General features: G+C 52.8%; 56 protein-coding genes and 6 pseudogenes (2 of these 62 running past the window's edge). 24 read left to right on the forward strand and 38 right to left on the reverse strand.

All coding sequences use genetic code 11. The annotated features are described in order from the left end of the window. Positions 1-82, reverse strand: the beginning of a protein-coding gene (locus tag SJY13_RS11510) for a hypothetical protein (protein ID WP_377191070.1). 674 nt of this gene lie to the left of the window's left edge; only the first 82 of its 756 coding nucleotides appear in the window; it begins with the start codon at positions 80-82; its stop codon lies beyond the left edge, outside the window. Between the two features lie 888 nt (positions 83-970). On the opposite strand from SJY13_RS11510, the gene SJY13_RS11515 reads away from it, so the two are divergent. Beyond that, positions 971-1,096 (forward strand): HGGxSTG domain-containing protein, encoded by a 126-nt coding sequence (locus SJY13_RS11515; protein ID WP_377193615.1) that lies wholly within the window; start codon positions 971-973, stop codon positions 1,094-1,096. A gap of 17 nt (positions 1,097-1,113) precedes the next feature. Here SJY13_RS11515 and SJY13_RS11520 read toward each other — a convergent pair whose 3' ends face one another. From SJY13_RS11520 to SJY13_RS11530, 3 genes are all read right to left on the reverse strand, one after another. After that, the gene (locus SJY13_RS11520) at positions 1,114-1,737 is read right to left on the reverse strand and encodes a hypothetical protein (RefSeq protein ID WP_377191072.1); all 624 of its coding nucleotides are present in this window, start codon (positions 1,735-1,737) and stop codon (positions 1,114-1,116) included. Between the two features lie 48 nt (positions 1,738-1,785). After that, the gene (locus SJY13_RS11525; RefSeq protein WP_377191074.1) at positions 1,786-2,025 is read right to left on the reverse strand and encodes a thermonuclease family protein; all 240 of its coding nucleotides are present in this window, start codon (positions 2,023-2,025) and stop codon (positions 1,786-1,788) included. Between the two features lie 208 nt (positions 2,026-2,233). Beyond that, on the reverse strand, positions 2,234-3,310 hold the full coding sequence (locus SJY13_RS11530) for a PLP-dependent cysteine synthase family protein (protein ID WP_377191076.1): 1,077 nt from the start codon (positions 3,308-3,310) through the stop codon (positions 2,234-2,236). A 287-nt stretch (positions 3,311-3,597) separates the two neighbouring features. On the opposite strand from SJY13_RS11530, the gene SJY13_RS11535 reads away from it, so the two are divergent. From SJY13_RS11535 to maiA, 10 genes and pseudogenes are all read left to right on the forward strand, one after another. Beyond that, complete coding sequence (locus tag SJY13_RS11535) at positions 3,598-3,876, forward strand: DUF1330 domain-containing protein (RefSeq protein WP_377193617.1); 279 nt, start codon at positions 3,598-3,600, stop codon at positions 3,874-3,876. A 231-nt stretch (positions 3,877-4,107) separates the two neighbouring features. Beyond that, positions 4,108-4,335 (forward strand): annotated as a pseudogene (locus SJY13_RS11540) (DDE-type integrase/transposase/recombinase); the annotation flags it as partial. 646 nt (positions 4,336-4,981) lie between these two features. Further along, positions 4,982-5,932 (forward strand): MBL fold metallo-hydrolase, encoded by a 951-nt coding sequence (locus tag SJY13_RS11545; RefSeq protein ID WP_377191078.1) that lies wholly within the window; start codon positions 4,982-4,984, stop codon positions 5,930-5,932. Positions 5,933-5,957: 25 nt separating this feature from the next. Continuing rightward, positions 5,958-7,592 (forward strand): FAD-dependent oxidoreductase, encoded by a 1,635-nt coding sequence (locus SJY13_RS11550; protein WP_377191080.1) that lies wholly within the window; start codon positions 5,958-5,960, stop codon positions 7,590-7,592. Continuing rightward, positions 7,589-7,780, forward strand: a complete 192-nt coding sequence (locus tag SJY13_RS11555) for a DUF2783 domain-containing protein (RefSeq protein WP_377191081.1) — start codon at positions 7,589-7,591, stop codon at positions 7,778-7,780. The genes SJY13_RS11550 and SJY13_RS11555 overlap by 4 nt, the downstream gene beginning before the upstream one ends. A 16-nt stretch (positions 7,781-7,796) precedes the next feature. Beyond that, positions 7,797-8,831 carry a TRAP transporter substrate-binding protein gene (locus SJY13_RS11560; RefSeq protein WP_377191083.1) on the forward strand — a complete coding sequence of 345 codons (1,035 nt, stop codon included), beginning with the start codon at positions 7,797-7,799 and terminating at the stop codon, positions 8,829-8,831. Between the two features lie 3 nt (positions 8,832-8,834). After that, positions 8,835-9,383 (forward strand): TRAP transporter small permease, encoded by a 549-nt coding sequence (locus SJY13_RS11565; protein WP_377191085.1) that lies wholly within the window; start codon positions 8,835-8,837, stop codon positions 9,381-9,383. Further along, a complete protein-coding gene (locus SJY13_RS11570) occupies positions 9,380-10,696 on the forward strand; it encodes a TRAP transporter large permease (RefSeq protein WP_377191087.1) in 1,317 nt (438 codons plus the stop codon). Before SJY13_RS11565 ends, SJY13_RS11570 begins: the two co-directional genes overlap by 4 nt. A gap of 63 nt (positions 10,697-10,759) precedes the next feature. After that, on the forward strand, positions 10,760-11,305 hold the full coding sequence (locus SJY13_RS11575) for a VOC family protein (RefSeq protein WP_377191089.1): 546 nt from the start codon (positions 10,760-10,762) through the stop codon (positions 11,303-11,305). A gap of 78 nt (positions 11,306-11,383) precedes the next feature. Continuing rightward, positions 11,384-12,016 carry a maleylacetoacetate isomerase gene (maiA, locus tag SJY13_RS11580; protein ID WP_377191091.1) on the forward strand — a complete coding sequence of 211 codons (633 nt, stop codon included), beginning with the start codon at positions 11,384-11,386 and terminating at the stop codon, positions 12,014-12,016. A gap of 260 nt (positions 12,017-12,276) precedes the next feature. Here maiA and SJY13_RS11585 read toward each other — a convergent pair whose 3' ends face one another. From SJY13_RS11585 to SJY13_RS11615, 7 genes are all read right to left on the reverse strand, one after another. Further along, positions 12,277-12,705, reverse strand: coding sequence for a MarR family winged helix-turn-helix transcriptional regulator (locus SJY13_RS11585; protein WP_377191093.1), 429 nt, complete (start codon positions 12,703-12,705; stop codon positions 12,277-12,279). A 707-nt stretch (positions 12,706-13,412) separates the two neighbouring features. Continuing rightward, positions 13,413-14,777, reverse strand: coding sequence for a sensor histidine kinase (locus tag SJY13_RS11590; RefSeq protein ID WP_377191095.1), 1,365 nt, complete (start codon positions 14,775-14,777; stop codon positions 13,413-13,415). Positions 14,778-15,315: 538 nt separating this feature from the next. Beyond that, entirely contained in the window at positions 15,316-15,639 is a 324-nt protein-coding gene (locus SJY13_RS11595) for a hypothetical protein (RefSeq protein ID WP_377191097.1), read from the reverse strand. Positions 15,640-15,731: 92 nt separating this feature from the next. Further along, positions 15,732-16,688 carry a sensor histidine kinase gene (locus SJY13_RS11600; protein WP_377191099.1) on the reverse strand — a complete coding sequence of 319 codons (957 nt, stop codon included), beginning with the start codon at positions 16,686-16,688 and terminating at the stop codon, positions 15,732-15,734. Further along, complete coding sequence (locus SJY13_RS11605; RefSeq protein WP_377191101.1) at positions 16,670-17,116, reverse strand: hypothetical protein; 447 nt, start codon at positions 17,114-17,116, stop codon at positions 16,670-16,672. The genes SJY13_RS11600 and SJY13_RS11605 overlap by 19 nt, the downstream gene beginning before the upstream one ends. Then, positions 17,088-17,765: a response regulator gene (locus SJY13_RS11610; protein ID WP_377193619.1), complete on the reverse strand. Its 678-nt coding sequence runs from the start codon at positions 17,763-17,765 to the stop codon at positions 17,088-17,090. The genes SJY13_RS11605 and SJY13_RS11610 overlap by 29 nt, the downstream gene beginning before the upstream one ends. A gap of 110 nt (positions 17,766-17,875) precedes the next feature. After that, a complete protein-coding gene (locus tag SJY13_RS11615) occupies positions 17,876-18,229 on the reverse strand; it encodes a roadblock/LC7 domain-containing protein (RefSeq protein WP_377191103.1) in 354 nt (117 codons plus the stop codon). Positions 18,230-19,064: 835 nt separating this feature from the next. On the opposite strand from SJY13_RS11615, the pseudogene SJY13_RS11620 reads away from it, so the two are divergent. Further along, a pseudogene (locus tag SJY13_RS11620) lies at positions 19,065-19,745 on the forward strand (IS6 family transposase). Between the two features lie 70 nt (positions 19,746-19,815). Continuing rightward, on the forward strand, positions 19,816-20,157 hold the full coding sequence (locus tag SJY13_RS11625; protein ID WP_377191105.1) for a recombinase family protein: 342 nt from the start codon (positions 19,816-19,818) through the stop codon (positions 20,155-20,157). 257 nt (positions 20,158-20,414) lie between these two features. On the opposite strand, the gene SJY13_RS11630 is transcribed toward SJY13_RS11625, so the two are convergent. Next, positions 20,415-20,717 (reverse strand): SH3 domain-containing protein, encoded by a 303-nt coding sequence (locus SJY13_RS11630; RefSeq protein ID WP_377191107.1) that lies wholly within the window; start codon positions 20,715-20,717, stop codon positions 20,415-20,417. A 308-nt stretch (positions 20,718-21,025) separates the two neighbouring features. On the opposite strand from SJY13_RS11630, the gene SJY13_RS11635 reads away from it, so the two are divergent. Beyond that, positions 21,026-21,355 (forward strand): arsenate reductase family protein, encoded by a 330-nt coding sequence (locus SJY13_RS11635; protein WP_377191109.1) that lies wholly within the window; start codon positions 21,026-21,028, stop codon positions 21,353-21,355. 374 nt (positions 21,356-21,729) lie between these two features. Here the strand turns inward: SJY13_RS11635 and SJY13_RS11640 are convergent, their stop codons facing one another. Next, the gene (locus tag SJY13_RS11640; RefSeq protein ID WP_377191111.1) at positions 21,730-22,407 is read right to left on the reverse strand and encodes an IS6 family transposase; all 678 of its coding nucleotides are present in this window, start codon (positions 22,405-22,407) and stop codon (positions 21,730-21,732) included. A gap of 69 nt (positions 22,408-22,476) precedes the next feature. On the opposite strand from SJY13_RS11640, the pseudogene SJY13_RS11645 reads away from it, so the two are divergent. After that, positions 22,477-23,160 (forward strand): annotated as a pseudogene (locus SJY13_RS11645) (IS6 family transposase). Between the two features lie 56 nt (positions 23,161-23,216). Here the strand turns inward: SJY13_RS11645 and SJY13_RS11650 are convergent. The 8 genes from SJY13_RS11650 to SJY13_RS11685 form a co-directional block, all read right to left on the reverse strand. Then, complete coding sequence (locus tag SJY13_RS11650; RefSeq protein WP_377191113.1) at positions 23,217-23,888, reverse strand: response regulator transcription factor; 672 nt, start codon at positions 23,886-23,888, stop codon at positions 23,217-23,219. Positions 23,889-23,988: 100 nt separating this feature from the next. Beyond that, a complete protein-coding gene (locus SJY13_RS11655; RefSeq protein WP_377191115.1) occupies positions 23,989-25,572 on the reverse strand; it encodes a sensor histidine kinase in 1,584 nt (527 codons plus the stop codon). Between the two features lies 1 nt (position 25,573). Then, positions 25,574-27,103 carry an ABC transporter transmembrane domain-containing protein gene (locus SJY13_RS11660; RefSeq protein ID WP_377191117.1) on the reverse strand — a complete coding sequence of 510 codons (1,530 nt, stop codon included), beginning with the start codon at positions 27,101-27,103 and terminating at the stop codon, positions 25,574-25,576. Further along, positions 27,100-28,164 (reverse strand): hypothetical protein, encoded by a 1,065-nt coding sequence (locus tag SJY13_RS11665; protein WP_377191119.1) that lies wholly within the window; start codon positions 28,162-28,164, stop codon positions 27,100-27,102. Before SJY13_RS11665 ends, SJY13_RS11660 begins: the two co-directional genes overlap by 4 nt. A gap of 213 nt (positions 28,165-28,377) precedes the next feature. Further along, positions 28,378-28,530 carry a hypothetical protein gene (locus tag SJY13_RS11670; protein WP_377191121.1) on the reverse strand — a complete coding sequence of 51 codons (153 nt, stop codon included), beginning with the start codon at positions 28,528-28,530 and terminating at the stop codon, positions 28,378-28,380. A gap of 577 nt (positions 28,531-29,107) precedes the next feature. Beyond that, on the reverse strand, positions 29,108-30,067 hold the full coding sequence (locus SJY13_RS11675; RefSeq protein ID WP_377191123.1) for an IS5 family transposase: 960 nt from the start codon (positions 30,065-30,067) through the stop codon (positions 29,108-29,110). Between the two features lie 280 nt (positions 30,068-30,347). Beyond that, positions 30,348-31,865: an ABC-F family ATP-binding cassette domain-containing protein gene (locus tag SJY13_RS11680; RefSeq protein WP_377191125.1), complete on the reverse strand. Its 1,518-nt coding sequence runs from the start codon at positions 31,863-31,865 to the stop codon at positions 30,348-30,350. A gap of 474 nt (positions 31,866-32,339) precedes the next feature. After that, positions 32,340-33,233, reverse strand: a complete 894-nt coding sequence (locus tag SJY13_RS11685) for a LysR family transcriptional regulator (RefSeq protein WP_377191127.1) — start codon at positions 33,231-33,233, stop codon at positions 32,340-32,342. 75 nt (positions 33,234-33,308) lie between these two features. Here SJY13_RS11685 and SJY13_RS11690 point away from each other — a divergent pair, with 75 nt between their 5' ends. From SJY13_RS11690 to SJY13_RS11700, 3 genes and pseudogenes are all read left to right on the forward strand, one after another. Next, positions 33,309-34,223, forward strand: a complete 915-nt coding sequence (locus SJY13_RS11690) for an NAD(P)-dependent oxidoreductase (protein WP_377191129.1) — start codon at positions 33,309-33,311, stop codon at positions 34,221-34,223. A 329-nt stretch (positions 34,224-34,552) separates the two neighbouring features. Further along, positions 34,553-34,672, forward strand: a pseudogene (locus SJY13_RS11695) (IS481 family transposase); the annotation flags it as partial. Positions 34,673-34,741: 69 nt separating this feature from the next. Beyond that, positions 34,742-35,920, forward strand: coding sequence for a tetratricopeptide repeat protein (locus SJY13_RS11700; RefSeq protein ID WP_377191131.1), 1,179 nt, complete (start codon positions 34,742-34,744; stop codon positions 35,918-35,920). 129 nt (positions 35,921-36,049) lie between these two features. Here SJY13_RS11700 and SJY13_RS11705 read toward each other — a convergent pair. Then, positions 36,050-36,541 (reverse strand): annotated as a pseudogene (locus tag SJY13_RS11705) (transposase); the annotation flags it as partial. A 272-nt stretch (positions 36,542-36,813) separates the two neighbouring features. Between SJY13_RS11705 and SJY13_RS11710 the strand changes: the two are divergent. Beyond that, the gene (locus SJY13_RS11710; protein WP_377191133.1) at positions 36,814-39,312 is read left to right on the forward strand and encodes a hypothetical protein; all 2,499 of its coding nucleotides are present in this window, start codon (positions 36,814-36,816) and stop codon (positions 39,310-39,312) included. Here the strand turns inward: SJY13_RS11710 and SJY13_RS11715 are convergent. After that, the gene (locus SJY13_RS11715; protein ID WP_377193732.1) at positions 39,278-39,568 is read right to left on the reverse strand and encodes a hypothetical protein; all 291 of its coding nucleotides are present in this window, start codon (positions 39,566-39,568) and stop codon (positions 39,278-39,280) included. The two genes, SJY13_RS11710 and SJY13_RS11715, sit on opposite strands and share 35 nt — an antisense overlap. Positions 39,569-39,900: 332 nt before the next feature. On the opposite strand from SJY13_RS11715, the gene SJY13_RS11720 reads away from it, so the two are divergent. After that, complete coding sequence (locus SJY13_RS11720; RefSeq protein WP_377191135.1) at positions 39,901-40,692, forward strand: hypothetical protein; 792 nt, start codon at positions 39,901-39,903, stop codon at positions 40,690-40,692. Between the two features lie 75 nt (positions 40,693-40,767). On the opposite strand, the gene SJY13_RS11725 is transcribed toward SJY13_RS11720, so the two are convergent. The 3 genes from SJY13_RS11725 to SJY13_RS11735 form a co-directional block, all read right to left on the reverse strand. Continuing rightward, the gene (locus tag SJY13_RS11725) at positions 40,768-41,415 is read right to left on the reverse strand and encodes a response regulator (RefSeq protein WP_377191137.1); all 648 of its coding nucleotides are present in this window, start codon (positions 41,413-41,415) and stop codon (positions 40,768-40,770) included. Next, positions 41,412-42,644: a sensor histidine kinase gene (locus SJY13_RS11730; RefSeq protein ID WP_377191139.1), complete on the reverse strand. Its 1,233-nt coding sequence runs from the start codon at positions 42,642-42,644 to the stop codon at positions 41,412-41,414. The genes SJY13_RS11725 and SJY13_RS11730 overlap by 4 nt, the downstream gene beginning before the upstream one ends. 274 nt (positions 42,645-42,918) lie before the next feature. Next, positions 42,919-43,317: a MerR family transcriptional regulator gene (locus SJY13_RS11735; protein WP_377191141.1), complete on the reverse strand. Its 399-nt coding sequence runs from the start codon at positions 43,315-43,317 to the stop codon at positions 42,919-42,921. Between the two features lie 99 nt (positions 43,318-43,416). Between SJY13_RS11735 and SJY13_RS11740 the strand changes: the two genes are divergently transcribed. The 3 genes and pseudogenes from SJY13_RS11740 to SJY13_RS11750 all read left to right on the forward strand — a co-directional run bounded on the left by SJY13_RS11740 (position 43,417) and on the right by SJY13_RS11750 (position 45,204). Further along, positions 43,417-43,740: a hypothetical protein gene (locus tag SJY13_RS11740; protein WP_377191143.1), complete on the forward strand. Its 324-nt coding sequence runs from the start codon at positions 43,417-43,419 to the stop codon at positions 43,738-43,740. 4 nt (positions 43,741-43,744) lie between these two features. After that, positions 43,745-43,963: a GDCCVxC domain-containing (seleno)protein gene (locus tag SJY13_RS11745; protein WP_377191145.1), complete on the forward strand. Its 219-nt coding sequence runs from the start codon at positions 43,745-43,747 to the stop codon at positions 43,961-43,963. Between the two features lie 79 nt (positions 43,964-44,042). Beyond that, positions 44,043-45,204, forward strand: a pseudogene (locus SJY13_RS11750) (IS30 family transposase). A 613-nt stretch (positions 45,205-45,817) separates the two neighbouring features. Here the strand turns inward: SJY13_RS11750 and SJY13_RS11755 are convergent. The 7 genes from SJY13_RS11755 to SJY13_RS11785 all read right to left on the reverse strand — a co-directional run bounded on the left by SJY13_RS11755 (position 45,818) and on the right by SJY13_RS11785 (position 52,661). Next, positions 45,818-46,216 (reverse strand): RidA family protein, encoded by a 399-nt coding sequence (locus tag SJY13_RS11755; protein WP_377191147.1) that lies wholly within the window; start codon positions 46,214-46,216, stop codon positions 45,818-45,820. 18 nt (positions 46,217-46,234) lie between these two features. Further along, the gene (locus SJY13_RS11760; RefSeq protein ID WP_377191149.1) at positions 46,235-47,122 is read right to left on the reverse strand and encodes a sugar kinase; all 888 of its coding nucleotides are present in this window, start codon (positions 47,120-47,122) and stop codon (positions 46,235-46,237) included. 56 nt (positions 47,123-47,178) lie between these two features. Further along, complete coding sequence (locus tag SJY13_RS11765; protein ID WP_377191151.1) at positions 47,179-48,234, reverse strand: D-TA family PLP-dependent enzyme; 1,056 nt, start codon at positions 48,232-48,234, stop codon at positions 47,179-47,181. After that, positions 48,231-49,697: a M81 family metallopeptidase gene (locus SJY13_RS11770; RefSeq protein WP_377191153.1), complete on the reverse strand. Its 1,467-nt coding sequence runs from the start codon at positions 49,695-49,697 to the stop codon at positions 48,231-48,233. Before SJY13_RS11770 ends, SJY13_RS11765 begins: the two co-directional genes overlap by 4 nt. An 88-nt stretch (positions 49,698-49,785) precedes the next feature. Then, a complete protein-coding gene (locus SJY13_RS11775; protein WP_377191155.1) occupies positions 49,786-50,826 on the reverse strand; it encodes a TRAP transporter substrate-binding protein in 1,041 nt (346 codons plus the stop codon). A 36-nt stretch (positions 50,827-50,862) separates the two neighbouring features. Further along, positions 50,863-52,146 (reverse strand): TRAP transporter large permease, encoded by a 1,284-nt coding sequence (locus SJY13_RS11780; RefSeq protein WP_377191157.1) that lies wholly within the window; start codon positions 52,144-52,146, stop codon positions 50,863-50,865. Further along, positions 52,143-52,661: a TRAP transporter small permease gene (locus SJY13_RS11785; RefSeq protein WP_377191159.1), complete on the reverse strand. Its 519-nt coding sequence runs from the start codon at positions 52,659-52,661 to the stop codon at positions 52,143-52,145. The genes SJY13_RS11780 and SJY13_RS11785 overlap by 4 nt, the downstream gene beginning before the upstream one ends. A gap of 164 nt (positions 52,662-52,825) precedes the next feature. On the opposite strand from SJY13_RS11785, the gene SJY13_RS11790 reads away from it, so the two are divergent. Then, positions 52,826-53,788, forward strand: a complete 963-nt coding sequence (locus SJY13_RS11790; RefSeq protein ID WP_377191161.1) for a MurR/RpiR family transcriptional regulator — start codon at positions 52,826-52,828, stop codon at positions 53,786-53,788. Between the two features lie 369 nt (positions 53,789-54,157). Here the strand turns inward: SJY13_RS11790 and SJY13_RS11795 are convergent, their stop codons facing one another. The 5 genes from SJY13_RS11795 to ampC all read right to left on the reverse strand — a co-directional run. Further along, positions 54,158-54,676, reverse strand: coding sequence for a GFA family protein (locus tag SJY13_RS11795; protein WP_377191163.1), 519 nt, complete (start codon positions 54,674-54,676; stop codon positions 54,158-54,160). A gap of 261 nt (positions 54,677-54,937) precedes the next feature. After that, on the reverse strand, positions 54,938-56,158 hold the full coding sequence (locus SJY13_RS11800; protein ID WP_377191165.1) for an NADH:flavin oxidoreductase/NADH oxidase family protein: 1,221 nt from the start codon (positions 56,156-56,158) through the stop codon (positions 54,938-54,940). A 2-nt stretch (positions 56,159-56,160) separates the two neighbouring features. Continuing rightward, positions 56,161-56,460, reverse strand: coding sequence for an ArsR/SmtB family transcription factor (locus tag SJY13_RS11805; protein ID WP_102869353.1), 300 nt, complete (start codon positions 56,458-56,460; stop codon positions 56,161-56,163). Between the two features lie 232 nt (positions 56,461-56,692). Further along, positions 56,693-56,866: a hypothetical protein gene (locus SJY13_RS11810; RefSeq protein ID WP_377191167.1), complete on the reverse strand. Its 174-nt coding sequence runs from the start codon at positions 56,864-56,866 to the stop codon at positions 56,693-56,695. Between the two features lie 108 nt (positions 56,867-56,974). Further along, a protein-coding gene (gene ampC, locus SJY13_RS11815; protein WP_377191169.1) for a class C beta-lactamase crosses the window boundary here: on the reverse strand, positions 56,975-57,458 show its 3' end. 698 nt of this gene lie beyond the right edge of the window; the window shows 484 of its 1,182 coding nt (coding positions 699-1,182); its start codon lies off the right edge, out of view — the gene reads right to left on this strand; its stop codon occupies positions 56,975-56,977.

The following is a 57,458-nucleotide window of genomic DNA, read 5'->3' on the forward strand; positions in this document are numbered from 1 at the left end:
TTAACGGCGTATCTCCACCTCCAATTACGAGGAAAGAGCCTGGGTTTTTCTCTTGAAAACTATCCTTCAAATAGCTCAGCAATCCCGTTATTGCATTTGGGTGGCAATAAACATGCCTCGGAAAAAACCCAGATTGTACCCAACCATGTTCCCAACCAACCAGCCAATCAAAGCGTCGCAACCAATGTGGAACCCCTGGAGCGGGTAGACCGTTTACATCCTTTCTCTTTTCCTCGTGCCAATACCGCGTGCAAGGTAACTCGGCCAATACATGACTGTCTGGAAGAAGAATGTGCTCAGGGGGACATGGCGGCAAGTTTGGGGGTAAAGTTCGAAGTGGCCGCTCTTTTGGTTTCGTGCCTGAATCCAACTCTCGTTTCGCACCCAAAAGTGTGCTGTGTAGCGCCTTAATGGCTTCCATGTAGATAAACCTCGCACCCTAGAATGGCAGACACTCCCACCCAGGCAGTTGAAAATTTTGAGACAAATTGCGGGTAATATCCTGAGAAGCCGGGGCACGGCGGGCCGAACTCATACCCCCTCTTTGAAATCGCAAACTCCCTCAAGGCGCGCCGCGCCCGATGTGTATTAGGGGGAAACGTTAAAAATGTGGCTGTTTCATTAACAGAACAACAAACCTCAATCGCCATTTCGGGTGTGTCCCACAGCCTTTTGACAGCACGTGCTGCACTAAGGGGTTTCCCCAATATCGGTCAGATGAGTTTACAGGTACGTTTTGGTTATCGGATAATGACTTCCACTCCGTATACCCCCTTGAGTGAGGGGCTGGCGCTTACCCCCTCGTCCAGCCCCTCAACCACCCTTCCTTCAACCAATATGCTCCTGATGGTGCACGTGTTGGTTTTTGGCTCGGGCGGGATCTTCAGTTCGACGCATCCTTTCTCTTTAGGCTACTCGCTATTTCTGGGGATGTTGCCAGCACTCATGTCTCATGCCCACGCACTGAACCCTGTTCGGGCCAAAACGGCGGTGCAAGTTCCACGGGGGTAGGTCCACGGGGCCGAAAACGGATGCAGGCCGCAAGGCTATTTCAAAGGCGCAGAAACGGCGTTGGGCTGCGTATCGGAAACAGTAGAACTAGGAATGACTGCTCTAAGGTTTCTGGTCCTTCCCCACGACGAAGAAGCGAAAAACATTAAACTTTCCGGTCTCCCAAGGAGATTTCCCGATACCATGAAAAACAACAATATTGTTGCCCAATTCAAAGAAATAAGCGACCGGGCGTGCCGGTTCATAAGTGAAGCCACTAGGGTCTTTCCACACCCAAACACCATTGGAAGGGTCGATACTCGTCAGCAGTGATACTCTTTCGTCTTCAAAGACCGCACCGCATCCGCTATTTTCCTGACAGCGCGTTAGTTCGTCTATCAACCCCACCAATGGTGCGGGAACAGTTTCGACGAATTGCGGTTCTTCGAACACCGGCGATTGCCTTAGTCTTTCACTTGAGACAAGACCAACCCGGACACCCCGATCTACGCTCTCCGACACAATGCCGTCACTGTCGAGACACTGAACGTAATCTGGCTCCTGCTGTGCCACCCTCCATACAATCGCGCAATCCGGAAACACCTGCCGTGGATACTCCAGAAACACTCCTTCAGCATGGCCACTAGTCACCAACCAAAAACTCAACCCCAAAAAAGTGCAAAATCGAATAAAGGACTGGGTTGTGGCGCGGGTGGCGGACAATCTGGGCTTAATCATTGTCGTCACGCTTTGTCTTCCACTCAACTACAATAACCAGCCCGTCTGAGCCGTGATTTAGCCGCTGGGGTCTCTAAATGCCTGTACCGGCCCTGAGTACCTTTTGCAGTCTAGCGCGTGTCCAGCAGCGATTACAGCCGCCCCTATGTCCTGTCCATCAGCATAGCACACCCCTACCCATCGGTCATGGGTGCGTTCGCCGTTCAGGTCGCAGGAAATGGACTTGCCACGAAGGTAATTTACCATCCAACGCTTTGCGTTTTGTCCGGATCTGGTCCCGAGTTCAGGCGCATCCACGCCGTTCAGTCGGACGGGCGTTCAATCGACCACAATGGTGTCGGTATCACGGACGTGAACTCCTGCGGTGGCCAAAGTGGCAATAGCAATGGATGAACGGCAGCGCTGAGGAAGCGTTTGAACTACTACAGCCTTTCGACGCCGACAAAATGCAAATCGTGCTATCCGGTGAGGGCGAGAAGTCCGACGCTGTTGGGTAGCCGGTAGTCTATTCGCTACTCATCTGAGCACTCGGCGTCGACAGCGAAATTGTTGCCTCCTCGTCCGTCATATCTTCCGCGATACCTTCGAACAGGGGAGTGGAAAGATACCGTTCTCCGGTATCCGGCAACATAACAAGAATTGCCGATCCCTCTGGCGCGGTTTCAGCAATTTGCATTGCTATCGCAAAAGTTGATCCTCCTGAAATGCCAGTGAAGATACCTTCCTCTGCTGCCAATCGCCTAGACCATGAGATACCATCGGGTCCGGCGACCGGTAAGAGCTCGTCATAGTAGGAGCCGTCCAGAGCCTCTTGAAGCACGTATGGGATAAAATCCGGTGTCCAGCCTTGGATCGGGTGAGGTTCGAACGATGGATGGCTTTCTGTTGGTTGGTTTTCCTCGTTTCTCGTATTGACGTAACCTGACGCTACAATGGCCGAATTGGCGGGTTCCGTGAGGATGATTTTAGTTTCCGGCCTGCTTGTTCTTAAAACGCGACCGATCCCGGAAACGGTGCCGCCAGTACCATAGCCAGTCACCAAGTAATCCAGCCGTTCTCCCTCAAAGTCTGCAAGTATCTCGTTCGCAGTGGTGTTCTGATGGATGTCCGCGTTGTCTGGCGTTTCAAACTGACTTGCAAGGAACCAACCGTTTGTCGCGGCTAGCTCCTTGGCTTTAACATACATCCCAAAGCCTTTTAGGGCACGAGGTGTAAGAACGACCTTTGCACCCAAGAAACGCATCAACCGACGCCGCTCAACGGAAAAACTGTCCGCCATGGTCACAACCAGTGGATATCCCTTGGCCGCACAAACCATTGCGAGACCAATTCCGGTGTTTCCGGATGTGGCCTCTACGACCGTTTGCCCAGGTTTTAGCCTTCCATCGCGTTCAGCAGCTTCAATAATGTTGACAGCCAAGCGGTCTTTTACCGACCCGCCTGGGTTGAAAGCTTCGAATTTCACATAAACATCGACATGGTCTGGCGCGATGTTGTTAACACGCACAGTTGGCGTATTCCCAATGGTATCAAGGATCGATGAGTATAATTTCCCTTGACCTTCTGTTGTTCGAATTCCCATTTTTTCGCCCCTTGATGACTTTCCTTTACCGTCACCCATTCCGTGCGTTAGCACAACATTGCATTGCGTAAAGCAGCGCTGTCGCACTCAAAAGGCTATGACCGTTTCGTCCCGCTACCCCGAGTTGTCTGCCATCTGAACCGACCCGATGACCTATTGAAACCGTCTGATGACCGCTTCGAGCCCATAGGCGACCTGCCAAACGCTGCATTTGTGCCATTTTTCGTAGCTGTTAATGTGGTCGAGGTAACTGCTACGAGAGGGGTAAAATCATACCAGCCTACGTAATTGGCCAACTCGATATACATGAACCCGAGGCCTACCAAGCCTATCTCGCTGGCTTTATGCCCAGCTTCGAAAAGCACGGCGGAGAGCTACTAGCAACGTCGCGCGCCGAAACGGAAATTCTGGAAGGGTCGTGGGGCATGCCACGGACAGTAATCATGCGTTTCCCTTCCGTAGAAAAAGCCAAGGCTTGGCACAATGATCCTGAGTATTTGGAACTGGCTAAAATTCGACATCAAACGGCATCCACAAACCTAGTAGTTATTGATGGGATTGCTTGACTAAGTTTTCACGGAGGTTCGCTTTGCCCCGCTCAACCGACATTCGACAAGTATCGTTGACTCAAATGTCCGCTCCGAGCCCTGACCGGACCTTGATCACACCTCGGTCTTTCGCTCATGCAGCAGGTCGCGAACCACGTAAACCGGACATTCTCTGAGTGGCACGCAGATGGCAGTGACGCGGACTTTGCCGACATTAGTTTTCACGACTTCGCTGACGCGGTAAAGGCGATAGACAAGATGCTCAAAGGCTTTGGTTGTCCGATCCCGATCGAGATGGTGAGGCGGAAATATTTGAACAACATTGTGGAACAGGACCACCGCTTCATCAAGAGACGCACTCGGCCCATGTTGGGGTTCAAGTCTTTTGTATCAGGTTCAGCAACTCTAGCAGGCATCGAGGTTGCGCACATGATCCGTAAAGGCCAATTGACGCCCGGACTCTGTCCGTTTCGGTAATTCGCTGAGCTCACCGACTAACTCCCAAGCGATTACTGGAACAGCTCGGAGAGCTCAAAACTTCGCAACAAAACCAGTGCTGGGTACTGGATGCTGGTGGGCGTAGACTTGTGAATCACTGAGACAGCCTCTGGCTCACATGGCGCAAAAATGTAGCATCACCGGTGTTGTTTCTTTTTCAGAAGCTTCCCAACCAGGATCGCCGTCAGCAGATTCTGTCGCAGGAAATTGGCCGCGACGATTGGGAATCCAGAAATAGTCAAATTGCCCCGTCTACACGGCGCAAAGTGGAAACTGAGAGAGACCGGACGTGAATCGCTGCTTGCGGCTCATGTTGACCATTTCGATCCTATCCAACGTAGAAGCCACTAGCGCTAAGCCTTGAACCTCCACTTGGGTCTATCATGCGCTTGATGGAACAGTAGTTCTTTTCGCCGGTCGGCAGGATTGGCTTCAAAAATAGCTGGAATAGACAACATTTTCCTAGGCCGACATCTTCGTAAAAAACTCTTCGAATGCACACTGCGACAATAGTTCAAACACGTTACTCCAAACGAAACAGCATTGACATTGGTTTCATTTGTAACGATATTCGTTGCAAATGAAACAAAACGAGTCACGCGAGCGACATACTCGGGAGAACACAATGGCTAAGGCATTCGCATCTCAGGGAGATTTGGGTGAAAAGACGATTAGCTTCACCGAAGTGGGTGAAGGGCTTTGGGCCTTTACTGCCGAAGGTGATCCTAATTCCGGCGTGATCATCGGCGATGATAGAGTCATGATTGTCGAGGCGCAGGCCACGCCACGTCTGGCTGGCAAGGTGATTGAGAAGGTCAGAGAAGTTACCGACAAACCGATCACACATCTGGCGCTAACTCACTATCACGCGGTTCGCGTTCTAGGCGCTTCAGCATATGGCGCAGATCAGGTTCTCATGTCCGAAACGACCCGGGCGCAGGTTGTCGAACGCGGTCAGGAAGATTGGGACAGTGAGTTTCAGCGTTTTCCACGTCTGTTCGAAGGCCATGAAAGCATTCCCGGACTGACCTGGCCCACCACGACCTTCAAGGATCGCATGAGCGTCTACCTTGGAAATCGACGCGTCGATCTTATGAATCTTGGTCGCGCTCATACTGCCGGTGACATCGTCATTCACGTCCCCGACCAGAACGTCATGTTTACCGGTGACATCGTCGAGTACCACTCGGCCTGCTATTGCGGCGACGGCCATTTCAACGATTGGGGTGGCACTCTGGACAATATCGCCGCATTTGACGTCGATGCTATCGCGCCCGGCCGCGGTGATGCTCTGCTCGGTAAAGACATGGTTGAAGCAGCAATCGAGTCCACCCGGGATTTTGTCGAAAGCACCTATCGCCCGGCCGCTCGTGTCGCCGCTAGCGGCGGCAGCCTGAAAGATGCCTGGGACGCTGTTCGTGACGCGTGCGACCCGAAATTCGCCGACTATGCGATCTACGAACACTGCCTGCCGTTCAATGTTGCGCGTGCCTATGACGAAGCCCGCGGCATCGACACGCCACGTGTCTGGACGGCTGAACGGGATCTGGAAATGTGGGAGCAACTGCAAGGTTGAACGCCTGAAGGGAGGGGATTTTCCAATGTTTGATGATCGTTACACGCTCGCCTACAAGAGCTATCCATACGAGAAATCGCCCGATCAGGATATTGACGCACCGGTGCGTCACCCGGTTGTGGTCATGGGCGGCGGGCCGATCGGAGTAGCCACAGCGCTGGACCTCGGCCGCCAAGGTGTTCCGGTGGTTGTGCTTGATGATCATGAGGGGATCGGCATGGGCAGTCGGGCGATTTGTTTCGCAAAGCGCTGCCTGGAAGTGGCCGACCGCTATGGCTGCGGCGAACCGATGCTCGAAAAAGGCGTTGTCTGGAATCTCGGTAAGGTATTCCATCGCGATGACAAGGTATTCGAATTTAACCTGTTGCCGGAAGACGGGCATAAATACCCCGCCTTCATCAATCTACAACAGCCATATTTCGAGCAATACATGATCGATCGCCTGCGCGAGCTGCAGGACAAGGGCGCCCCGATCCAGTTGCGTGGCAAGAACCGTGTGGACAGCGTCGAAGTACACGACGATCACGTCACCCTGACGGTAATGACACCGGATGGGCCTTACACGCTTGAAGCGGACTGGCTTATTGGTTGCGACGGCGCCAATTCACCACTGCGCGGGATGCTTGGTCTCGATTTCAGCGGTCGAGTCTTTCAGGACAGCTTCCTGATTGCTGATATCAAACTGAAAGGCGATCTGAACTTCCCCACCGAGCGCTGGTTCTGGTTTGAACCGACCCACGGCTCCGGTGCCTCAGCTTTGTTGCACAAGCAACCTGATGATGTCTGGCGGATCGACTTCCAGATCGGCTGGGATGTTGACCGTAAAGAAGAACTTAAAGAAGAGAATATCCGTCGCCGATTGGATGCGATGCTGGGGGATGTGGACTATGAAATGGTCTGGTCCTCTATCTACACCTTCCAGTGCAAGCGGATGGACAGTTTCCGCTCGGGGCGGGTGTTTTTTGCTGGTGATGCGGCGCACCAAGTCTCGCCCTTTGGTGCGCGTGGTGCCAATTCCGGCATGCAGGACGTGGACAATCTTGGCTGGAAACTAGGTCTGGTTATTCAAGGCAAAGCGCCTCAGAGCCTGCTTGATACCTACGACACCGAACGGGTTCATGGCGCGGACGAAAACATCCTGAATTCTACACGGTCCACCGATTTCATCACACCGAAATCAGAAACAAGCCGGATCTTCCGCGATGCCGTGCTCAGCCTGAGCGGAACGTATGAATTCGCACGACCGATGGTCAACTCGGGTCGGCTCTCGGTTCCATGCGTGTACAGTGGATCGGGACTCAATTCCGCTGACGCACTGGCAGGCGGTCCCGATCGGACGCAGCCCGGCGCCCCCTGCCCTGATGCCCCGTTGGGCGATGAATACCTGTTGTCGAAGCTGGGTGATGAGTTCATCCTTTTGACAATCGATGCAGAAGCACCTGAAATTCTGGAAGAGGACGGGATTACGGCACGCCGCCTGGCTCTTTCAACCCGCGACGACCCGACCGGTCAGCTCAGGAAACGCTATCTCGGCGAAGCCAGTTCGGCGGTCTACCTAATCCGACCGGATCAGCATGTCGCTGCCCGCCGAGCGCAATTCAACGAAACCCTGATGCGCACCGCCTTGCGCCGTGCGGCTGGTAAGGAAGTAAGCCAATGAGCGATCTGACCCTGACACCGAATATCGACGGAACCGACGATTTCTACGCCGACCTGCTGGCAACGCATGAAGGCAAGACCAAAGCCGAGAGCGATACAATCAACGCTAGGTTAATACTGATCCTGGCCAACCACATCGGCGACCGGGACGTCCTGAGCCAGGCGCTCAATGCCGCCGACATCACATAATCCAAGGGAGGATACCATGAATATCAAACTGAAGGGCAACACCCTGCTGCTCGCCGGCATTGCAACCGCTGCAATGTCTTTCGCAACGACTACCTTGGCAGAGACCAAGCTTGCGCTTTCGAGCTGGCTGCCGCCGCGCCATCCAATCGTTGTTGAGGCAATCAAACCCTGGGCCAAGCAAGTGGAGGAAGTCACCGATGGCCGCGTGACTGTACGTGTGCTTGCAAAGCCCATGGGCCCGCCCCCGGCACATTACGACATGGCTGCCGAAGGTATCGCTGACATCACCTATGGCTTGCATTCCTTTACCACAGATGACCGTTTCACCCGCTCTCGGATCGGTCAGTTCTCGTTCATTGGTGACGATGCCGTTGCTGGTTCCAAAGCATTCTGGAATGTCTATTCCGGCCCGCTGGAGGCGCAGAAAGAACATGAGGGCACCAAGCTTCTGGGGCTCTTTGTGCACGGCCCCGGCATGTTGCACAACAATGTCCGCAAGATTGAAACGACAGACGATTTCTCGGGTCTCAAGATCCGCGTTCCTGGTGGTTACATCTCAGACCTGATGTCTGGTCTCGGCTCCACAACGCTCTTCATGTCTTCGGGTGAGGTGTATGAAAAGCTCTCGCGCGGAGTAATCGATGGCGTGACGTTCCCCTACGATGCTCTGGCTGCGTTCAAGCTGACCGAAGACGTCAAGTACACGATGCAAGTCCCCGGCGGCATCTACAACACCACTTGGTTCATGGTCATGAACGAAGACAAATGGAACGAGATCTCTGAAGAGGATCAGGCGGCGATCGAGGCGATTTCCGGTGAAGCCTTTGCCGCACTGGTTGGCGAAGCTTGGGTCGGTGCAGACGAGAAAGGCAGCGCCGCGGCCGAAAAGGCCGGGATCGAAATCTACGAAGCGCCAGCCGAAGTCGTTGATGCGATCAAATCCCAAGCAGCAGATGCCGAAACAGCGTGGTCCGAAGCCATCTCGGCGGACGGCTACGACGGCGCGGCGGCACTGGAAGAAATGCGCAAGCAAGCTGGCGTGGACTTCTGATCCATGGAGCGGCTTCGCCATCGTTTCCCCGACCAGCCCCCTGATGAGGGGCTGGACATCGGGCTGCTGCTCGACAGATCTCTGGGTGTCGGGGCCGCACTGATCCTGTTCAGCCTCGTCCTCATCACCTGTGTGGATGTAGTTGGGCGTTACCTGTTCAACGCACCGCTTTCCGGCGCCTTCGAACTCACTGAAATACTGCTGGCAGCGCTCGTTTTCCTGGCCTTACCACTGACGACAGAGCGCCGTGAACACGTCGAGGTCGACCTGCTGAATCTGGCGCTGGGACGCAAGACGCAACGTCTTTTGTCTGCGTTTGCAGGCCTGTTCTCTGCAGCCCTGTTAGCCACCTTTTCTTGGCGGCTTTTCACCCATGCGGCCAAGGCCGCCCATGACGGCGCGGTGACCAACGCACTTGAGATTCCACTGGCACCATTCGGCTATCTGGCTGGGGTCTCCTGCATGGTTTCGGCGTTCATCGCATTCCTGCGCGGATTACAACCGCCCATCGAACACGACACCGATCAAGATCACCTAGAGGGCACCCCATGATTGAATCTCTGATCGGCTTTGCGATCCTTCTGGGACTTATACTACTGCGCGTGCCCATCGCGTTCGCAATGGCGGCTGTAGGCGGCTTTGGGTTTGCGTATATGCGTGGTTGGGAACCTGCCTGGGCTATGACAGGTCAAGTGGCCTTTGACACTTCTTTGTCTTACTCCCTTTCGGTCATCCCTCTGTTCATCTTCATGGGCAACGTGTTGGCCGGCTCAGGCGTGGCACACGGGCTGTTCGCCGGTGCCGATCGGCTTTTTGGCAGGCTGCGCGGCGGACTTGCCATGGCTTCGGTCTTTTCTTGCGGCGGTTTCTCCGCGGTGTGCGGCTCGTCCCTGGCCACTGCTGCCACGATGTCAAAAGTTGCCATGCCTTCAATGCGTCGTTTTGGTTATGATGACCGGCTGGCGACAGGCTCTATCGCCGCGGGTGGGACACTAGGCATTTTGATCCCGCCGTCGGTGATCCTGATCATCTACGGCCTGTTGACCGAAACCAATATTGCCAAGCTTTTTATCGCGGGAATTGTGCCAGGTATCATTGGTGTGCTGTTTTATCTTGGCGCAGTCATGGTAGCGGTACGATTGAACCCTACTCTGGCTCCGGAGGAGGAAAACACCGAACCGATGAGCCGGGCTGATGTCATAGGCGTCATCTGTGTGCTGGGCCTATTCCTCTTCATCATGGTTGGCATTTATGGTGGGTTCTTCACACCGACTGAGGCGGCCGGAATGGGCGCAGGTGCCGCGATCCTGATCGCCATTGCCCTCAGGACGATGACCTGGCGCAGCTTTTTCGCAGCTACGCTGGATTCGATCCGGGCTACGGCGATGATCTTTGCAGTGATCATAGGTGCCGAGTTGTTCACCAACTTCATAAACTACGCCGGACTGCCGGATGCCCTATCAGGCTTTGTTGTCGACAATGAATTGCCGGTCTGGGCAGTCATTGTGTTCATCATGCTGACCTACATGGTGCTTGGTTGTGTGCTTGAAAGCCTGTCGATGATCTTGCTAACAGTGCCGGTCTTTTACCCACTGATGTTTGAGCTTGAGTTTGCCAATGAACTTCTGCTCGATCCCGAAAACGCCCTGATCTGGTTCGCCATTGTGGTTGTTGTGGCCACTGAAATCAGCCTGATCACACCCCCCGTCGGTATGAATGTCTTCGTGCTGAAGGGCGTGTTGCAAGATGTCTCACTTGGAACGATCTTTCGCGGCGTGCTGCCATTCTGGATCGCAGACATCCTTCGATTGACCCTACTCATCCTTATACCCTCCCTGTCACTCTGGCTGGTGGGGTTGATGTGAAAAGCTGGGGCGACTGTGCGTCGCTTTGGCCATGAAAACTGAACCCTCGGAAAGGAGAAACCGATGAAAATCGAGAAGATCCATCACGTCGCTTACCGCTGCAAAGACGCAAAAGAGACGGTCGAATGGTATGGAAAGATGCTGAACATGGACTTCATCCTGGCCATCGCCGAGGATCATGTCCCATCGACGCATGAGCCAGACCCCTACATGCATCTGTTTTTGGACGCCGGGAATGGGAATGTTCTGGCCTTCTTCGAGCTGCCCACGAAGCCGGAAATGGGTCGGGATCCCAATACTCCGATCTGGGTGCAGCACATCGCCTTTAAGGTGAAGGATCGTGAAACACTGATTCAGTTCAAGGACCATCTGGAAGCTAATGGCGTCGAAGTGCTCGGCGTGACCGACCATTCGATTTTCCACTCCATCTACTTCTTTGATCCTTCCGGCCATCGTATCGAACTGGCCTGTCCGGATCCGGAAGAAGAAGCGATGCTAGAGCGCATGGACGAAGTGAAATGGCTCATGTTGGACGAGTGGTCGAAGACCAAGAAAGCTCCTAAACATGCCGATTGGCTACATGCCAAGGAACTCAACAAATCCGCCTGACAGGCTTCTTGCGCCGGATGGATTTCCAGCGCAAGAACCGGCCTTTGGCTGAATCTGAGACGGTTTAACAAAAGAGTCATGAAACTTTACAGCTATTGGCGCTCGACGACCTCTTTTCGGGTCCGGATCGCACTGAACCTCAAGGGTGTTTCCTATGAAACAGTTTCGGTCAACCTTGTTGCCGGAGAGCAACGCGCGCCGGACTACGTCGCGCTGAACCCCGGAAAGGGCGTCCCTGCGCTGATCCTTGAGGATGGTCGTGTACTCACCCAATCGCTTGCGATCATCGACTATCTCGACGCCACTATACCTGAACCTCCGTTCCTACCCGAAGATCCGTTCGAGCGTGCGAGGGTACAGGCTGCGGCCCATACCATCGCGATGGATATTCATCCGATTAACAACCTTAAGGTCACCGCGCATCTGAAGTCCCGCTACGGGCTTACGGCCGAGGATGGGATCGCGTGGTTCCGGCATTGGATGACCGAAGGCTTCCATGCCTACCAAGCGCTTTTGCCAGCTAACGCCACCTTCAGTTTTGGTGACAAGCCGGGCCTTGCCGATATCTGCCTTGTCGCACAGCTTTACAACGCACATCGTTGGGGTGTCGACATGGCTCCATTCGGCCGGCTACTTGAGATCGAAAGACGCGCATTGACCCTGCCCGCCTTCGACGCCGCCCGACCTGAAAATCAGCCCGACGCCTCCTGAAAGAAACACCATAACAAATCTAATTCTCTCCTAGGTCGACAGCGTCAAACCGCGGCAGCCTTCTTGAGTTGAGTTGGGGCTATAAAGATCCGTAAACTCTCGACACCGAGAATACCCGCAGCTTCCTTGAAGATGGCGATCGGCTTAAGTTGCGTGGCCATGCCCGTGGGAGTGGATATCGCGTAGTGTTCGGTGTTTGCACAGAAGGGTTGCAGCCTGTGCTCGAGATGGCTTGAGTTTCGGAGGCTGGCTTTATGTATCTATGTCACCGTCGCGGCCTTGAGAAGAGCAGTGACACCTCGATCCAGCGCTGCACGTTCCTCGGCCGACATGGAATTCAGCATCCCTTGCGCGCAAGCATCGACTTGTGGCAGCAACTGTTCGAAACGCCGATGGCCTTCCGGCGTACAATGATAAATCCTGATCCGACGATCTTCTTCGGAAATTGATCTGGTTATCAAACCTTTATCGTCAAGCCTCTGCGCGGCCCTGCTGACTTGAACCTTGTCCAGAGTTGTGCGTTGCGAGAGTTCAAGAGAGGTCAGGCTTTTGGCATTGGCGAGTAGAAAAAGCAGCCGCCATTCCTCCCGTGATAGCCCGAATTCGCGCTGGTAAACTTCCGTAAGTTTTCGTGAGAACGCTTCAGACGCCACGGCGAGACGATAGGGAAAAAAGGAATCTAGTTGCATACAAAACTATAAGTCCGCTTTGTTTCACACGCAACGAATTTTATCTGCGCTGATCTTAACCATCGTAACGCTGGTTGTTTTGCAAATTACCAGGCGCATCAGGCTCTGTCGCAAACTTTGGTCGACATGTTGTACATTCGTGTGGATTGACCCAACTGATGCTTGGTCTGGAACACTGTTTGGAATTGCCTTGTTGCACAGATCAACTGCAACTGGAAACGCACCCTAGGCGCAATTATCTTATGGACGGCCCAGAGAAACATAAACCACACCAACCCGATGCGCAGGATAAAAACGGCTGCAGCGTCCTTGCGGTCATGAAGTGTCACGGCCCGTCCTTTGCTGGCGATATTAGGAACGGACATATCAAGAAATGAGCTTCCCAACTATCCCCATTGAGGGCTTTCGCATGGCAAAGCTCCATTGTGGGCTCTGACCGCCAGTTGGTGCAAGCCGCAGAGAAAGTCCGGTACGAGCCCAAAGTGGCGGATGCTGCGGTTTGCTCGAATGTCCAGTTCGCCCTTGTAGTTTGCCGATGCAGCGAGTGGTTGTCCTGGTCTAGCTGCGGCGCAGCGTGCAACTGATCGATGAGTGTTGGCTCTGGGCCGAACCAGTTCGAATAATTCCGCTAAGCTTGCGCTTGCTCTGTTAGATGTGGGGGTGCAAAGCCACCAAAACCTGGCACTGAAACAATACTTGATCCGTTGCTACGCGACTTCGAAGCGAACTGAAACCGTCAACCCGGGCAAACTGTTCGTTGCTGTTAAGAGCGCCGAATGATGATCTGCGATAACCTTCACCAACGCCAGACCTAAACCATTCCCAACAGTATTCCGTTCGCTTTCAAGTTTATAGAAAGGAACAAAAAGCTTGCCCAGTGTATTTTCAGGAACGCCAGGGCCGTCATCAACTACTGAAAGTGTAAAGGTGTTGTCTTCTTTTGCAATTAGAAGGCAAACTCTGGAGTCCCGCGGACAGTGATCGATTGAGTTTTGCAATAGGTTTGCACAAAGTTGTTTCAGCATACCTTCATCGCCTTCGATCAGTGCACGCCCTGAACGGTTCTCCTCAAAACTGAGATTTTGGCCCTTAACTTCCGCAAGGGGACTCATAGTCTCAACAGCTTCCCGACCCAGTCTATTCAAATCTAGATAGCTGAACGCTTTGGGACTATTACTTTCTTCGATACGGTTGATCCGCAAAACTGTTTCAAAAGTCCATTTGAGACGATCAAGTTCAGATTGAATTTTGTCGATCGGCTCCAAAGATTGACCTTCGGATTGCAGTGAGTCTCTCGCTTCCTGAAGTGCAATGTATGCATGAGTGAGCGGGTTCTTGAGATCATGTGCAATGGATGCTGCTGTTGATCGGGTCGTGGACATCAATGCTGACAGGTTGTCGAGGTGGCCGTTCATTAACCGTGCAACCCGGTCTATTTGATCGTTGTTCTTACCGACTGAAAGCCTTGCTTTTACTTCCCCTCTTGAGACTTTGTAGAGCGTCTTCGCCATTTGATCGAGTTTGCGATATGTTCTTATGCTGGAGACATAGCCAACCAACAACGTGCATAACGTTGCTCCAAGTCCAATTGCGACCAAGGCCCATGCCAGTGATCGAAGTGTGCTTTTTACAAAAGCAAGATCGCGGCCAACCACAATAACAAATCCACGGTAGGCTTGCACATTTACCCGATGGATACGTTTTTCACCGCCCAGATTTATTCCATCGTCTTCGATTTCTCCCCAACCTCTAAAGGAGGGGTATTCGTCGATGTTACCCGCTAGACGCTTCCCCTGACTATCGAACAGGCCAATCAAACTGGTGTCGAACGGCAACCATAGAGTTGCGTCATCGATCGCTTGTACAACATCAGAATCGTTGTCGTTGTCGTCCAGAATTTCCTGAATGAAACGCATCTCATCGATCAATAACGAATCCATTTCACGCTGCAAGTCGCCACGAATTCTTTCGAATGTCAAAAAGGCCAATGCTGTAACTGAAAGGAGTATTACTACTGCTGCATACAAGGCAGTGGTAAAGGCTGCTCCAGATACAATGTTTGAGCGTTTCATTAGTCTTTCATCCGATTTATATGGCGACCCCATTGGTTTGGCTAACAGCAAACCTTTTTCGGCCGGTCAAGTGTGTGATCCGAGGGTTTTAGCTGCAATATTGACGCAAGAATGGGGAATTTGACTGAAGTTGCTGCACCACTGGTGATTCAGACCCGGTAAAGTGAAAAAAGGTCAATCCCTAGCCTCTGTGCAAAATGCACTTGATTGAGCACATCCGGTCACCTTCAACCCATAACATACAAAGATTTCTTTGTCTGAAACAGAAAGCAAAAGAACGCAGGTCTCGATGAACTTACAGCGCGCCCCTCCGAGGGGGAGGAAGGGCGCGCTGTTGTGACTGAGGGAAGCTTGCTTGCGAGTGAGTGGCCCGTGTCCTCACGGTACCGGTGACACCCTTTAGGAGGGTTCGAGTGCTTCCTCAGTTGAGTATTCGGTTTCAGTTCCAAACCTGATGACATCTTCTGCAACGTGACCTTGCCAACAGGTTTTCGTGAACCTTACATTTTTGATAGGTTGTCACGATCTGTCCCTTTGATCACCCACCCTTTGTGCAATGTCCGTGATCTTCGAACGGTGTAGCGCCATGCGTGGACAACTCATAAGTCATGTTTGGAAAATGGAGCGCCAAGGTCCAGACTTCGTCAGTCTTTATGTGGATGAATGTCACACCGTCCAAGCCATGTGCGACAGAGGCCATACCTTCTGTATCCTGCACTATCAGGCGCGCTTCTGAGAGATCGGTATCATGAAAAATTTGAACTAATTCTCCGTTTGTTTCTGACGTGCATTGGAATTCTGTTTCGTCCGCCAACGCCACAGTCGCAGGCAAGAGTGCCATTAGGAATATTGAATTCTTCATCATTGATTTCCTGATCAAAGGGTTGTGCTTTTAGAGTTGAGTGTTCCGGGTGCCAGTGTGAACTCTGAGAAGTGCCGTTCTTGAGTTTGTGTTCAGGCCGCAATGGAAGGCTTCCCAAAATTTACACACACCCGCAGGCCCGGTTCATTGCTTTCTGCGGTGATTATTGCGCCGTGTCGCATCGCTACGGCCTTCACAAGCGATAACCCAAGCCCACTTCTAGCTTCGTTTCTTGGGTGGTCACCTCGGAAGAACGCGTCAAAAATTTGGCTGATTTGTGGTTCCGGAACCCCCGGTCCGTTGTCTTCGACAACCAGCTGTATCGCTTCAGTCGTGGCCGTAAGGGAAATCCTGATCCAACATCCAGAAGGGCAAAACCGGAGTGAGTTGTTTACAAGATTGACGAGCAGCCGTTTCAGCATGTCTTCGTCGCCCCGTATCAAAATCGTGTCGGCGTTGTAGTCAGCGGTGATGTGTTTACCTGCTTCTGCCGCAACAGGATGAAACGCCTCTGCCACATTCTCAACGAGTGCACTCAAATTGACGGCTTGGAAGCTTATCTCATGCCCGCCTGCCTCGATCTGAGATACTCTGAGTATTGTGTCGAAGACGGTTCTGATGTGCCTAAGGTTTTTCTCTAAATCGTCGAGGCTTGGTCGCGGGTCACTACCATACTCAACTTCGCTATATACCTTTTGTAAAGCCATGAACCCGTTCGCCAAAGGACTCCTCAAATCGCGGGCAATTGTGACCGCAGTGGATTGAGCACAGTTGAGTGAGCTCGAAATCCAGTCGAGACGTCGGTTGATCATATGGCAAATTCGATCGCATAGGTCGCTTGTGTCTGACACGGGAAGACGAAGGCTGATATCTTCTTGAAAGGCCTGGTTGAGGGTTCGCTCAATCCGTTGAAGTTTTCGATGGTCTTGAGCGCTGAAGTAATAGCCAAGACCCAGGACAGCGGCTGTTGTCGAAAGCGTCAGCAGCAACAACCCTTCCCAATGGGTTTTCAAGGCCTGATTAAGTGTTGTCAGGCTGCGGGCGACCACTGTGCGATACCCAAGATACTCTGATACATGGAGAAGATAGACAGGGGCGGTCCCACCGATTTGCAAAAATCCGGATCGACTTCGTGCCAACCTATCGTATCGGGCACTTTCGCGATTGACCCGGCAAGTGCTGAACCGCTTTGATCGAACAGCGCGATTACGTGAAGATTGGTTCGATTGGGGTTATTCAAATGCTCAATTGCTCGCTGAACTGCGTCGGCGCCGCCTTCCCGCAAAATCTCATGAAGCAAAAGCTCTTCATCGAGGATTTGTTGTTCGAGGTCAGAGCGGAGCTTGTCTTCCAGCGCCAGATAGGCTGCATATCCGAAAACAGCGGTGATGATCCAGACAATCAATGCGGCGAAACAAGCAGTCTGGAACGGAGCGCCCAAGGCAATGCTAGCGCGGCCCATGAAGGCTGTATCCAACGTTTCGAGACGTGTGCAAAAGCGGCGTCTCGAAGGGCTTGTCTATCTTCGACCTCAGACGACTGATGTATGTTTCAATCACGGTCGAATTCGGGTCAAAATTATAGTCCCAAACTTGCTCCAGAAGCATGGTGCGTGTCACGACGCGGCCTGTATTGCGCATCAAAACTTCTAACAACGCAAATTCACGTGGCAACAACTCTATTGTCACATCTTGCCGTTTCACGACTCTGCTGAGTAGATCCATTGATAGATCGTGGACATGAAGCTCGGTTGTCGAGACATCGGACGGTTGTCGCCTAATAATGCTGTTTAAGCGCGCCAACAGTTCTGAAAAATGAAAAGGCTTTACCAGATAGTCATCTGCACCTTCGGTCAAACCTTCTACTCTGTCCTGAACGTCTCCTATTGATGTAAGAAACAGAACCGGGGTCTTTTTTTTCGCGGCCCTAAGTGCCTTGAGAACGGAAAGACCATCCATTCCTGGTAGCATGCGGTCTAGGACTATGGCGTCACATTCATTGTACAGACAAAATGACAGGGCATCCCGACCATCTTCGTACCACTCCACACTAAAACCGTTTGATCTTAGTCCTGAATTGACAAAGTTGGCGGTCTTTTTGTCGTCTTCTGCGACGAGTATTTTCACCTTAATCCCTCCGATTTTGCCACTGGATCCGCTTGCTACAGTTTGGAATGCGCCGTAGATGAACCCAGCCATAGCGAGATGGCTAAGTCCATTTGGCAAATCGTTGCAGACTAGAGGCTCAACGTTTCTTCGACGGCTTTCACCTGAAGCCGGGCGAGACCAAGATTGGCGGACTTCTTGTCTAGTGCGACATACACAAAGATGTTTGGGTTTTTGTCCAGCGGGCGAACCAGATGAAACTGTTTGCCCAGCGTTATCAGAATGTCTTCGATGGTGTCGTTAAGTTTCAGCGCTTCGATTGCCTGAAGTTTCGCGCGGACAACTTCAACATTCGCAGCGCCTGCCGTTTCAAGATCAAATTTTGAACCACCCTCAGTGCCTAGTACTAGGCCTGTGTCACTATCCACGAGGCACGCCCCCAAAAGACCTTTGATTTCGCTTAGTTTAGAAATGTCCAACGACATGTTTGGCTCCTTTTTGGCCTTGGAATTGCTGATCTGACCCGCTCCGGACGTTTGATGGATTGGACGAGTTCTGTTGTTTGCAGGTGGGAAGGTAATGACGTGTTTTTGAACCAAGCCTAACCTCTCGCTAAATCTGGCCAGCACAGACTCTCCATCACTTTTGGGTCTCGACATTTACAATCCAATTCTCGTTGTGATCGTGGAAGTAGAACGTCGAACTGGGTGCCTGTTGTTTCGAACTGCCTGGGCGTGAAGAAACAGCTGATCAACCAATCTGTCATCCAAACAAGGGAGATCGCTTATCCTTTGATGGGGAAGACACTTGGGTTCTGATGTCACTTTCAAAACTGTTGCGCTCGGGTCCCGGGAGCTATTCTGGCCTATTTGCAATATATTCAGTGCGACAACGCAGGCAGGGGCCAAGTATTGGGCAGTGTTGGTTGTAAGAGCCAATACACTTTCCGAACCAAGAAGGAATGCGGGCCATAAATGTCCGAGTTCGAAAAGAACGCCAGCCAAAACGGGTAAAACAGAACTCAGCATCAGACCTTCGCCTCGTTACCAAACAACTAAGTGGTCCGTAGAGTATTCAGAGTTTTAACCCACCTTTCAGAAAGCTTAAACATTTGTAAGAATTAGTTTTTTACGTTGATGAAAAATGGAAGCTTCGGCTCAAAGGGTTCATCAACTGACCTTGCGAGTATTTAGACGCCGGCTGTGGCTTAACGTTGAAACACTTGGTGTGCCTTCGAGTTTGTTGCAAACTTTTGACCATTGACCTTCGTGGCGGTAGCGCCTGTGTAGCGAACGGCATTATCCAGTTGAAGGTTGGTCCATGATTTCTTTCAAAGGTGCGCAATATCCGAAAGATGTGATACTGTTCGCAATATTCTTTTACGTCCGCTACGGTGTTTCCTATCGAGACCTGGATGAAATCATGGCCGAGCGCGACATTTCTGTTGATCACACTACGTTGAACCGGTGGGTTACACGATATTCCGGCGCGATCGCTGAAACTGCGCGTCGCCGCAAAGGGCCATGTGATCGTTCTTGGAGAATGGACGGAACTTACATCAAAGTTAAAGGCGCGTAGGTTTACCTCTATCGAGCTGTCGACAAGCACGGCAGGACCCTTGATTTCATGCTTTCACGACGTCGAAACAAACCAGCCGCCACCAAGTTCTTCGCCAGGATGTTGAAGATCAATTGATTGCCGAGGAAGATGGTGATCGACAAGAGCGTTGCCAACACCGCCGGCATCAAGGCCATCAACAAAATGCTCAAAGGCTCTGGCTGCCCGATCCCAATTGAGATGGTGAGGCGGAAATACCTAAATAACATCGTGGAAAAGGGCCACCGTTTCATCAAGAGACGCACGCGGCCAATGCCGGGGTTCAAGGCCTTCGCTTCAGCGGCGGCAACGCTCGATGGAATTGAAGTAGCTCATATAATCCGCAAAGGCCAACTCACGCCTGGACTCTGTCCGTTTCGGCAGTTCGCTGAGCTCGCGGCCTAACTCCTGAGCGATTGCTGAAACTGCTCGGCGGGTTCAAAACTTTGCAACAGAACCGTGTGGCGGTTATGAAGTGATTGGCCTTTTCAAGGAAACTGCGTCAGGCACTAAGTCGAACCGCGCGGAACGATCAAAAATCATGGACTTGGCTCAAGCCCGGAAAATTGACGCCGTGTTGGTCACCGAGCTATCCCGGTGGGGGCGCTCCACTCAAGACTTGCTCGATACCCTCAACAAGCTCTCAGGCTGGAAAGTCTCGGTCGTCGTAATGTCCGGCATGACTTTCGAACTGGACACACCGCACGGGTGTATGATGGCTACGATGCTGGCCGGGATCGCGCAGTTTGAACGAGACCTGATTAGCGAGCGCGTAAAATCTGGCCTGGCCGCGGCCCGCGCACGCAGGAAAAACTAGAGCGCCAGCCAGGGCAGCGTCCAAATTCAGACAAACTTGCGCCGAAGGTCGTTGCCGCTGTTGACGAAGGCCGTAGCTATCGCTAGATCGCACGTGACCTTGGGATCAGCAAGAATACCGTCCTCAGTATCATCAAACGGCATCGCGAAAACGCTTAGAGTGTCATTTCGCCCCGTACCGCAAACGACCCCAGAAAGGGCGGTTCCCATCGACATTTCATAGGTACTGCTAAGGTGGTAACGCCGATCGCCGTTGTATCAAATCTTTCGCAAATATGCCCAGGAGACATACCCCTTGAGCCCACGCGCACGCACCAAAGAAACGCGGCACCAACGGGTGCCACCGGTCTGCTCGCAACTGTGAACTCGTAGGTCAGTTCCATTCGGAAGACCAACAATCACATTGAAGCCTGTTCCAGGCCCACCACGCATTTTCAGCATGTCACCCTCTTCGACGCCAACAACTTCGTATCGTCCAAGTGAGGCTGCCGCTGCAGGTTCAGCGTCTATGAAGGCCCCTAAGAACAATGCCGATAGGAAAAAGAAGATTGCACTGCGCATCGCGTTATCCTGCTTGTTGGCTCTGCGACAACTTAGCAGTTCAGATCATCAAGAGGAACAACCCAAAAAAGAAACGCGCGATTTTGCCTAAGCCTCATGGCGAAGACTGCCGCGCCCGGTTCGACTGGACGCACCACAGTATCTCGATTGAGAAGTGCTTGGCTGGGACGGGTCGATTCAGAACCCTTAAGGAACGACTAACAATGTCCGTAGTTTGGGAAACATCTGGGCTGCCGTGCCGGATCGAATGGTTGCGTTGGAGGGGTTGATGCGTGAGGTTGGGGCATGACCGCCAAGGAGGCCGCGACATGATGATCTATGGATTGAACACCTGCGCGATTTGCCAGAAGGCCCGCAAGGTATTGGAGGCAGAGGGCAAAGAAGTCAGTTTCCGCGATGTCCGTGCGGAACCTCTGAGCGAGGCTGAACTGGCCGAGCTAATAGCGGAATTTGGGGACTTACTCGTGGATCGAAAGTCGAATGATTACCGAGCGCTCAATGATTGGCTGAAAAATTCAGAAGCAGAGGCACAGATTTCGGCCCAACCCAAGGTGATGGCGCGCCCGGTAATACGTGACCATGACATGTTGTTTCTTGGCTGGGGTGAGACGGTTCAAAAAGCTCTGCTTCCGGGCTGAGTATTAGACCAAAAATGCATAATTAGCTGAGCGAAACCCGCTGAAATGCTGCACAGGGCCGAATGGCCGCTTTCGGTGTGCTGCTAGGAAGATTCTGGAAACTGCAGAACGTCAGCTATGGGTCGGTATCCTCTACGTGAGTGTCCATCGGATCTGGCTCGCCCGAAGCCAGTAGCTAGTGTCAGGAATTGGTCTTTCCGGTCGGTGGCGGCACCGTTCGACACGGACTGGCGTTTACGCTTGAGCCGATCGAAGTTCTGTTTGAGTTCTGTGACGGGCGACCACCCCTGACCTGCGAAAGATCAGGGAGGATCAGTCTTAGGGGTATTGCCAAGCTGTTGGCGACCGATTGTGAAGCATTGGAAGAGGCAGGGTTATGCTGCCATTTCGGCGGTGTAAGCGATCCAGAGGCTGAACGCATCGTTGCGGGCGTGGCGGTATGAGATTGTGGTGAGTTGATAGCGGCGGGGACGGAATATCAGGTTGATCTGGTCATGCGCGGACAGGAACCTCTGAGCTTGCCGATGTGACTTGAACCGGCCAAACAACTTCTCCCGCTTTCGGGTTAGCCTGTGCGACACTTCGATTGCATTATTCAATCCTTTGTGGGCCCGGTGGTCAGCCTGCGGTGCTAAGGCGCTGAAGGGCTTGATGTAGCTGCGCAACTTGTCCGTTATCACGACCCTTGGCTCACCAAACTGGGCGACCAATCTTTTGAAAAACCGTTTGGCCGCATTTGCATTTCGCCGGGTTTGAACAAGGATATCGAGAACGTCGTCGTTCGCGTCGATGGCCCGCCACAACCAGTGCTTCTTGCCACGGATCATGATGACAACCTCGTCCACGTGCCATTTGTCGTTCGGCTTGGGGCGATCGCGCCGGATGCAAGCGGTAAAATGCGCGCCAAAGCGATTGACCCTGAGCCGAATGGTTTCACGGCTCACGATGACACCCCGTTCCGCCAAGAGATCTTCGACATCCGAAGTGCTCAAGGCAAACCGATGGTATGCCCAAACTGCGTAGGCAATGACTTTAAGAGGGCTCTGTCGCAATCTTCACCCCTACCTGTCAGTTCGAGTGCATTTCTGGTAGCGCGCCCGATAACATGACAGGAGCAAGCCGTGAAAATTTCATTTAAGGGCGCGCGTTTTCCGAAAGACGTGATCTTGCACGCGGTTTTCTTCTACCTGCGCTACGGTGTTTCATACCGGGACCTGGAAGAAATCTTGGCGGAACGTGGCGTTGATCTGGATCATGCAACGCTAAACCGTTGGGTCAGTCGATATGCAGGTCTCATTGCTGAAACAGCGCGGTATAGAGAGCGTTCCGCAGACCGTTCGTGGCGCATGGATGAAACCTATGTGAAAGTGAAAGGTGAATGGGTTTATCTTTACCGAGCGATCGACAAACACGGCAAGACCCTGGATTTCATGTTGTCCGAGCGCCGGAATAAAGCCGCTGCGACGAGGTTCTTCGCCCGCGCTCTCGAGGTGAACGGATTGCCACGCAAGATCGTCATCGACAAAAGTGGTGCCAATACAGCTGGCATCAAGGCGATCAACAAGATGTTGAAAGGCTTTGGTTGTCCGATCTCGATCGATATGGTCAGGCGGAAATACCTCAACAACATCATTGAATAGGATCACCGTTTCATCAAACGAAGGATCAGACCCATGCTGGGCTTCAAATCTTTCGCTTCAGCCGCATCTGTCCTGGCAGGCATAGAACTGGTCAACATGATCCGCAAAGGTCAATTCACGCCCGGACTCCGACCGTTTCAGCAGTTCGCCCAACTGGCAGGGTAAACCGCCCTCTAATTCCGCTGATGTTCTTTCATGTAAATGTTTGCGAAAGAACCTGTTCAGGTCATACGGTAACCGACGTTCCTGAGTGTCACGATCTGCTGACCTTCCGCACCGATTTTGCGTCTGAGACGCCCGACATAGACATCAACAACATTGGTCAATGGATCTTCATTCATGCCCCAAACCGAGTTTAAAATCCGCTCTCTGGATAACACGCGCCCAACATTGGTCAGAAACAGAAGAAGCAGGTCGCGCTCCTTCTTGGATAACTGGATTTCTTGACCTTCAACGGCAACCTGAAGCGAACGCCGGTCAAAGGTAAGCGCCCCACAGGTAATCACAGTTTCGCTAAGATCGTTCGCATAGCTGTTGGCACGGCGATGCAGCGCTTCAACCCGCGCTATCAGTTCGTCAAAGTCGAACGGCTTGGGAAGATAGTCGTCTGCGCCAATTTTTAGCCCTTCCACTCTTTCCTCTGGGCTGTCCAATGCGGTCAGCATCAAAATCGGGATCTTTGATTTCCTGGCGCGCAGTTTGCGACAAACATCTTGCCCCTGAATCCCTGGTAACATCAGATCTAACAAGATGATGTCATAGTTGCTGGCAGCTACGTGCTCCAAAGCATCTTCGCCACTTGGTACGTGATCTACAGACCAGCCTTCAGCGGACAATCCGCGACGTATAAAATCAGCTACACGGGCTTCGTCCTCGACAAGCAAAATATTCATAGTACGCCTCAATTATCTCCATGCTCACAACCGCGACGATGCGCAGTGGTGTGCGACCTAACCGATTGCCCAACTTGCTTTTGAAGCAGACTGGCACGCATTAGCCGGTTTCTCGTAGGGCATCGGTCTGAACAACTTTCATCCGAGGTGACTTGGGCAGAGTTATGGTGATCATTAACCCGCCTTCCTGGCGATCTTGAAGGTCAACTGTCCCACAATGAGCCTCGACAATCGACTTCACGACCGGTAGCCCGAGGCCGCTGCCTTCGATCCCCTGCCCCGATGAATTCGATCCCCGAAAGAACCGGTCGAATGCTTGGGATTTTTCCACCGCGCTCAGGCCGGGACCGTCATCTTCGATTGTGATCTTGCAAGACGCGAGCCCTTCTTCCAACATCGCGCTTATTGTTGGGCCTCCATATCGTCGTGCATTTTGCAGCAATGCCAGTACGGACTGCCGAAGTCGAACCTCGTCAACCGACGCCATTACCTTGCTTTCTGGGCATTCGACCTGAACCGGATCGGGGAACATCGCCACGGCATCGTGCAGTATTTTTCGTAGATCCGTTTCCTTACGATCCAGTCTGAGCTGACCAGCCTCAAACCGGGCGACGGTCAACATGTCATCCACGATTTGGTTTGTGTGCTTTGCGGAATCTCGAATACGGGCAAGTGAATCAGAAGCGTCTTCTGACAGCGTTTCTGATGTCCGTAGAGTGACATCAGCCTCGCCGAGGATGATTGCCAAAGGCGTTCGTAACTCATGGCTGATATCGGCCATCAAACGCTTGCGGTTCTCTTCGCCTGTCTCAAGCTTATCGATGAGTTGCTGAAGCTCGAACGTTCTGGCGGCAACGGTATCTTCTAGTTGCCTCTTTTGCTCGGCGCGGCTGACTTCGCGAGCAGCCAATCCTTCGGCCATACTATTCAGAACGGTTTCCAACTCTCTGAACTCTTGGCTGCCACCGAGACTTACCGGCTTGGAATAATCGGCCCCGCGCAGGTGCCCAATGCCGTCTGCAAGTCGCGTAAGTGGCTTTCTGATCTGGCGGTTGAACGACACGAGCGCCACAAGCAAAACGCCAATTGCGGCAAGAACGATCAAGTAAACCAATCGTTCATTCCATTTTCTGAAGGCCGCTGCCTCGCTCAATACCTCGTCGACTTCCTCGGCCTCTTCATCAAGGGCAGCCTGAATTTTTTGATCGAGTTCATCATCAATGTCGCCGTCCAGCAGCGCGGCCAAGCGTTCAATCCGAACAAATGTCTCGATACGGCTTCCATTGGCTGAAAGGTTCGCGATTGCTGCATTGACGGATTCGATATCGTCCTCAATCTCATCGAGAAGTTCGAGCTCTTCGATCTCCTCATCACCCACCATCTGGATTTCACGCGCGATAGTCATTCGGATCGAATCTAATGTCTGGTCGATTTTCGCCTGCAGCTCTTCTTCGCTTACGCCATCGTCTCGGTCTCCTATAAGAAGCGCGTCGCCGTGTTGCTTGAACAGACGGTATAGATCCGCCTCAAGCCGCAGATGCAGCCCATAGGATTCTTGGGCCAGTGATATCCGGGCGTCCCACCATCGCGTTTTTTCGAGGCTGTACAGGGTGAGTCCCGCAAGACCGCCCAAGAAAGCCACCAGAACAGCAGCGTAAATCCCAAATAGAGTAGATGAACGCATTTCAGACGACCTTTGAATTCTGTTTCACATTAGGCGAGGCGGCATCTTCAGCCAATATGATGGTGGCCGACGAAAACTTCTGCAGAGTTTCAAGCAATTTGGCCTGGCGATCCCTGCATGAACCCCACCTGACAGAAGCGATTACGACGACGTCAGCTTTGCCAAGAACTGCGCGCACGAGATCAATACTCAATGTTTGGAAGGGTGACAGCCCGTTACCATTTTCCGCCACCCGCTGATCCAGGCCACCAGGTGCCTGAAGCAGGTCGGATAATCCAAAGGTCTGCATGACCTTTGTTATTTTCTGATCATTCGGTCTTTTTGAACACATCAGTGTTGCCGAACGACGCAAACTGCCTTGGAGCCCGACATGGTCGCCCCCGACAAAGGCGATTTTTGAGGCTCTATCTTGCCCACCATAGCGAACCGCGATGCCCTCATTCTTATCAAGGCCCGCAATACACCGCGCGATACTGTTTGCGTGCTGCCCTACTAATGTTGAAGTTGAACCGGGCGGCACCGCAAAAAAGATTGAGTTTCCATCCAATTCCCCGGTGACTTCAATTTCAGGGGGCGCGCCATGATCTACACCAGCTCGCATCAACACCGGTTCTGAAAGTAGCGTCGCTGCCTTTTCGCGTGCAACGCTCCAGGCGCAATAATAGTCCCACGCCCCGGCAAGGCTCTGCAACGGAAGGGCAAGTAGCGCCAAAACAGAAAGGCTCGCAGCCACTGTCGCCGGTGCTGTTTCGTTTTGGCTTGCCAGCCAAAGCATCAAAAGACCGGTAAGCGCCACACCGAGTTGCAATACTGCCTGGAGGCTCGCGGTTCTGCCTCGACGTGCCAATGCGTCGCGTCGCAGCGATGCGCCTTGTTTGTCAAGTTTGCGCAATTCGCGATTGGTTCGACCCATCAGGTCCAGTTCAGGCGCAATCGCTATGCGCTCAATCATGGAAATCGCGATATTGGCACGTTTGCGACGCAGCTTTTTATGCCGGCGAGCCAGATGCCAGGCCAGCATTCCCATGATAAGCAGCGCGAAACTGAGTGAGGCAATGCCATAGACCGCAAGGGCAGGATCAAGAAAGTAGAGAACGGATACGGCACCCGGAATAACAAAGGTTGCTGACAAAACGTCTGGTAAACCACGGCCAAACCATAGGCGCGCCGCAGATAGGTCCCCGACAAAACGCAAGGACAGTGCACCAACCCGGCGTTTTTCGTGCCGAGATTTGGGAAGTCGGGCTATCTGCTTATACAACGCTCGGCGCAAAGAAATCGCGTAACTTTGGCCGAGAGCTTCTGCGCGGTATCTTGAAAAAAACAAGCACGCAGCTGCGATAATTCCGGATATCGCCAGTTGCAGGACCGTACTCATTGCAAGAGCGTGGCCTGCATGAAGCGCGGTAAAGGCATCACGCGTCGCAAACGCTGCGAACGCCAGTGCAACAGCCTGCACAATACCGCAGATTGTAAGGAGGACCGCATCAACGATGCGGTCCTTTGTGGCCAGTTCCGTGAGGGGGGTCATGCGGCCACGTTGACAGTTTCACGTCGCATCAGCGGTGCAACATGTTGGGTTATGGTCGCGGGCGACCAAAGATCTTCGCGTGATAAAATCGGGCGACCGGTTACCTCAGCAGCTTCGGCTGCGGCCAATGGCGAACAACTGACCATCCCGGATATCGCAAATGGGCTGAGACCCACCTTGTTCAGAACGGTCACACCGCCCAGAGCACTCAGTGCGTCAGGTGCAGCAAATAGGATGCCGTCCAACCGATCCCGGATCCGCGAAGACTGCAAGATAGCCCGTGTTTCCTGCTGGAACACACCGTCAGCGATCTCAACCACCACAACCTCGGCGCCACGCTCAGCTGCGGTTGCAACCAGCGTATCAAAACCGGCTTCAATCGTTTCTAGCGGCATCCGATATGTCGTGGCCATACCGACGTCCGTGAAGTCGAGCGCCGGAGCGCCTCCGTCTTCGAAACTGTTGAAGTCACCAAAGGCTCCGGTCCCAGTCGCTTTCACACCGGCAACGGAGTAACCCGAACGCGTTAGGCCATGACCAAGGCTTGACGCAGCCGTTGTCTTTCCGGAATTCATCGAGGCCCCGAAGACACCAATGACCGTAACGTGTTCGTTGTTCGGCAGCGAGGGCAACGCGTAGTCTGATACGTTAATCACATGACCTGAGGCATTGGTCAGAAGGCCGATGGGCTTGAGTCGCGTCGGATCATCCATACGTATGTGCGCGGCGTCCACTCGGCCAGCGACACCACCGCCTGCGACCAGATCGATAAGATCGTCATCAATCACCGCGCTGGCAAGAAACTGATCTGGTGCGTATCGGTCGCCCAAACAAAGGACAACATAGTCACCAGGGTAGCTGACCGAGGCGCGGCGCTCCGCCAACTGAATTTTCTTGTGATGTCCAATTTCGGCAATCTCACAAAGAATAAGATCTCCTGCCTTTGCGCGGCCCACCTGCGTGGTAAACCCGTGCACATCGGACCGATCAACTCTGCGGGTTGTAAATGCCCATTTTGCAATTTCGCAAGCGGCAGGGGAGGTTTGAAGAAACTGTGTCATGCTTTGCTCCGTGACTGGCTGTTCAATGAAATCATTTTGCCAGTGCGACGTGAGAAGAATTGCAAAGTGGGATGAAGGGTCAGCATGCGGTCAAATGAACGGCAAATGAACACGTGCTGTTGGAGCTACGTTTTTAAGCTGCGTATATTCATGCAGTATGAATTACGGTTTGCTCTCACAAACGGTCAGAGGAACAAACATAGCAGTGGGCCTTCATTTAGTCGTCATCGTCTCTATCGTCGTCTCCGCCATCACCACGATCGTCTCCATCATCATCGCGATCATCTCCATCCTGTTCGCCTGACCTGCCACTCCTGTTTTCTCGACCTTCACGTTCGCCGCGCTCATTTTTTTCGCCTTGTCCATTATCTACACCACGGCGCAACTCAATGATCGTGATACGATCGTCTCCATTACGATCAATGTCCTCAAGAAGCCTCCGCGCGCCGGATTCTCCAAATGCTGCGGTAAGCTCATTCAAGCTCAAAACTCCGTCCGAATTCGTATCAACAGACCGGAAACTAGCTGTTTGTGCTACGGCTCCATTGAACAGGCTGAGGCCAACTAAAAATGTGAAGGCCAAGAAAAGGGCGCACTTGACGCAGGCGGTTGCCCTTGACCCACGTTGCGCTGCTCCGCTGCCAGTCTTTGACACATTTGATCCTTTGCCCGTCGAATGCTTCGGTGAAAAAGCGCCCCATACTTCCAGTAGGACAATATGGCTGGCTGAGATGAAACTGACCTAATTTGAAAGTGAACGTCAGATGAATGTTGCCAGCTACCCGGAAACATGGTTTGGCTAAAGACATCGAAGCCACCCAAGACCAAACTCTGGTTTCCAAGGCAAAGGCCAGAAGTTACAGTGATCACAGCTTTCTGCCGGCGACAACGACCGTGTTGCATGAATCAGGTTTGAGACGAATTTACCCCATACCCCATCACGTTAGAAGACGCGTTCGTACTCCGCACGACCGAGAGATGTCATGCGGTTGAGCGCTTTTGATGCAATTTTCGCTTCAACTATTTGCCGGTCGAAATCACGCGCTTGCAGGCGATCGCCGATAACTTGTTTCCATCTGCCGATCTGGGCTTCAACCCGTGATCGCTGGTTGTATCCCGTTTCACTTTGCCAGTTCATTCTGCCATGTTCAGCGATGGCATCGATGTGTCGATTGCGCCGTGCATTCTCGCAGCGAACCGCGTTTTTAGGTGGGGGTATGATGATCTCAATCCTGGACCCGAACTTGTCCAACAGACAGTCTGCAACACCTTGGTCGTCGTATGCTCCATCCGCCAGAAAGCGGCTCACATCAACATCCATGTCAGCTAGCAAATCTGGCAGTGCCGTTTCATCGCCCACATGTTCGGTGGTCAATTCCGTTGCAGCTATATCACCGGTTTCCGGGTCAAGTCCGATGTGGAGCTTGCGCCATGTTTTGCGGGCCTTCCTGATGCCGTGTTTTTTCCCATGCCAGCCCTTGTCGCCACGAACTTTCAGGCCTGTGCTGTCCACAATGAGGGTGATTGGCTTATTTGCGGCTCGCCAGTTTTGGGCACTCTTCATCCCCTTACCGCGTCGCGACAAGGTCGAGAAGTCCGGTACCACGAGGTCAATGCTCATCAGCCTGGCAATCGACCGCATGAAACCCTGAGTTTGTCTGAGCGGAAGTCGAAACACGACCCGCAAAGTGAGACAGATCTCGATTGCCCGATCTGAGTAAAGCGATTGACCGCCGCGTGTCTTGCGGCGTGGCGATGCCCAGTTCCGCACCACATCATCAGAAACCCAGATCGTCACATCACCTCGACGCCGGAGACTTTCGTTGTATTCCGAGCAGTTCGTGACACGATACTTTGCCTTGGGAAACTTGTTGCGACGGGCATTATTGAATTTGTAGGGCATGTATCGCCGCTCGCGTCAGAGTGAGGCTCGGCGATATCCCGGCTCGACGATCCATGCAACAAGGTCGCCAAATAGCAATCTTGTCCTAGATTGTACAGCATACCGGTTGCAGGTGGGGCCGGAGGTAATCGTCATGCACACAGCATCGGCCATTCGCCGCGTAGGCAACATCAACAGGCGGATTAAGGATCAATTTGCGGGACGAAGCCCCATTTCGCTGCCGGTGCGCGAATGGCCGCTTCGAAAGCGTGCGCCGACGATCCATGCGAGTCCATAGAACTTACTGGGCGTTCATTTCACCCATTAGGAACGTATCGGGGCTTTCAACCTCCTCCAACCTTTTACCGTTGATCAGCCAAAACCGATTGCCGACATAGCGCAGGAAACTGCGGTCGTGACTAACAAGCAGACACGATGCGTTGTGTGCTATCAACTCATCCTCAAGAGCTTCTTGTCCTTCGATATCGAGGTGGTTAGTTGGTTCATCAAGCAGATAGAAATTTGGGTTCTTAAGGCGCAAAACCAGCATCGCCAATCGCGCTTTTTGTCCTCCAGATAAGGCTTCAATCTTGGTGTCTTGCATCTGAATTTTCACGCCGGCCCCGGCCAGAACACCACGTGCTCGCTGATCGCCTATGTCAAATTCTCCAGTCACTATGGTCATAGGGGTGTGGTGGTCCGAAAACTGGCTCAGATGCTGATCGGAATAAGCAGGCACGACAGAAGGCGCGCATTTGACCGGCCCATCGGTTCCATCCAGAGAACGCTGAATCATCCTCACTAGCTGTGTTTTTCCAGTGCCGTTGGCACCGAGAAGCACGATTCGGTCCCCCGGAAGAATCCATTTCTGTCCTGTCTTGTAGAGCAATCGACCATCCGGTGTTTGAACCGGTACGTCATCCAGTGTCACCAGCGCTTTGGCATGGGTTCCACTGTTTGCCAGTTTAATATCACCAGCGCTGCGGTCTTGATGGGCAGGTCTGGCAGCAGCCTCAATCTTCGCTGCCCGCTCGTTGAGCTGCTTAGTTTTTGTCACTAGAAGGTCAGATCCGGAGTTGACTCCGATGTTCTTCAACTTCGCAGCTTGCCTGCGCAACTGTTGGGCTTTGTTCAAATCATTCGCAAAGCGCCGTTGGTCGGCCGCGTCTGCTTCATCAAGTGCCGCGCGGGCCTCTGCGAAGGGTAACGAAAACACACGCGAGCATTCAGCGCGCAAAAAAAGAGTTCGGTTGGTCGTTACATCCAGAAAAGCCCGGTCATGGGATGCGATCACAACCGGAACATCGCGCGGCAAGCCAGACAGCCAGTCTTGCAGCAACCCGATACGATGTAGGTCCAAATGGTTGGTCGGTTCATCCAGCAACAAAATATCGGGATCCTTGACCCAGACCGCTGCCAGAAGTGCTGTTCGTTGCCAGCCTCCGCTTAACTCTCTCAACGGACGTTGTTGCAGTTCATAGGGAATGTTGAGATCTCCCAGAACGACATCCACACGCCAGCTTTCATATTCGGCCTGCTCAGCAGGCAGCGTGCTCAAAACCCAGTCGTACATCGTCTGGGTAGATGCGTGGTCCGGAACAAATTGCGTTACATATCCAACTCGCAAACCGCGGGCTCGCGTTATGCTCCCGTTTGTGGGTTCGGACTCGCCAGACAAGCATTCCAGGAATGTTGTCTTACCACGCCCGTTTGCGGCAACCAGTCCGATGCGGTCGCCCTTGGAAATTGTTAGGTTCAGATCTTCAAATAGCGGGTCACCAAGGATTACGCTCAAAGCGTTGATGTTCATAACAGTCATTGGAATCTCAGGTCATAGATTATGGTGCCGCAGCGCGGCTTTAGGCAGACCGATTGAGATGTTATGCCTCAGGCCCGCCCTGCAAACGAATTTACAGGGCGAAACGGGGACCATGCTGAAGTCGGCGGATGATACGCATGTTCAGCTTGTGCCCTCCCGTTGTAGATTGTGACAATCAAGGCTGAACTTAGAAAACATAATCCGCGTCAGCAAGTGCTTCGCGCAATAAAGCAGACTTTAGCCACCTTGCAGGAAGATAGTAGTGAGGGCTCGTTGCAGACCTGGGAACAGACGCAGCACAAGCCCCTGCCCCTTTTCCACGACCTATCCAACGGCCCACACCGGACCTTCGCCCCTGCCATTAACGCAGCGGTGCGGCATCCACAGAGCGGACCTTCAGTCGTAGCGCAGCATTGTCGGGTCGTTACCTTGTAAGTCAGACCCTATTTGACTCTAGCCGGTGCTCTTTATCGTCTACAACAGGTGAGCGGGCGGCCATCGGAACAGGCTTTTCTCATATTCGGTAATTGATTTTGAAAGCCACTGTATGAACAGTTTTGCCGCTGGCCGAACCGGACCAGACAGCGTGACAAGGTAATAGCCGATCCGTGGTATAGGATCATCAAACAGCGCCACGAGTTGTCCTGACTTCAACTCGTCAGAGACAAAGGCCGGTACTGTCGCCCCGATACCGTCACCTCGGCGGATGCCATCCAACAGCATGTTGCCGGGCATGCGGATCACTCTCCGTTCCGCTTCGGGCGGGATGCCGGCTTTTTCCAGCCACAGATCAAACTCGACCGACGCCTGTTCCTGAAGAAGTGTGAAATCAAGCAATTCTACAGGGTTTTTGAGCACCCTGTTTCCGATCAGTTCGCGGGACGCGACGACCGTCAGACAACCAGGTAACAGCATTTGCGAGACAAGCCCTGGCCAGCGACCTGTTCCGTATCGGACGGCCATATCAATTCCGCCCGGCTTGAGATCGACAGCCTGGATCGTTGAATCGATCCTCAATTCGATATGGGGGAATTCGTCAATGAACGTCGACAGTCGCGGCATGAGGAACGCGCTTGAAAACATCGGAGTCGCGCTGACCACCAACGGTCGAACCGACTCTGCACTCGTCACCCTCTCGGTCACGGAGGCCATTTCAGCGAAGGCTTCAAGCAGGCCAGCCGACAGGAATTCGCCTTGCGATGTCAGAGAAATGCCGTGCCGGGTACGAGCGATAAGCCGGGTGCCGAGTTGTTGTTCTAGCCCGCGGATTTGCTGGCTGACTGCGGAATGGGTCACGTTCAGTGCCTCTGCCGCCCGGGTCAGATTTTGAAACTCGGCGGCGGCGGCGAAAGCTCTGAGAGATGTCAACGAGGGAAGCGTGCGCCAATCCATAAGTTAGACCATCTAACAATAAAGAAAAATTTACAACTATGTCGTCTCCCCATGCCGGCGCATGCTGGTGCTGGAACTCATTGGCGGACACAGGAGGCTAAGATCATGAAACTTGCTGTATTGGGACTGGGCAACATGGGGTCAGCGCTGGCGCATTGCCTGCTCAAGTCAGGTCACGATGTCAGCGTTTGGAACCGCACGCCGGAAAAGGCAGAGGTTTTCGCTGAGGTTGGCGCCACCATCTGCTCCTCACCGAATGATGCCATCGCGGCGCCTGATTTTGTCATCATTTGTATCAAGAGCCACACGGAAACAGTTGAACTAGTCAACGGGCTGAGTGTTTCGCTAGAGGGTAAGACTATCTGCGACATGAGCACAGGCGATACCTCGGATGCCGATAGACTAGTCGCCATCCTGGAGAAACAGGGGGCTGGCTACATGCTTGGCATGATCAATGCCTACCCTTCTGGCATTGGCGGTGACGAAACCACAATCCTGACGGTCGGCAGTGCCGGAACCTGGGACCGTTATGGCAGCGTCATCGGAAACTTGGGTGGAAAGTCCGCCCATGTTGGAGAGAACCCAGCGGCGCTTGCCGCGCTCTTCGCCGGCCTCTTCACGGTTCGGCAGGGGTTTATGTTCGGAATGATATACGGTGCACTTGTTTGTCAGAAAGCGGGCCTCCCGATGCAAGTTTATGCCGACCAACTTCCTGCCACGATCAAATTGGTCAAGGACTACCATGATCTCTTTGCCAGAACCGTTCCGACCGAGGATTACGACAATGCAGAAGCCTCTCTGAAGGTTTACGCGATGGCGCAAGAGGATGCGTTGAAGACCTATCTCTCACTTAATGCTCCCGCTGATTTCATCCGGTTGATGCATGACCGAACCAAGACGGCTTGGGACGATGGCCATGGCGACAGACAGCTGACCTCACTGGTCCAGCATATGACTGATGCCTGATGCAAAAAGGCTCTCCGCCCGAACCGGACCTTGATTCCTTCATCGCGATGCTGCGGTCGCAGCCCGCGTAACGGTCATTCGCTGCGCAAGCGAAATCTAAGACGTGCCGAACTCACAGATCGCGGACTAAGCACCAATTCGCTGCGCTCGCGCCAATGACCGCTTCCAAGGTACCTGGAACAGTGATTACGAAATTGCATATCACAAACGTTGGCTAGGCGGGCCAGTTCTTGGTTTTGTAGGTCGGAGGTGTCGGTCTGCTCATGCATCCTAGCCACCATGCTGGATTCACGAGATGAATCCCTCATAGGATTTGTGCAACAGAGCCCCGCAAACTCAAAACTCTCAGCGGCCTCACGCCATACGAATACATCTGCAAAATCTGGACTTCAGAGCCAGGTCGATTCATCATCAATCCGATCCACCGGATTCCGGGACTGAACATCTAGAGCCCTCAACTGGCGCGGTCGGTCTGATTGTCAGGAGGGGTTACACCCTGTTCATCAAGTGTTGCGTCCTTGGCAGAAGTTGAACTACCAAAGGTAGAACTGATTACTCGGGCGGCTATCGTAATGCGTGTATGGAAAATTGCCACATTTGGTATTTTTCTCGCTGCAATATGGTTTGTGGTTTCATGGTACAAGTCACAGCCTTCCGATCATGATGAGGCATCGTTACGTGCGGACTGTGAAACATACGCAATACCACCTGCAAGAACTGCGGAAGCGTGTACAGCACTTCTCTCAGGGGGCGACCTCTCTGGCGAAGATCGAGTCAACCTCCTGATTTGGAGGGGCCAAGCCTACAAAAATAAGGGAGAAATTCAGAAGGCTAACTCTGACATAGCCGAAGTATTAGATTTCGACCCAGATTATGTTGATGCATTAATATTGAGAGGCTATCTGCGAAGCGAAGCTGGGCGCTATGTCGAAGCAATCGAGGATCTTTCACGCGCCATTTCGATTGACCCGCAGAACGCCTCAATATTCAAACACAGAGGAGTAATCTACCACCGATCCGGGGAAACGGATTTGGAGCTTGCGGATTATACCAGAGCGTTGGAGTTGAACCCTGCTTATGAGGGGGCTGCAAACAATATTGCCAATGTGCTTGTCGCACAAGAAAGATACGCTGAAGCGATTGAGAACTTAAGAGGTTTCGTATTGCGTTGGCCGGAGAATCCCTGGTTTCAAGGTGCACTTGGTTTCTTACTCTTCAATCATACGGACGAGTATGCCGAAGCGCTGGAGGCTTTTTCAAAATACGCTGAGCTGCGGCCTGCTTTGGCAACCAAATACATATTTCCTGCAATGGTTTACTTTGAAGCTGGAGAGCCCCAAAAAGGGCGGAAACTTATTGAAACCTATGCAGAAAAGCTGGACGAGAAAAACCGTCAAGACGCTTTGGCAATCGTTCGCATCCTTCAGTTTTTAGGGTTGGACGGCGAATTTGGTCAAGAAATTCAGATTCTTTATCGAAGCCAAGCCTTGGCGCGGGCCGGTCAAGTCGAAGCCGCGAGGCGCGAATGTAATGTGTTCGAGGAAAAATTCGGCGTCTCAGCCCGCCTTGCAGTTTCTGAAATAATTCTGAGGAATGGGTTAAGCCTCGACAAAAAGAGAGCTACACAAGATGATGACTATTTTGGCGAAAAACTAGAGCTGTATTTCACAAGTCTTTCGAATTTGAGGCATTTGTAGTCAAAACTCTTATCACCACAGCAATCAAGTTTAACAAGGGAAAGTAAATTGGCAGTGTCCGTCGGCAGAGTTTTTGGGTCCAATGGCGGCTTAACCTAAGAGAGAGTATGGCTCATCTGGTTGGTTTGATTATGCGGCGAGTTTGCGGTGATGCAAGCGTCGCGCTTCGAGTGTCTTCTGTTTGATCCTTTCTCGCTGTTCCAGAATGGCTTTGTCATGTCCGAAGTAGGCATCCGCTGGCGTGTCGTTGCTCAGGCTCTCATGATAACGCTGATGGTTGAAACGATCGACGAAGGCTTCGATTTGGGCTTCGAGGTCGCCCGGTAAGAAGTAGTTTTTCAGCAAAATTCGGTTCTTCAAAGGTTGGTGCCAACGCTCTATCTTGCCCTGCGTTTGGGGATGGTATGGCGCACCGCGAGAATGCTTCATGCCTTTGTCTTCCAACCATTCAGCTAGATCGCCAGAGACGTAACTTGAGCCGTTGTCGCTCAGCAGTCGCGGTTTGTGAACGACGTAAACCTGATCGCAGCCGGAAGCCTGCAACGCCAGATCCGGCGTATCGGTCACATCTTGAGCCCGCATGTTTGTGCACAGCTTCCACGAGATGAGGTAGCGGCTGTAGCTCCCTGCCCCTCTGTGACGGATCTCGATTTCGGCCCAAACCAGACCTTCACTGACCCGTCGAGGCTGCTGTGCAGCTACTCAAAAGCGGACCTTCAAGCAACTTGCTGTTCTTCGGGCTCTTACTGGGAAGGTCAAGCTGTCGCGCAGAAAGATCTGACCGGTGGATCCAAACAACTTGGTTCACACGTTTGCTTGTGTATCATGCAAAAGAACAGTTCCGCCGCGCAGAATTACACAGTCCTTGGCGGTACTTCTGCGGAGTGTTGTTAATGTCCGCCATCGATGATCTCTCTTGGCCGGAAGCCTACAAAGAGCTTCTACCACTGATAACTGACCGCTGGTCGGTAAAAGGTGAAATTTACTTTCACCAACGGCTAAGTGCAGGCAAGTCTGGCGCTCTTGTCTTTATAGTAGACATTACATGCGATGCCTTCAGTGGTCAGGCCATTCTCAAACTTGACGCCCTTCCCGATCCAGAATGGCAAGAAAAGACCGAAAACCAAAGACACCTCGAGGCGTTCGAAGCAATACCAGCATTCGGATCCAAACACCTGGCTCGCATCGTCAACTCGCTGGAACATGAAGGCAAGATCGCGATCCTTTCAACGGTCGTGGCGCAAGGACTTGAGTATTCTCTTCCTTGGAACGACTGTGGCTACGAACTGGCCTTGAACGTTCTCCAACGGCTCTCGCGAAGCCTACTTGATGACTGGAATTCTGACTACCAGATGGCACCGGGAATGCAGTCGCCTCGGGAAATGCTTTCCGGTTGGCTAGGTTACAGACTGGATCCTGAGGAAAGTCGATTACACCGGTTCCTGTCCGATGTTTGCGGCCATGATCCGAACGAGCGTTGCCTTATGTTTGAAGGACATTGGTACCCAAACCCATTGACATTTGCCTGCAACGAGGACTTGCCAAGCCGCCTAAGCATCCGAGCGGCCAAAGGCCGACTGCATGGAGATCTTCACGGTTACAATGTCCTGGTAAGATCACATCAAAGCAGTGACCCAGAATATTATCTGATTGATCTGGCGCTGTACGAAGATAATCAGTTCCTGTTTTATGATCACGCGTATTTCGAGTTGGCTTACTTGTTGGCGAGACGCGGAAACTGCGTGCCAGCTCAATGGGATGCCATCCTTGATGATCTCGGGCTCTTTCACTCAAAACACCACACGTTGGGACTTTGGCAGGATGACGTTGGGATCGTAGAGTTCGTCAGAACTCTGCGGCGTGGGGTGATGAGCTGGGTTGAACGTCACGAAAGCCATCGGCTAAGTTTTATGGAAAGCCAATACTTGTTGGCCCGCGTCGCAGTGGGCCTTAACTTCGCAAACAAGCAGATCGGCGATGGTGCTCGTGGCCACGCTTTCCTATATGCAGCACACAATCTCAAAGACTATATGACGCTCAACAATGTTGATTGGCCGCGGCACGGACCGGTGTTCCACTTCCCGACAACGCATGAATCTTTGTCCGGTTTTCAAACTGAAACCGAAACGCTTGCACCAAAGACTGAACTGCCAGCCGAAAAAGAACGTCTGTTCGATCGTATGGTCACTCAACTTCCGGCACCGCAAAAACCCGTAATTGCAGTGTTGCCGTTCGACGACCTCAGTCGACAAGGCGATGGCAATGGCTTTGTGGCTGGCATCAACCAGGAACTTGTTACCGAACTTGCGAAGGTGGATTGGCTGTCGGTGGTTTCACCTACTTCGACAAAACTACTCAAGGATGCTTCATTTTCCGGCGAAGAAATCGCGCAACGCGTCGGGGCACATTATTTGGTAGAGGGTAGTGTGCGCCATGACGACCAGCGCGTTCGCGTTACCGCCCATCTGGTAGATACGTCGAATGGGCATGACCTTTGGGCCGATCGCCTGGATCACAAAATTGAGGATGTCTTTTCCTTGCAAGAGGAAATCGCCGCGGCCGTCGTCGGGCATATCGACTGGGAACTGCGGTTCGACTTGCGAGAGCAAGCCCGTCTGAAACGTGGTGAGGTCAATGTATGGGATAGGGTTCAAAAAGCTCTGTGGCATCTGTTCAAGTTCACCGACGAAGATACTCAAAAGGCAAATGACATTTTATCCAAGACTATCGACATGACGCCGGACTATGCGCTTGCGCATGCCGTCATGGCAAATGCCGAGCTTCGAAAGCTGTTTTTCACCCAGGTTGATGACCGCAAAGGGGCAAAGGAACGTGCACTCTATCACGCAGAGCGCGCTGTTGCCCTGGATGAACACAGTAGTTTTGCCCATGCCACCCTCGCCCGGGCATATACTGTGTACAACCGATACGATGCTGCAATCGCAGAGGCAGAACTTGCAGTCAGTCTCAACCCAAGCGCAGCAAACGCTCACCTGGTTCTTGGGTACACGCAGCTTGTAAATGGACAGGCGAAACGGGCACTGTCGCATTTTGAGACTGCAACCCGGTTTGGACCGTCCGGACCGTACTTCAAGGTCAAATTGTTATCAAAAGCCATGTGCCTCTACCTCCTAGATAATCTGGAACAAGCTGAAGCCTGCGCAAGAACAGCATTGGAAGGTAGATCCGTTGGCCCATTCGGGCACTATGTATTGGCGGTAATTATGATACGACAACACCGCATAGAAGAGGCAAGGAAGATAGTCTGTCAGAGCAAAGAGATTTACCCCGCCATGACATGTTTGCGCGTCCGCCTGGCATTCGAGAACTTTCAACAACGTGATCTTGACAGGTTTGTCAGTGATCTTCAGGAAGCTGGCTTGCCGGGTTGATCATCGTCTCTGGCAGTTTGTGCAGCGCGGCTGGGTTTTTCAATTCAAAACGCGCCATCCAATTCGATGCCAATCCCCTAGTCTCTGGCAGCATGCGCATCAATGAGGCGGATGGTCCGCAGCGGTTGGTCGAAGATGCAACTGGGTTGCGATCAGAACTCCACCGATAATCAGCAACCTGCTTTCGTGTAAGCCCGCTTGTCAGCGCGATACGCACCGCATCAGCTCGGAATTCGCCCGTCCGTTTCAGTCCCATAGTCAGTCTCCTTTGTTGCAGTAAATGCTATCAAAGGAGCGGCATCAAACCGCGACAGGTCCAATATGCAATGACATCGAGGAAGAATTGCAGCGTTAGTATCCGGGTTCTGTCTTTGTCATTCAATCGAACCTGATGACGAATTGAAGGGTGACGGGGTTAACTCCCACTAAACTTGTCATTTAGCTCCGCAAAAACACTATTCGTTTGACTGATCTGACTAAGACCTTCGGCTTGAAATTCGTCAGACCTAAGCCCGATGTGGGAAAGCCGAACCAGAAGTAACCTGTCTCCAACGTCACGAAGCGTGACGCTCAGAATAGGAGGCGAAAATGAAAATTCAAAGACAGCTGGGTCACCTTCTGAGTACAGCGGCGTTGGCGTCGTTGATTGCGGCAACGCCTTATGTGCCAGCGTTTGACGCCGATGGTCGCCTGCATTTTGAACCGTCATATGCCTTTGCCAAGAGCGGTAAAGGCAAAGATGGGGACGGTCGCGACGATGATCGGGACGACGACCGTGACGATGATCGGGATGACGACCGGGATGACGATAGAGATGACGACCAGGATGATGATCGTGACGACGACCGGGATGACAATTCAGGATCAGGCAAAAGCGGCCGCGACAATGACGACGATGACGATGACGACTCGAAGCGCACCAAACGGGGCGGCGGTAAAAAAGATCGGTCCCAAACTGGGGGCAAGCCGTTGGGTTCGGGTGGGATAACAAAGGTTGAGACAAACGCGAGCGGCATCGAAGTGCGTTACGCCGACGGCACCAAGGAAGAGATCGAAAACGGGCGGTATGAGAGAAAGAATGCTCAGAACCGAACTGTCGAGGAGCGCCCCGCGACCGGTGCGGACGTATCAAGGCTTCGGTCTTTGGCGAATGGCATCTCAATCGACAATGTACGCTCTCCTGGGCAAGGAGGCACTGCTGGAAGTCGCCCCACGAAAGTCGAACGCCAGGGCAACAATATCGAAGTGAACTACGCCAATGGTTGGAAAGAGGAGATCGAGTTTGGGCGCTACGAGTTGAAAGACCCGTACAACCGGACTGTTGTTGAGAGAAACGCAACGGCTTCTGATCGCCGGAGGTTACAGTCGGTTGCCAACTGAACCGCAACTCCAGGCGATGATCCGTTGGCGGCTTCTCTTCGTGAGGGGCCGTCATCGTCGTCAAAGAGACCGCAGTTAATCTCCCCTGTTCCAAACATCATGTGCAATAAGCGCGGCCTCTACCCGATTTCGCGCATGAAGCTTGGACAGGATTGCCGTCATGTAGTGCTTCACGGTCTTTTCCTGAAGGTCTAACTCGTCAGCGATTTCACGATTACTAAGTCCTTTGGCCACACGTCTAAGAATTTCTTCCTCACGATGCGTAAGGTCATCGAGAAAGCTGCTGCTAACAGACATGCCGGTGTCAGCGTTGATTTGAAGCAATACCCGCGAGGCCAAGCCCGGAGAAACGAACCCTTCACCTGCGGCGATGCTGTTTAGGGAAGCGGTCAATTCGCTCGCGGTTACTCCTTTCACAATGTACCCAATCGCGCCCGCTTCCAAAGCGTCCGCGACATCGCTGCTGTTCTCTGAGACTGTCAAGATTGCAATGAAGGGCGGATTTGCCATCGCTGCAATTTCACGCGTCGCGCTTATCCCGCCACCGGGCATCGAGAGGTCAAGAATGGCTATGTCCGGCTGATGCGTGACGACCAGCGATACTGCATCTTCAGCGCTGGACCCAGCAGCCAAAACTTCAAAACCATCAGCTTCTTCCAGCGTGCGTTGCAAACCATCCCTGAATATCGGGTGATCATCAGCTATTACGACAGATGTAGTCATGATGTGCCTAACTTTCTGGGAAAGAGTGTCATAGAAATGGTGGTGCCCTCACCCGGTCTCGATGCGACTTCGAACCTGCCACCAATACTCTCGACCCGATCCCGCAAGCCCATAAGCCCCTGGCCACCATCGTCTCGCAACGCGGTTTCTTCTGACCTGTCAAAACCAGGTCCGTCGTCTTTGACCTGTACAACTATGCGGTCGTTCTGCGCCTCAGAGATAACAGTGCAATTGGAAGCTGGAGCATATCTCGCGGCATTGGAAAGCGTCTCCTGAAGGAACCGAAAAACGCACAGCTTGTCGGACAATGACAACTCTGGGGCCTGGCTACCCAGAAGTGAAATTTCCGGTCGCAACGGGCTGTGTTCGACGTGATCCTCTACGGCTCTCTTCACAACATCGACGAGTGACAGGCTGTCGATATCCGGCGCGGACAACCCTCGCGAAATTGCACGAATTTCAGCCAGAGATTTTTGCAAAGACTGCTGAATTTCCTCTGCCTCTTTTGGCCTTTTGGACTCTTTGGAAAACGCGGCCTCCAGTCTAAGTGCCGCGAGCGACAGGTACTGCGCAGGACCGTCATGTAGCTCGGCACCGAGTTTCTTGAGGAACCGATCTGTTTGCGTGGCATATCTTTCTGACGCCTCGACCACACGCGAGCGCAGTCGGGCATTCTGCTCGGCCATCCTCTCACTTTCTGTCAGGCGCTGTTTAAGAAGAGCCCCCTGTCGTCGAATTGTTTTGTCACCAAATGCGACGATGGAATACAGAAAAATAGTACTTGCCAGATATGCGGAACCGACGACCAACCAACTTGTTCGCCTGGCCTTGGCTAAATCTAACTCAAGCTGATCAGCTCTTTCGTAGAACTCCGCAACGGCGATGATTTCGCCGGACCAGAGTTCGCGGATGGGGCTGTAAACTTCAAGTAGTGGTATCCCCAATGCCGCCTCGGCGGCGCTCTCGGCATGATCAAGCTCTTCGAAAGAGCCGGAGATATCTCCACCCCATGCTCGCCTCAGATCATCCGTTGGATTGAAACGGTTTCCTATGATGTCTGTATCTGAGGCATGCGCTATCACACCGCCTTGCTTCCAGAATTTGTAGGAGACAATGCGGTCACGCATTGGCTGGGTCATGAAAATCTCGTCCAGCGCCAGGCTCGCCTGCTCAGAAAGGCGGTTGCCATGTGCCAATTCCTGGCTGAGCGGGGATACCACGCTTTCCATATATAGCGCCGCGGAATTGGCGGAGTTCTGCACAACTGCGTTCTGGATTCGAATTGACACCCAGACCCCGACAATTGCGGTAGCAGTGCCCATCACGAAAATGCTGGCCGCAAGAAAGACTCGCGACAACGACCAATTGCCAATCGTCAGGTCAAGTACTTTTGCTCTCATCGTGCAATCGACTATGAACTACAATCTGTTATCGCACTACAGACCTTGGTCTGACGTGATCTGGCTAATACTCAGATCCTGCCCTTCAGCCCAGTGGCCAGAGTCAGATATCATCCATCGTTCTCAGTCTTTGCAGCATCGGGCATTGAAGGTTTCCGCTATCACAATTGGCCGTAAGCTCGCTCAAGGCGTGCTCCAGGCGTCTGAGCTCATCAATCTTGCTTCGAACGCTGGCAATGTGTGCCTCGGCCAGTTCTTTCACTGACCGGCAGTCTTCGGCACTTCCTTCTGACAGCTCCAAAAGCGCCTTTGCGTCAGATAGAGGAAACCCCAGGTCGCGGCATTTCTTCAAAAACCGAAGTCTACCCACATCGTTTGCTGAATAGAGGCGACGATTGTTCAGAGCTCGTGCGGGTCTTGGTACGATACCTTCGCGTTCGTAATAGCGGATGGTTTCTATGCCGATCCCGGATTGCCGGGAAGCCTCACCTATCGCAATCATGTGAAGTGCCTCCACTTGATCCTGTAGTCACTACAGGAGTTATATGCGCAGAATGCCGCTGCCTCAACACAATCAAATCGCCTACCCAGGGAGCGAAAGATGAAGAAGTATTTGACCCTCAACTACCTAGGATCGGTTTCCGCTCTGGGGGCCGCGACATGCTGTGTTCTTCCAATGGCCATGATGTTGCTCGGCTTAGGTGGCAGTTGGTTGGCGGTATTCGGAAAAATAGCGGCAGCAAGCTACTATGTTCTCGCCATCTCAACAGCGCTGGTCGCGGTTTCGTGGTTCGTATCGCATCGAACCGGGACATTGGTAAATCTGAAATGGTGGCTTGTTGGAAGCACGGCGATTACCGCGTTGGCATGGGTCATCCTGTTCAATGAGGCTCAAATCAACGATTATCTAATCATGCAGATGTGAGACAATGACAATACAAACTGTGGTGCTCGATAGCACTTTGACCTGCCCTCAGTGTGGGCACGTTGAAACCGAGAAAATGCCAACTGACTCGTGCCAGTGGTTTTATGAATGCAAATTATGCAAGGCAGTCTTGAAACCGTTAGAAGGCGATTGCTGCGTCTTTTGTTCTTACGCAACTGTCCCGTGCCCGCCAATTCAAGAAGGCAGTTCGTGCTGCGGTTAGACGCAATGCCAGCTTTCTGCGGTGCCCTCAACAGATGGACGCAACACTTTAATCTTTGAGCAAAGATGGAGTGTTTGCCATGAAGTATCGTCTTCGCATTTACTATAACGCCGCACAGCGTGCTGAGATTTGGGATCGTTGGCAGCACGGGGAGTCGATGAGTTCAATCGGTCGGGTGTTTGATCGACAGTCATCTTCGGTGTTTTCGGTGATCTCCCCGACTGGTGGCATCCGTCCGCCGGATCGGACACGGAACAAACGGGCTCTGGTCCTTGGCGAACGAGAAGAGATATCGCGTGAGCTCAGTACAGGCAGGTCTCTGCGGTCCATCGCGTTTCAATTGGGGCGCGCGCCTTCGACGATCAGCCGTGAGGTCCGGCGCAACGGCGGCCGCGTTGCCTATCGGGCGGCAGCTTCGGAACAGGCGGCCTGGGATCGTGCCCTGCGCCCCAAAAACATGCAAGCTGGCTTGCCACCCGGTGCTGGCCCGCGCAGTATCCTCAAAGCTGCGCCGCAAATGGTCACCCGAACAGATCGCGGGCTGGCTCAAACGCAGCTTTCCTGGAGAGGCGCAAAAACAAGTGTCGCATGAGACGATATATCGAAGCCTGTACATCCAGGCGCGTGGGGTGCTGAAGAAAGAGTTGCTGGATCATCTGCGCGCCAGGCGCACGGTGCGTCGATCACGGCATGCCAGCCTCAAGCGCAACGGATTAGGCCAGGTCAAAGATGCCGTATCGATCAGCGAACGACCTGCCTGCGTTGAGGATCGCGCCGTTCCTGGGCATTGGGAAGGCGACCTGATTAGTGGCTCCAAAAACAGCTATGTCGCCACTTTGGTTGAACGTTAATCTCGCTATGTCATGCTGATCAAGGTCGCCAACAAGGATACCAAAAGCGTAATCTCAGGGCTAATCAAACAATCAAAACGTCTGCCAAAAGAACTCTATTAATCCCTGACCTGGGATCGTGGAAAGGAACTCGCGGACCATCCGCGATTGACGATGGCAACCGATGTTGAGGTGTATTTCTGCGATCCACATTCGCCATGGCAACGCGGTTTCAATGAAAATACCAACCGCCTACTGCGCCAATGTCTACCGCGTGGAACTGACTTGTCCGTTCACTCGCAAGCAATACTCAGTGCTATCGCCAGACAGCACAATGAGCGGCCCCGCAAAACCTTGCAATATCAAACACCAGCTGGGAAGTTCGCAGAATGTGTTGCGGCGATCAGTTGAAATCACCGCGCATTTCTTACGTTCCAAGACCGGGATGCCGCTTGGCAGCGAATTGGAGCTTTGTCCCGCGTCTCGCTTGTAGGGATAGGTAGCAGCGAAAGAACGGTTTCAAAGTGAGCGAAATCGCGGCCTGTGAATGACCGGTCTGGCGACATCGGCTGCGATGCAGCGAAGAGTGTACCGCATCTGCGAGCGTATGCTGCGTCAGCAACATGTCCAAGCTGCAATGTCGGCAAAGTCCGCGTTGCTGACCTTGATGCCGTCTGACCCGACCCGATGACCTATTGAAACCGTCAGATGACCGGTTTGAGCCCTGACCGGCCTTTTACAGTCATGTAGAGTTTCGCGCATGCAGCAAGCCTCAAACAACGGAAACCGGGCATTGCCCGCGTGGTTAGCAAATGGCTGTGAGGCGGACTTAGCTCTCTTTCATCTTGTAAGGTGTCATGACTGGTCACAGCCCAAATCGGCCATAACCTTCCCAACTCTTAACGTCCCAATTGCGCCGGATCGCCACAGAAACGCCCTGCTAGAATGCTGCTCTGTTCAATCTTAAGAAAATAGGCTGGCGAAGAACGCCAGCCCAATGCAATCGGTGCGAGGATCGTAGGGATTAGCCAAGCGGTTTGTATACGACCGCATCGATCTCGACCTTGGCGTCTACCATGATTTGCGAACGGACTGTGGAGCGTGCCGGACCTCCGTTGGGAAAATAGCTCGCATAGACCCGGTTGAACGTCCAAAAGTCGCGGGGATCATCCAGCCAGACACCGACTTTTGCGATGTCATCCAAGGTGCAGTCAGCCAGCGCCAGAGCCGCCATCAGGTTCTCCATCGTTTTCCGGGTTTGCGCCTCAATACCGCCCGCTTCGATTTCGCCGTTTTCTTTCATCGCAACCTGTCCAGAAATGAATACAAAATCTCCGGCTCTTACTGCAGGTGCAAAGGGAAGCGGTTGCCCGCCTGCTCCGGTTCTGCCATCGCCCAAACGTGCGATCTTTTTCTCAATCATTGAAGTGCTTTCCTTCTGTTAGGTTTTTCCGTAAGGAATTGTATCCACGGCGCCATAGCCTGTGGTTGATCGGGCCGCTCCCCGGTTCGCAAGCTCAGTTGATTTCACGACATCTTTGCTTTTCAGGTAGGCAGACAGGAATATTCCGTTGAAACAATCCCCGGCACCGGTGGCGTCAACCGCTTGAACCATCACACCGGGGATAGTGTGTATGCCTTGCCCTTCAGACACGGACACGCCGTCCGCGCCTAGTGAAAGCGCCACAATGTCTGCGCCCAGATCGTGGTAAAAGTTGATGATATCCTCTGGGCTGTGAAGACCCGTTAATTGGCGGGCATCATCGAGCCCTGGCAAGGTAATGTTGCATTTGCGCATTGCTTCATGGGTAATTTGTCGCGCCTTGTCCAATGGCCAAAGGGCCGTGCGTAAATTGGGATCGAAGGCAATTGGCGTGCCGAACCTATGTGCTGTTTGGATTGCATGTAGTGTTGTTGACCGTAGCTCAGGACTTACCCCTAGGCTGATCCCAGAAGTATAAAACATCCCGGTATTGGGGATCACATTCTCTGGAAACTGAGTCGGTAGCATCCGACTCGCAGCAGAGCCTTTCCTGCGATAGACGAAATGGTGTCCGTGATCGTCGTGGAAAACAAAATACAGCCCTGTATCTTCGCCAGAAGCGGTTTCCACATATTCGTGGTTCACATCCTCTCGGGACCACAATCCCCTAAGCTTTTCACCAAATTGATCGCCACCGATGCGTGTGACCAAAGCAACCTCCGCCCCCTGTCTTGCAGCAGCGACAGCGACGTTGGAGACGTCGCCACCGAACCCGCCTTTAAACGAACCATCCGGGCAAGCGGACAACTCGAATAGAGGTTCCCCTAAACATATGAGGTCAGTCATATTGCACCTTATTGATACCCGTTGCCGTCACCAGTTATCGGCGACGTTTTCGCTGGCTACTGAATCTTGCCCCGTGCAGCGACGTGAACCGGCCCCAGCGCGCGGTCTCCGCGAATGGATTCGATCTGATCCACCATATTAGTGACAACACAGGCATGGTTTGGAATGATCCGGATACGATCACCGACACTCAGATCGATTTTATCGGCTGTCAGCACACCGTGTTCTTCTGACAGGCCCTGAACCAAAATGTCCGGTCGACCTAACACATACCCGTGGCCTTCCAATCCCAATAAATCTGAGGTCAGCACTTTTGATCCTGCATCGATTATAGCACGATTGTCAGCGGGGACCGAGATCACGGTGGCAAGAACGCTCAATGCACAGTCCTCCCAGGTACAGACACCCCGTGCCTGCAATGAACGGTCGTTATAGATGTAGGTGCCAATCCGATATTCGGTAGCAACCGGAACATCTTGGGCGTCCCACATGCCCGGTGAACCACCATGAGAAACGACGCGTACAGACAACCCGCTCTCTTCGATTTCACATTTGGCCAGAGAGAGCCATTCCTGAACCTTCCCCTCCTGTCCTACCGGCGGGTAGGTCATGAGGCCGAGAAACGAGACGCCAGACTGGGCATCGATGTAACGCGCGAGTTCCTTTGCCTGCTCCGGCGTAGTTACGCCACATCGTGCAGCGCCCGTGTCGCATTCAACCAACACTCCGAGAGGGTTCGAAGCATCCGCAAAGAACCGTGCCAACCCGTCAACAGTTTCGGTGTTGTCCGCGACAACAGACAAGCTCACCTTTTCAGAGAGGGCACGCAAACGGGCCAGCTTGGCTTCGCCGAGAATATTGAAGGTGATCAGCACATCATCAATGCCGCCTTCGGCAATCATTGCTTCGGCCTCACTAACTTTCTGGCATGTTATGCCAATTGCACCAGCCTCTAACTGCCGACGCGCCAGCATGGGAAGTTTGTGGGTTTTGATGTGCGGTCGAACGCTGAGCCCGTGTTTCGCACAATGCCCCTGAAAACGGTCGATGTTCGCTTCGGCGATATCCAGATCGACCAGGACAGCCGGTGTGTCGATATCAGAAAAATTCATTCCACAACCTCCTTATGAGGGTTTTTGACGATGGGCCAAATTGGGCGTGTCAGATTCTTGTAACGTGTTTTGGTGGGATCATTCGGATAGGGTCCTTCGACGGCGGCATAGATAATCTCGGAGGCAACATCCGAGAACGCGCCGTGGAAGTGGTTTGTAGACTTGACGACCAGTATCTTCTTGCCAGTGATGTCGATGCCGAGGTTGGTGAACAGGTCTGGCGAAAATGCCTGACTTCGATTTGAATTCAGAACAACCTCGATCCCACCCAAACGTATGACAGAGCAGTCCCCCATCGGAACAACGGATGCACCAAAACTCTGAATCGCATCGCGCTTGTTGCGAACAACCGTAACCGTAGCATCAATTGGATTCCCAGCGAGAGCCGATGTTTTGCCGCCAAAGCGAAGGTCGAACACAGCGCCTTCACCGGCTGCATGGCAAAGGCGAACCGCCATAGGATCCCAGATCGTGCCGAATGCTACGGATGTAAGGTTTTGAGCAATAGCTTCCTCAATGATGAGCGTTGAATCCCCCGCTACGCCTCCACCGGGATTGTCCCAAACGTCCGCTACGACCACTGGCCCGTGTGTGGCTTTGTTTGCTTCGCTCAGTGCTTCAGTGGGCGACAGGTAATTCGGCTTTGTCTGCCCGCGGAAGGAAAACAGTTCAGTCCCCAGTTTCTGAGCCACGCAATCCGCCTTGGGCTGGTCATCGTCGGTCAGAACGACAATCTTAGCGCCAAGGTCCGGAGAATCCCCGGCCATGAAACCATGAATGAGAGAAGCCGAAAGAACCTCGCCTTTTGACTCCATCTGCTTCAGTTGGTCGACAAATCCGCGCATAGGTTCCCGGCTGGTTGGCAGAATGTCCAACATGCGAACGTCAAAAACCGACGTGACGGGCCGGATTTCCCCTTTGATGGTTCGCAACGTCAAGTCGACACAGGCTTCTCCTGCTTCGACAAAATCAGTATGCGGAAACTCTTTAAACACAGTGATCACATCCGCGTTGGCTACTCGTCTTTCGCTGAGGTGGCTGTGAGGGTCGAAGCTCGCTCCGATAACAGAATCCGGCCCGACAATTGCTCGAATTGCTTCGATCAAATCGCCTTCGCAATCCAGACAATCCTCGGAGATCATCGCCCCATGCAGACCTAAGACGACACCATCCAGAGGCAGTGCTGCCGTCACCTGATCCAGCACCTCTTGTTTCAAGCGTGCCCATGTCTCGCGATTCAACAACCCGCCTGGCTCTGCCCATGTGGCGGTTCCCTCAATCAATTCCAGCTCATTCGACCGCGCTCTTTTCCTCAATGCAGGAAATACGGCACTGCAAAGCGTTGGGGTTACCGGATGCTCGCCCGGTGGTGCATAAAAGCTCTGTTCAAAATCGGAAAAGTCCGTACGCAGGGGAGAAAAGGTGTTCGTTTCGGTTGCCAAGGACGCACAGAATACCCGCATGCTCATTCCAATTTGTTGCTTGGGTCGGAGACCAAAAGTTGGTCTCCGACGAAATATGCTGCCGGTTGGTTCCAGCAGTCAGGGAGGATCAATCGAGGTAGGACGTGTTGTTGGCATTCTCGACTGCAGCTTTAAAGTTTGTCAGCAATTCGGCCGCCTTTTCATCCAGGTTTTCCTGAACATGCGCCTCGAACGCGGGCTGCGTCGCTGTCGCCATTGCGCTGCGTTGTTCGTCGGTCAGGGCGGTAACCTCGATTTGATCCATCAAGCCTGCCAGACCACGATCTGACGCCTCGATGATCCGCGACAAGCCACGGCTGGCCGTAACGCAATTTTCGGCCGCTGTGCGGATCGTCGCCTGCTCAGCTTCTGACAGGCCTTCAAAGAAGGCACGATTTATCATGAAGGTGTAGGGTGAAAACAGGTGATTGGTCAGCGTCATGTATTGCTGAACCTCGGCAAAATTAGCGAACGAGATGATTGGCACGGGATTCATCTGGCCATCAATCACACCGGTTTGCAGCCCGGAATATACTTCACCCCAGGACAATGGGTAAGCCTCTGCACCCAACGCCTGAATGATCTTCTGATGCGACGGCAGGGTCATTGTGCGAATGCGTATCCCGTCGAAATCCTTAAGTTCCGCGATGGGGCGTTGCGAGTTAGTTACCGCAAAAAAACCACCGGTGTCCGGAAAGCCCAAAACCACAACATCGCCCAAATCGGCCTCGATATCAGCGGCCAGCGCCTCACCGAACTCGCCATCAAAGACCTCGTAAGTTGATGCGTTGCCGTTAAATGCAAAGGGCAGATTTAACACGTCGATACGCGGGTAGTAGCTGGCCAACGCACCAGTTGAGGTCAGGGTTGCCTGAATGATCCCGTCCCGCATCTGTTGAACGTGTTCTGCTGCGGAGCCCAATTGGTTGGACCCGAAGACCTCAACCGAAACACTGCCGTTGGTGCCTGAGTTTACAAGATTTGCAAAGACAGCCGTGCAGGCATGAGCTGGGTTTTCAAACGGGTCAGTTTTGTTGTCGTGGCCAAATTTAATCACCCCACCTTCTGCCAATGCGCTGCTAGCAAGCATGGTCGCGGTCAGCGCCGCACCTGTCAGAATTTTTTTCATGATATTTCTCCTGTTGGTTTGGTTTTTGTGGCGAAACTACTGAGCAAAGCCCAACATCCGGGGCAGCCACAGAGCTGCGTTCTCCCAGAAAGCAAAGACGAAAAGGATCGCGATTTCGGCAATCAGAAACGGGAACAGCTTGATGGATATCCGCTCCAGCTTTTCACCGGTCACGGACGACAGAACGAACAAGCAGGCCCCTACCGGCGGTGTCATCAACGAGATGTTTAGAGCCAACACAAATATGATGCCGGCGTGGATCGGCACTAATCCAATTTGCTCTGTCAGCGGCACTAGAACAGGGGCCAGGATGATCAGAATGGCTGTGATATCCATCACCATACCGACAATCAGCAGCAAACCAATGATGATCGCGATTACCGCATACCGGTTGTCTGAAAGCCCAAGTACAGTTTCGGCAATCAGTTGCGGAATGCGTTCAAAGCTCATCCACCAGCCAAGGATTCCTGCAAAGGCTATTATTACGAAGATAACCCCGGTGATGCGCGCGGTACGCACTAGCATCGCGTAGAAACCTTTGAAGGTCAGCGAACGATAGACAAAAACCCCGATAAACATGGCATAGGCCACGGCTATTGATGCTGCTTCCGTCGGGGTGACAATACCGCCCAAGATGCCACCCAGAATGATCACAGGCATCGCCAGAGCGGTCAGAGAGGAAATGAACGTATCCCAGATCTCGCGTGGGGTTGCGCCGCGCAGCGCTTTCGGCAGGTTTTCCCGTTTGCCGCCAATGGCAATGACCGCCATGCAGACGATGCAGATCACTAGCCCTGGCAGAACTCCGGCCGCGAACAGGCCTGCAATGGAAACACCCATTAGCGACCCATAGACAACCATTAGCCCCGATGGCGGAATGGTCGGGCCGATGATGGATCCCGCCGCCGTGACCGCACAAGCGTAGTCACGCTTGTAACCCTCTTTCACCATTGCAGGGACAAGCGTTCGGCCAAAGGCAGCCGCGTCCGCAGTCGCCGACCCTGTCAACCCAGCAAAGAACACCGAGGCCAGCATGTTGGTATGGGCCAGCCCACCTCGAAACCGACCAACCAAAACCTGAGCAAGTTTCACCAAACGACTGGTGATCCCGATATCATTCATGATCTCACCTGCCAGAATGAAGAACGGCATAGCAAGAAAAGGAAAGATGTTGAGACCGTTGAATATCTTACTTGGGCCGATTGCAAGAAACTGCGTTCCGCCCATCTCGATCAGCCCAACAACTCCGGCAAGACCAATGGCAAATCCAATCGGCATCCCAAACAGGATGAGGGTTACAAATACGATAGCGACGATCACAGCGCTTCCTCCGCCTCTACGGCAAAAGGCGGTTCGTCAATGTGCGAACCCAAGTCACGAAACAGGACAAGTATCAGCTGCACAGATGACAAGGCCGCTGCGACGGGAATGGCCGCATAGAACGGAGCAAGGCTTGCCCCGAATATCATTGCCTGCCTTGGTGCTCCGCTTACCGCGAAGCTGATCCCAAAGAACGCAACATACAAAAACAAAGCCAACGCCAATACGTCCATCGCGATCAAAAGAGCACGCCGCAAACGAATTGGGAGCATCATGACGAATGCCGTGAGACCGATGTGATCCCTGCGCGCAATACCGGATGAAACTGCGAGCAACGCGGCCCAGATCATCAGATAGCGGGCCAACACTTCTGGCCACGGGAGTTGCCAATGGAAATAATAACGATCGACAACGCCAAGCCAGACATCAAGAACCAGAGACAACATCAAAGCTGCGACAATGCCTTCAACGACTGAATTTATCCTTGAACTTGCGCTGGCGAACCAGTCCGACATTCGTATTCCTCCCCAGGATCCGAATCTGTAACTTGGTTACACAATGCGTGATGTTTGATGAGATATCAATGAAGAAATGTAACTTAGTTTCTTCATGCGCCGCAGAAATCGGATCTCACGACGATCTTCTTGCCCATATACATCAATACATGTAACTAAGTTTCATGACTGGTCATAAGGAAATTACCGGCTTGCCGAACGAATCTCGCCCCGTATCAGAAAGTAGTGCCCCTCCGCATAAAGGCAGGATTGGAGCAGTCGATTTAATTCCGGCGTTGCACAACTCGGAAACTAAACTGGCAGTTCAGGAGCAGAAGGTTGCCGATTACGTCAAGGATCACCTCAACGAAATCAGCGCCATGACTATCGGGGATCTCGCGCAACGTTGCTCAGTCAGCAAGCCAACTGTCGTTCGATTCTGTCGTAGCCTTGGGTGTGAGGGGTTTCGAGACTTCAAACTTCGCCTGGCTCAGAACGTCGCTGTCAGCGCACAGTATCTGTATAGAAACGCAAATGATGAAATCCCTGACGCAGATACTGCGATTGACCAAGTCCTTGGGGCTTTGTTTGCGACCTTGGACGTAATGCGCGGTCAAATCGATACGGCGAAACTCGAAGAAGCAAGGAATGCCTGCTTAGATCGGCGACAAATACTTTTCTCAGGAATAGGCGGGGGCTCTTCGCTCGTCGCCCAGGAAGCTTCCAACCGCTTTTTTAGACTTGGGATTCCATCATTCTTCGTGAATGACAGCTATGTCCTACAAATGCGTGCTGCCGCGCTCGGAGCCGAAGACGTACTCTTCCTTATTTCGGCAAGTGGTGAAGCCGACGCAATCGTTAGTGCGGCCGAAGTCGCCAATGGTTATGGTGCCACCACAATCTGCATCACAAAGCCCAATACAAGGCTGTCCGACATATCCCAAATTGCGCTTCTCACGGAACTGCCTGAGGACAGTGACATCTACAAGCCTACGGCCTCGCGATATGCCCACCTCGCCATTGTCGATGCATTGGCCATGACCGTGGCGCAGGAGATGACCAGTGAAACAAAAGAGAATCTCCGACGAATTCGGGCATCTTTGACAGCTTACCATGGCAGAACTGGCCCTCAGCCTTTGGGCGACTAATCTATGTACGAATAGACGAGTATCAATCAGCGCAGCTCTGATTGATTTGGGCCGGTATCAAACTAACAATCTCGGGCAACTTTGTACCACTGAATCGGAGCGTTCTGAGATGCTTAACTTAGGGGTCTTCCGCAGAACTTTGCAAAGTCCGGCTTTTACACATAGCTGCCGTTTAGGTAAATTGAAGCATTCAACACATTGGGCTCTCCTCCACCATTCTCTGCGGCACGCACCAACTGGCTGAACGAGCCCCGAGCTGCCTTTCCCAAGCTACTTGATCTCTGCGCGTGCATGCGTCCGGTAAGCGGACGAAGCGGTCATTTGGTCAGTATGTGAAATTTGAAGCCACATATCGAACTCCAGATACGACTATGGCGTGGGAGTTCCGGCTATTCCATGAAGCACAGCCCGTCTCGCCAAACTCTCTGGCGACCAAACGTCTTTGATTTTGGCCGCGAAAAATTCTTCAAAGGCGGGAACATCGGTTGGTAAAATAACCCACGGCTGTTTGGTTGAGGTGAAAATATGTACGTCAGGCGAAAACGGGTCTGGATTATCAAGTGTTCCAACACGTATGAACCGGACAAACTCGCCCAACCCACCACTCATGTCCAGATAGTTGGTCCAAAGAGTGACGTAACATGTCGGACAGCGCGCAAACCTTTGCCCAACGCCACTTAACGACGGAGTATGAATTTCGATCACGTCGCCCTTGGTGACGTTCACCCGATCTGCTTCGATCAGGGCATTGACCGCAAGTGCGCCGCCGCTTTCACGCTGACACCAACGGCAATGGCAGCCGTGTACAATCATCGGAGTGGTCGTCATTTCATAGCGTATATTTCCACATGCGCACCCGCCTTTAAAAGGTCCATCGTGCTCTTCCATAGGTCGCTTCCTTCTAAAATGCATGACGCCCCTGACGCGACAGCGCGGGAGTAAACAAGGATAAAACGAACTTTATCAACTAACATTCAAAACTCAAACTTAGGTCGGTATGGGCTCAAATCGGTCATCCGACGCTTTCTGTCGGGCTTGCGGCCTGTCCCGACGTGACCAACGGCGGCTGTGCGGGACTTTGCTACCTTTCACCGCAACTGATTCAATGGCCGCTTTGCCAGAAATCGAGAAACAACCGTCACACTGTTGTCATTCGCGTCTAGCAGTGAGCAGCCGGTCGGTGGCCAACTTGATTTGGTTCAAGTAGCTTTCATGCCCATCCACAACTGACATTTCTAAATCCGGTGCCCCTGTCCGTCCCGCAAGTGCAATTTGGGCGCAGAACCAATTTAGGACTGCACCGCGTGGCAGGGTGTCGGCTGGTGGAAAATCCTGTTCAACTGCGGGTGCTTTCTCAATCTCACCAGCCAACAACTTGGCGGCGAAACTCGGATCGGCAATAAAGGGACGACCCATCCCGATCAGGTCGGTCTTGCCGCTAGCAATGGCGTCATTCATTGCACCAACGGATCGAAACCCACCGGTGACCATCAGAGGAATAGTCAAGGCATCTTTGATAGCAGCGGCATAATCCAGAAAGTAAGCCTCGCGAATCTGAGTTGATCCGCTTTTCGACGCATGTTGATACGCTGTCGGCTCTTCGAAGTTGCCGCCCGAGATTTCGATGAAATCCACACCCTCTGCTTCCAACATGACAGCCACTTGAACTGAATCCGCGTGGTCGAACCCGCCTTTCTGGAAATCGGATGAGTTCAGTTTGACGGCAACGATGAAGCCCGGATCAACTGCTTGCCGAACCGCTTTGACTACCTCGATTGACAGCCGAGCCCTGTTTTCCAATGCACCGCCCCAGCGGTCAGTACGGGTGTTTATCCGAGGCGACAGCGCAGAACTAAGCAGGTAACCATGCGCGGCATAAATCTCGACGCCATCAAACCCAGCCTCCTGTGCAAGCCTCGCAGATCGCACGAATTTTGAGATGATCTCTTCAAATTCGGGCTCGCCTGCTGGGGTCGGCTTGCCATAACCGGGTAAGTCTAGCTGGACGTCTGATATCGATGTCGGGTGGGCATTGATTGTCTCAGGGGTTTGCCGTCCGGCGTGGGCAAGTTGAGCAAGGATTTTCGCACCACCACTCTTGCCTGCTGCGGCAAGTGCTGAAACGCGCTCCATGTCGGAACTGGGGTCCAATACAAAGTTGCCAGCATGTTCGAGATGCATCCGATCAACGGGTGTGTTCCCCGTGATCAAAAGCGCGGCACCACCTTTGCTCCATTGTGCAAAGAGGTCAATCTGGGCTTGCGTGGGATTGTTGTATTCGTCCGCAAGCGCTTCCGACATTGCGGATTTCACGATACGGTTTTTCAGTGTGACACCGTTTGGCAGTTTCAGTTGTTGACCGATGTTCATAACTACAGTTCCTCCGCCAGTATTTTCAGTGCTGCTGCGATTGCGTCTTCGTCCCGTCTGTAAAACGTCCATTGCCCATGCCGTTCTGATGTAACTAGCTCAGCGTCTTTGAGCAGGCGCATGTAGGTCGAGATTGTCGATTGTGAGAGGTTTGCCCTCTCCTGAATATAGCCGACGCAGACCCCGCTCAGGTCAGCGTGTTCCGGCAGAGCTGGTGGGAAATTGGAGCGATCCTTGAGCCATGCCAGTATCTGGCGGCGAACCGGGTTGTTGAGGGCCGAAAGAGTTTTATCAATATCCATATATCGGTATATCGCGATATACAGTTTAAGAGTCAAGTGATCTGACCTGAGTTTTTGAGAAAGCAGCCGTTAGCTACCATGCAGCAACGTGGTAGGTGTGGGCTCGCAGCCGACATCTGATAACTTCACTCAGACAAATGACGGGCAAATAGACGGCCAATGTCGGCAAAGTGCTGTAAGCAGCCTAGTGCACCTGCGGCTACCAGTTCACTCAGCACTGACCGGTAAGGGCTCAACGCACCAGCTTGTGCACGTCGCAGAGAATGTCGGCAGTGAGCCCATTTTGACCGATGCTGCGCCCTGCGCGAAGGTCGGTTTTGCCGCTATTTTCTACAGCATTGCTTGTAAAACGTCCCAATCCAAGCTGTAAACGCAACGATGTGGCCAGAATCTGATGCTGCTCCATTTTTTCAATCCTAAGGCAAGTGCGAGATATGAATCGTATCGTCATTGCCGCGCAAACCTTATGTGAAAAGATGTATGATTTTGGTCATCAATTTCTGGCCTTGCCTATCTATTGCTCGCCAACATGTGACAACTTTTGGATCAAATCGTAGGTGGCGAGAATCCGAGCCTTGTTCGGGTAGTTGCGATTGGCCAGAACCACAATGCCAAGATCTTCGCTGGGCAAGAACGCCACGTAAGCACCAAACCCGTTAGTCGACCCGGTCTTGTGCAAGATGACATCTTGTTGCGGAGGCAAAGGTGGTTCGATGCGCTCTATGGGCTTTGGCCGACCGGCAAAGCTATATCCGGCACCCTTTATCATAACCTCAACACTGGTGGGCCATGGATATTGTTCCCAGATCATGTCTTGTACGTAATAAGGCGTCTTGGTTTGCCCTTGCCGTGTCCTCCCAAGTGCAGAAGTCAGTTCTAGTGAGCCCTCTATGTTACCCAGCTCGAGGTCCAGAAGACGAAGCATATCTCGTGCAGTTGATTTCACGCCATAGGCTTCTGCATCCAAAACTCCCGGATTGACCCGGATTGGTTCGTTG

Origin of the sequence: Ruegeria meonggei, from assembly GCF_042768335.1 — a bacterium.
GTDB lineage: Bacteria > Pseudomonadota > Alphaproteobacteria > Rhodobacterales > Rhodobacteraceae > Ruegeria > Ruegeria meonggei.

Bases quoted from the DNA above. Each gene is read 5' to 3' on its own strand.
- SJY13_RS11530 (WP_377191076.1), bottom strand. From the start codon at position 3,310: ATGGGAATTCGAACAACAGAAGGTCAAGGGAAATTATACTCATCGATC.
- SJY13_RS11545 (WP_377191078.1), top strand. From the start codon at position 4,982: ATGGCTAAGGCATTCGCATCTCAGGGAGATTTGGGTGAAAAGACGATT.
- SJY13_RS11550 (WP_377191080.1), top strand. From the start codon at position 5,958: ATGTTTGATGATCGTTACACGCTCGCCTACAAGAGCTATCCATACGAG.
- SJY13_RS11555 (WP_377191081.1), top strand. From the start codon at position 7,589: ATGAGCGATCTGACCCTGACACCGAATATCGACGGAACCGACGATTTC.
- SJY13_RS11560 (WP_377191083.1), top strand. From the start codon at position 7,797: ATGAATATCAAACTGAAGGGCAACACCCTGCTGCTCGCCGGCATTGCA.
- SJY13_RS11565 (WP_377191085.1), top strand. From the start codon at position 8,835: ATGGAGCGGCTTCGCCATCGTTTCCCCGACCAGCCCCCTGATGAGGGG.
- SJY13_RS11570 (WP_377191087.1), top strand. From the start codon at position 9,380: ATGATTGAATCTCTGATCGGCTTTGCGATCCTTCTGGGACTTATACTA.
- SJY13_RS11575 (WP_377191089.1), top strand. From the start codon at position 10,760: ATGAAAATCGAGAAGATCCATCACGTCGCTTACCGCTGCAAAGACGCA.
- maiA (WP_377191091.1), top strand. From the start codon at position 11,384: ATGAAACTTTACAGCTATTGGCGCTCGACGACCTCTTTTCGGGTCCGG.
- SJY13_RS11585 (WP_377191093.1), bottom strand. From the start codon at position 12,705: ATGCAACTAGATTCCTTTTTTCCCTATCGTCTCGCCGTGGCGTCTGAA.
- SJY13_RS11590 (WP_377191095.1), bottom strand. From the start codon at position 14,777: ATGAAACGCTCAAACATTGTATCTGGAGCAGCCTTTACCACTGCCTTG.
- SJY13_RS11595 (WP_377191097.1), bottom strand. From the start codon at position 15,639: ATGAAGAATTCAATATTCCTAATGGCACTCTTGCCTGCGACTGTGGCG.
- SJY13_RS11615 (WP_377191103.1), bottom strand. From the start codon at position 18,229: ATGTCGTTGGACATTTCTAAACTAAGCGAAATCAAAGGTCTTTTGGGG.
- SJY13_RS11630 (WP_377191107.1), bottom strand. From the start codon at position 20,717: ATGCGCAGTGCAATCTTCTTTTTCCTATCGGCATTGTTCTTAGGGGCC.
- SJY13_RS11635 (WP_377191109.1), top strand. From the start codon at position 21,026: ATGATGATCTATGGATTGAACACCTGCGCGATTTGCCAGAAGGCCCGC.
- SJY13_RS11650 (WP_377191113.1), bottom strand. From the start codon at position 23,888: ATGAATATTTTGCTTGTCGAGGACGAAGCCCGTGTAGCTGATTTTATA.
- SJY13_RS11655 (WP_377191115.1), bottom strand. From the start codon at position 25,572: ATGCGTTCATCTACTCTATTTGGGATTTACGCTGCTGTTCTGGTGGCT.
- SJY13_RS11660 (WP_377191117.1), bottom strand. From the start codon at position 27,103: ATGACCCCCCTCACGGAACTGGCCACAAAGGACCGCATCGTTGATGCG.
- SJY13_RS11665 (WP_377191119.1), bottom strand. From the start codon at position 28,164: ATGACACAGTTTCTTCAAACCTCCCCTGCCGCTTGCGAAATTGCAAAA.
- SJY13_RS11670 (WP_377191121.1), bottom strand. From the start codon at position 28,530: ATGGACAAGGCGAAAAAAATGAGCGCGGCGAACGTGAAGGTCGAGAAA.
- SJY13_RS11675 (WP_377191123.1), bottom strand. From the start codon at position 30,067: ATGCCCTACAAATTCAATAATGCCCGTCGCAACAAGTTTCCCAAGGCA.
- SJY13_RS11680 (WP_377191125.1), bottom strand. From the start codon at position 31,865: ATGACTGTTATGAACATCAACGCTTTGAGCGTAATCCTTGGTGACCCG.
- SJY13_RS11690 (WP_377191129.1), top strand. From the start codon at position 33,309: ATGCCGGCGCATGCTGGTGCTGGAACTCATTGGCGGACACAGGAGGCT.
- SJY13_RS11710 (WP_377191133.1), top strand. From the start codon at position 36,814: ATGTCCGCCATCGATGATCTCTCTTGGCCGGAAGCCTACAAAGAGCTT.
- SJY13_RS11715 (WP_377193732.1), bottom strand. From the start codon at position 39,568: ATGGGACTGAAACGGACGGGCGAATTCCGAGCTGATGCGGTGCGTATC.
- SJY13_RS11720 (WP_377191135.1), top strand. From the start codon at position 39,901: ATGAAAATTCAAAGACAGCTGGGTCACCTTCTGAGTACAGCGGCGTTG.
- SJY13_RS11725 (WP_377191137.1), bottom strand. From the start codon at position 41,415: ATGACTACATCTGTCGTAATAGCTGATGATCACCCGATATTCAGGGAT.
- SJY13_RS11730 (WP_377191139.1), bottom strand. From the start codon at position 42,644: ATGGAAAGCGTGGTATCCCCGCTCAGCCAGGAATTGGCACATGGCAAC.
- SJY13_RS11735 (WP_377191141.1), bottom strand. From the start codon at position 43,317: ATGATTGCGATAGGTGAGGCTTCCCGGCAATCCGGGATCGGCATAGAA.
- SJY13_RS11740 (WP_377191143.1), top strand. From the start codon at position 43,417: ATGAAGAAGTATTTGACCCTCAACTACCTAGGATCGGTTTCCGCTCTG.
- SJY13_RS11745 (WP_377191145.1), top strand. From the start codon at position 43,745: ATGACAATACAAACTGTGGTGCTCGATAGCACTTTGACCTGCCCTCAG.
- SJY13_RS11755 (WP_377191147.1), bottom strand. From the start codon at position 46,216: ATGATTGAGAAAAAGATCGCACGTTTGGGCGATGGCAGAACCGGAGCA.
- SJY13_RS11760 (WP_377191149.1), bottom strand. From the start codon at position 47,122: ATGACTGACCTCATATGTTTAGGGGAACCTCTATTCGAGTTGTCCGCT.
- SJY13_RS11765 (WP_377191151.1), bottom strand. From the start codon at position 48,234: ATGAATTTTTCTGATATCGACACACCGGCTGTCCTGGTCGATCTGGAT.
- SJY13_RS11770 (WP_377191153.1), bottom strand. From the start codon at position 49,697: ATGCGGGTATTCTGTGCGTCCTTGGCAACCGAAACGAACACCTTTTCT.
- SJY13_RS11775 (WP_377191155.1), bottom strand. From the start codon at position 50,826: ATGAAAAAAATTCTGACAGGTGCGGCGCTGACCGCGACCATGCTTGCT.
- SJY13_RS11785 (WP_377191159.1), bottom strand. From the start codon at position 52,661: ATGTCGGACTGGTTCGCCAGCGCAAGTTCAAGGATAAATTCAGTCGTT.
- SJY13_RS11790 (WP_377191161.1), top strand. From the start codon at position 52,826: ATGACTGGTCATAAGGAAATTACCGGCTTGCCGAACGAATCTCGCCCC.
- SJY13_RS11795 (WP_377191163.1), bottom strand. From the start codon at position 54,676: ATGGAAGAGCACGATGGACCTTTTAAAGGCGGGTGCGCATGTGGAAAT.
- SJY13_RS11800 (WP_377191165.1), bottom strand. From the start codon at position 56,158: ATGAACATCGGTCAACAACTGAAACTGCCAAACGGTGTCACACTGAAA.
- SJY13_RS11805 (WP_102869353.1), bottom strand. From the start codon at position 56,460: ATGGATATTGATAAAACTCTTTCGGCCCTCAACAACCCGGTTCGCCGC.
- SJY13_RS11810 (WP_377191167.1), bottom strand. From the start codon at position 56,866: ATGGAGCAGCATCAGATTCTGGCCACATCGTTGCGTTTACAGCTTGGA.